This is a genomic window from Micromonospora sp. NPDC051006 (assembly GCF_044456245.1).
Lineage (GTDB): Bacteria > Actinomycetota > Actinomycetes > Mycobacteriales > Micromonosporaceae > Micromonospora.
The window spans coordinates 190,264-242,283 of sequence record NZ_JBITFP010000001.1; the positions used below are offsets into that span (position 1 = coordinate 190,264).

Annotated in this window: 57 protein-coding genes and 1 riboswitch (1 of these 58 only partly in view); of the genes, 3 read left to right on the forward strand and 54 right to left on the reverse strand. The window is 70.4% G+C overall.

The features are described 5' to 3' along the window. The 6 genes from thiD to thiE form a co-directional block, all read right to left on the reverse strand. Positions 1-171: the 5' portion of a bifunctional hydroxymethylpyrimidine kinase/phosphomethylpyrimidine kinase gene (gene thiD / locus ACIBBA_RS00845; RefSeq protein WP_396692546.1), read on the reverse strand. The gene continues 615 nt to the left of window position 1, outside the view; 171 of the gene's 786 nt are visible here — the first part of the coding sequence; the start codon lies at positions 169-171; the stop codon falls past the left edge of the window. Next, positions 168-809 carry a thiamine phosphate synthase gene (locus ACIBBA_RS00850; RefSeq protein ID WP_396692548.1) on the reverse strand — a complete coding sequence of 214 codons (642 nt, stop codon included), beginning with the start codon at positions 807-809 and terminating at the stop codon, positions 168-170. Before ACIBBA_RS00850 ends, thiD begins: the two co-directional genes overlap by 4 nt. Positions 810-898: 89 nt before the next feature. Next, on the reverse strand, positions 899-1,678 hold the full coding sequence (locus ACIBBA_RS00855; RefSeq protein WP_396692550.1) for a thiazole synthase: 780 nt from the start codon (positions 1,676-1,678) through the stop codon (positions 899-901). Continuing rightward, positions 1,675-1,875, reverse strand: coding sequence for a sulfur carrier protein ThiS (thiS, locus tag ACIBBA_RS00860; RefSeq protein WP_396692552.1), 201 nt, complete (start codon positions 1,873-1,875; stop codon positions 1,675-1,677). Before thiS ends, ACIBBA_RS00855 begins: the two co-directional genes overlap by 4 nt. Then, positions 1,866-3,026, reverse strand: coding sequence for a glycine oxidase ThiO (thiO, locus tag ACIBBA_RS00865; protein ID WP_396693393.1), 1,161 nt, complete (start codon positions 3,024-3,026; stop codon positions 1,866-1,868). Before thiO ends, thiS begins: the two co-directional genes overlap by 10 nt. Next, positions 3,023-3,649 carry a thiamine phosphate synthase gene (gene thiE, locus ACIBBA_RS00870; protein WP_396692554.1) on the reverse strand — a complete coding sequence of 209 codons (627 nt, stop codon included), beginning with the start codon at positions 3,647-3,649 and terminating at the stop codon, positions 3,023-3,025. The genes thiO and thiE overlap by 4 nt, the downstream gene beginning before the upstream one ends. Continuing rightward, positions 3,644-3,753: riboswitch (TPP riboswitch) on the reverse strand. (Overlaps the previous gene by 6 nt.) A gap of 281 nt (positions 3,754-4,034) precedes the next feature. Between thiE and ACIBBA_RS00875 the strand changes: the two genes are divergently transcribed. Continuing rightward, positions 4,035-9,872 (forward strand): ThuA domain-containing protein, encoded by a 5,838-nt coding sequence (locus tag ACIBBA_RS00875; protein ID WP_396692556.1) that lies wholly within the window; start codon positions 4,035-4,037, stop codon positions 9,870-9,872. Between the two features lie 71 nt (positions 9,873-9,943). After that, a complete protein-coding gene (locus ACIBBA_RS00880) occupies positions 9,944-10,492 on the forward strand; it encodes a hypothetical protein (RefSeq protein ID WP_396692558.1) in 549 nt (182 codons plus the stop codon). 168 nt (positions 10,493-10,660) lie between these two features. On the opposite strand, the gene ACIBBA_RS00885 is transcribed toward ACIBBA_RS00880, so the two are convergent. Genes ACIBBA_RS00885 through ACIBBA_RS00895 form a run of 3 tightly spaced genes read right to left on the reverse strand, consistent with a single transcriptional unit; the run spans position 10,661 to position 13,988 of the window. After that, positions 10,661-11,605 carry an aldo/keto reductase gene (locus tag ACIBBA_RS00885; RefSeq protein WP_396693395.1) on the reverse strand — a complete coding sequence of 315 codons (945 nt, stop codon included), beginning with the start codon at positions 11,603-11,605 and terminating at the stop codon, positions 10,661-10,663. Between the two features lie 56 nt (positions 11,606-11,661). Further along, positions 11,662-13,341 carry an ABC-F family ATP-binding cassette domain-containing protein gene (locus ACIBBA_RS00890; protein WP_396692560.1) on the reverse strand — a complete coding sequence of 560 codons (1,680 nt, stop codon included), beginning with the start codon at positions 13,339-13,341 and terminating at the stop codon, positions 11,662-11,664. Between the two features lie 41 nt (positions 13,342-13,382). Further along, on the reverse strand, positions 13,383-13,988 hold the full coding sequence (locus ACIBBA_RS00895) for a class I SAM-dependent methyltransferase (protein ID WP_396692562.1): 606 nt from the start codon (positions 13,986-13,988) through the stop codon (positions 13,383-13,385). 149 nt (positions 13,989-14,137) lie between these two features. On the opposite strand from ACIBBA_RS00895, the gene ACIBBA_RS00900 reads away from it, so the two are divergent. Next, complete coding sequence (locus ACIBBA_RS00900; RefSeq protein WP_396692564.1) at positions 14,138-15,265, forward strand: hypothetical protein; 1,128 nt, start codon at positions 14,138-14,140, stop codon at positions 15,263-15,265. A gap of 78 nt (positions 15,266-15,343) precedes the next feature. On the opposite strand, the gene truA is transcribed toward ACIBBA_RS00900, so the two are convergent. The 45 genes from truA to ACIBBA_RS01125 all read right to left on the reverse strand — a co-directional run bounded on the left by truA (position 15,344) and on the right by ACIBBA_RS01125 (position 51,876). Then, entirely contained in the window at positions 15,344-16,174 is an 831-nt protein-coding gene (gene truA, locus ACIBBA_RS00905; protein WP_396692566.1) for a tRNA pseudouridine(38-40) synthase TruA, read from the reverse strand. A 74-nt stretch (positions 16,175-16,248) separates the two neighbouring features. Next, positions 16,249-16,815 carry a 50S ribosomal protein L17 gene (gene rplQ, locus ACIBBA_RS00910; protein WP_350871228.1) on the reverse strand — a complete coding sequence of 189 codons (567 nt, stop codon included), beginning with the start codon at positions 16,813-16,815 and terminating at the stop codon, positions 16,249-16,251. 34 nt (positions 16,816-16,849) lie between these two features. Further along, positions 16,850-17,872, reverse strand: a complete 1,023-nt coding sequence (locus tag ACIBBA_RS00915) for a DNA-directed RNA polymerase subunit alpha (RefSeq protein WP_120684293.1) — start codon at positions 17,870-17,872, stop codon at positions 16,850-16,852. 98 nt (positions 17,873-17,970) lie between these two features. Then, the gene (gene rpsD, locus ACIBBA_RS00920) at positions 17,971-18,597 is read right to left on the reverse strand and encodes a 30S ribosomal protein S4 (protein WP_089018952.1); all 627 of its coding nucleotides are present in this window, start codon (positions 18,595-18,597) and stop codon (positions 17,971-17,973) included. A 13-nt stretch (positions 18,598-18,610) separates the two neighbouring features. Beyond that, positions 18,611-19,018 (reverse strand): 30S ribosomal protein S11, encoded by a 408-nt coding sequence (gene rpsK / locus ACIBBA_RS00925; RefSeq protein ID WP_030329919.1) that lies wholly within the window; start codon positions 19,016-19,018, stop codon positions 18,611-18,613. Between the two features lie 18 nt (positions 19,019-19,036). Further along, positions 19,037-19,417, reverse strand: coding sequence for a 30S ribosomal protein S13 (gene rpsM / locus ACIBBA_RS00930; protein WP_130340099.1), 381 nt, complete (start codon positions 19,415-19,417; stop codon positions 19,037-19,039). A gap of 265 nt (positions 19,418-19,682) precedes the next feature. Next, entirely contained in the window at positions 19,683-19,796 is a 114-nt protein-coding gene (gene rpmJ / locus ACIBBA_RS00935; RefSeq protein WP_043965539.1) for a 50S ribosomal protein L36, read from the reverse strand. 91 nt (positions 19,797-19,887) lie between these two features. Then, complete coding sequence (gene infA / locus ACIBBA_RS00940) at positions 19,888-20,109, reverse strand: translation initiation factor IF-1 (protein WP_007073013.1); 222 nt, start codon at positions 20,107-20,109, stop codon at positions 19,888-19,890. Between the two features lie 229 nt (positions 20,110-20,338). Continuing rightward, complete coding sequence (locus tag ACIBBA_RS00945) at positions 20,339-20,950, reverse strand: DUF1707 domain-containing protein (protein WP_396692571.1); 612 nt, start codon at positions 20,948-20,950, stop codon at positions 20,339-20,341. A 202-nt stretch (positions 20,951-21,152) separates the two neighbouring features. Further along, a complete protein-coding gene (gene map / locus ACIBBA_RS00950) occupies positions 21,153-22,004 on the reverse strand; it encodes a type I methionyl aminopeptidase (RefSeq protein ID WP_396692573.1) in 852 nt (283 codons plus the stop codon). A gap of 88 nt (positions 22,005-22,092) precedes the next feature. Continuing rightward, positions 22,093-22,746: an adenylate kinase gene (locus tag ACIBBA_RS00955; protein ID WP_350871223.1), complete on the reverse strand. Its 654-nt coding sequence runs from the start codon at positions 22,744-22,746 to the stop codon at positions 22,093-22,095. Next, positions 22,747-24,075 carry a preprotein translocase subunit SecY gene (gene secY / locus ACIBBA_RS00960; RefSeq protein WP_350871221.1) on the reverse strand — a complete coding sequence of 443 codons (1,329 nt, stop codon included), beginning with the start codon at positions 24,073-24,075 and terminating at the stop codon, positions 22,747-22,749. A gap of 233 nt (positions 24,076-24,308) precedes the next feature. Then, complete coding sequence (rplO, locus tag ACIBBA_RS00965; protein ID WP_350871219.1) at positions 24,309-24,752, reverse strand: 50S ribosomal protein L15; 444 nt, start codon at positions 24,750-24,752, stop codon at positions 24,309-24,311. After that, positions 24,752-24,934 carry a 50S ribosomal protein L30 gene (gene rpmD, locus ACIBBA_RS00970; RefSeq protein WP_350871217.1) on the reverse strand — a complete coding sequence of 61 codons (183 nt, stop codon included), beginning with the start codon at positions 24,932-24,934 and terminating at the stop codon, positions 24,752-24,754. The genes rplO and rpmD overlap by 1 nt, the downstream gene beginning before the upstream one ends. Next, positions 24,934-25,548: a 30S ribosomal protein S5 gene (gene rpsE, locus ACIBBA_RS00975; protein WP_091102580.1), complete on the reverse strand. Its 615-nt coding sequence runs from the start codon at positions 25,546-25,548 to the stop codon at positions 24,934-24,936. The genes rpmD and rpsE overlap by 1 nt, the downstream gene beginning before the upstream one ends. Positions 25,549-25,581: 33 nt before the next feature. Beyond that, entirely contained in the window at positions 25,582-25,959 is a 378-nt protein-coding gene (gene rplR / locus ACIBBA_RS00980; protein WP_231393072.1) for a 50S ribosomal protein L18, read from the reverse strand. Between the two features lie 8 nt (positions 25,960-25,967). Then, positions 25,968-26,510 (reverse strand): 50S ribosomal protein L6, encoded by a 543-nt coding sequence (gene rplF / locus ACIBBA_RS00985; RefSeq protein WP_350871215.1) that lies wholly within the window; start codon positions 26,508-26,510, stop codon positions 25,968-25,970. A gap of 16 nt (positions 26,511-26,526) precedes the next feature. Further along, positions 26,527-26,934 carry a 30S ribosomal protein S8 gene (rpsH, locus tag ACIBBA_RS00990; protein ID WP_067301438.1) on the reverse strand — a complete coding sequence of 136 codons (408 nt, stop codon included), beginning with the start codon at positions 26,932-26,934 and terminating at the stop codon, positions 26,527-26,529. Between the two features lie 95 nt (positions 26,935-27,029). Next, positions 27,030-27,215 (reverse strand): type Z 30S ribosomal protein S14, encoded by a 186-nt coding sequence (locus tag ACIBBA_RS00995; RefSeq protein ID WP_007465272.1) that lies wholly within the window; start codon positions 27,213-27,215, stop codon positions 27,030-27,032. A gap of 1 nt (position 27,216) precedes the next feature. Then, positions 27,217-27,786 carry a 50S ribosomal protein L5 gene (rplE, locus tag ACIBBA_RS01000; protein ID WP_350871213.1) on the reverse strand — a complete coding sequence of 190 codons (570 nt, stop codon included), beginning with the start codon at positions 27,784-27,786 and terminating at the stop codon, positions 27,217-27,219. Next, entirely contained in the window at positions 27,786-28,106 is a 321-nt protein-coding gene (rplX, locus tag ACIBBA_RS01005; RefSeq protein ID WP_350871211.1) for a 50S ribosomal protein L24, read from the reverse strand. Before rplX ends, rplE begins: the two co-directional genes overlap by 1 nt. Next, positions 28,103-28,471, reverse strand: a complete 369-nt coding sequence (gene rplN, locus ACIBBA_RS01010; RefSeq protein ID WP_007073026.1) for a 50S ribosomal protein L14 — start codon at positions 28,469-28,471, stop codon at positions 28,103-28,105. Before rplN ends, rplX begins: the two co-directional genes overlap by 4 nt. Positions 28,472-28,568: 97 nt before the next feature. Continuing rightward, a complete protein-coding gene (gene rpsQ / locus ACIBBA_RS01015; protein WP_350871209.1) occupies positions 28,569-28,844 on the reverse strand; it encodes a 30S ribosomal protein S17 in 276 nt (91 codons plus the stop codon). Next, complete coding sequence (rpmC, locus tag ACIBBA_RS01020; RefSeq protein ID WP_007465283.1) at positions 28,841-29,077, reverse strand: 50S ribosomal protein L29; 237 nt, start codon at positions 29,075-29,077, stop codon at positions 28,841-28,843. Before rpmC ends, rpsQ begins: the two co-directional genes overlap by 4 nt. Further along, on the reverse strand, positions 29,077-29,502 hold the full coding sequence (gene rplP, locus ACIBBA_RS01025) for a 50S ribosomal protein L16 (RefSeq protein ID WP_073834927.1): 426 nt from the start codon (positions 29,500-29,502) through the stop codon (positions 29,077-29,079). The genes rpmC and rplP overlap by 1 nt, the downstream gene beginning before the upstream one ends. A 3-nt stretch (positions 29,503-29,505) precedes the next feature. Next, positions 29,506-30,378, reverse strand: coding sequence for a 30S ribosomal protein S3 (gene rpsC / locus ACIBBA_RS01030; RefSeq protein WP_350871207.1), 873 nt, complete (start codon positions 30,376-30,378; stop codon positions 29,506-29,508). Next, positions 30,378-30,836 (reverse strand): 50S ribosomal protein L22, encoded by a 459-nt coding sequence (rplV, locus tag ACIBBA_RS01035; protein ID WP_350871204.1) that lies wholly within the window; start codon positions 30,834-30,836, stop codon positions 30,378-30,380. The genes rpsC and rplV overlap by 1 nt, the downstream gene beginning before the upstream one ends. Before the next feature lie 40 nt (positions 30,837-30,876). Further along, on the reverse strand, positions 30,877-31,158 hold the full coding sequence (rpsS, locus tag ACIBBA_RS01040) for a 30S ribosomal protein S19 (protein WP_091125151.1): 282 nt from the start codon (positions 31,156-31,158) through the stop codon (positions 30,877-30,879). A 12-nt stretch (positions 31,159-31,170) separates the two neighbouring features. Continuing rightward, complete coding sequence (gene rplB, locus ACIBBA_RS01045) at positions 31,171-32,010, reverse strand: 50S ribosomal protein L2 (protein WP_148793471.1); 840 nt, start codon at positions 32,008-32,010, stop codon at positions 31,171-31,173. A 12-nt stretch (positions 32,011-32,022) separates the two neighbouring features. Beyond that, complete coding sequence (gene rplW / locus ACIBBA_RS01050) at positions 32,023-32,325, reverse strand: 50S ribosomal protein L23 (RefSeq protein ID WP_007465304.1); 303 nt, start codon at positions 32,323-32,325, stop codon at positions 32,023-32,025. Continuing rightward, positions 32,322-32,972 (reverse strand): 50S ribosomal protein L4, encoded by a 651-nt coding sequence (gene rplD / locus ACIBBA_RS01055; protein ID WP_350871200.1) that lies wholly within the window; start codon positions 32,970-32,972, stop codon positions 32,322-32,324. Before rplD ends, rplW begins: the two co-directional genes overlap by 4 nt. After that, complete coding sequence (gene rplC / locus ACIBBA_RS01060; RefSeq protein ID WP_350871197.1) at positions 32,969-33,634, reverse strand: 50S ribosomal protein L3; 666 nt, start codon at positions 33,632-33,634, stop codon at positions 32,969-32,971. The genes rplD and rplC overlap by 4 nt, the downstream gene beginning before the upstream one ends. Before the next feature lie 11 nt (positions 33,635-33,645). Further along, positions 33,646-33,954 (reverse strand): 30S ribosomal protein S10, encoded by a 309-nt coding sequence (rpsJ, locus tag ACIBBA_RS01065; RefSeq protein ID WP_007073037.1) that lies wholly within the window; start codon positions 33,952-33,954, stop codon positions 33,646-33,648. Between the two features lie 347 nt (positions 33,955-34,301). Next, positions 34,302-35,495: an elongation factor Tu gene (gene tuf / locus ACIBBA_RS01070; RefSeq protein ID WP_121653128.1), complete on the reverse strand. Its 1,194-nt coding sequence runs from the start codon at positions 35,493-35,495 to the stop codon at positions 34,302-34,304. Between the two features lie 211 nt (positions 35,496-35,706). Further along, complete coding sequence (gene fusA, locus ACIBBA_RS01075; protein ID WP_350871194.1) at positions 35,707-37,803, reverse strand: elongation factor G; 2,097 nt, start codon at positions 37,801-37,803, stop codon at positions 35,707-35,709. Positions 37,804-37,878: 75 nt separating this feature from the next. Further along, positions 37,879-38,349 (reverse strand): 30S ribosomal protein S7, encoded by a 471-nt coding sequence (gene rpsG / locus ACIBBA_RS01080; protein WP_091242043.1) that lies wholly within the window; start codon positions 38,347-38,349, stop codon positions 37,879-37,881. Position 38,350: 1 nt separating this feature from the next. Continuing rightward, entirely contained in the window at positions 38,351-38,725 is a 375-nt protein-coding gene (rpsL, locus tag ACIBBA_RS01085) for a 30S ribosomal protein S12 (protein WP_014440718.1), read from the reverse strand. A gap of 798 nt (positions 38,726-39,523) precedes the next feature. Next, positions 39,524-39,904, reverse strand: coding sequence for a hypothetical protein (locus tag ACIBBA_RS01090; protein WP_396693398.1), 381 nt, complete (start codon positions 39,902-39,904; stop codon positions 39,524-39,526). A 684-nt stretch (positions 39,905-40,588) separates the two neighbouring features. Beyond that, complete coding sequence (locus ACIBBA_RS01095) at positions 40,589-40,957, reverse strand: hypothetical protein (protein WP_350871191.1); 369 nt, start codon at positions 40,955-40,957, stop codon at positions 40,589-40,591. A 93-nt stretch (positions 40,958-41,050) separates the two neighbouring features. Continuing rightward, a complete protein-coding gene (locus ACIBBA_RS01100; protein ID WP_350871188.1) occupies positions 41,051-44,938 on the reverse strand; it encodes a DNA-directed RNA polymerase subunit beta' in 3,888 nt (1,295 codons plus the stop codon). A gap of 89 nt (positions 44,939-45,027) precedes the next feature. Next, complete coding sequence (locus ACIBBA_RS01105; RefSeq protein WP_350871185.1) at positions 45,028-48,459, reverse strand: DNA-directed RNA polymerase subunit beta; 3,432 nt, start codon at positions 48,457-48,459, stop codon at positions 45,028-45,030. Positions 48,460-49,030: 571 nt separating this feature from the next. Continuing rightward, positions 49,031-49,414: a 50S ribosomal protein L7/L12 gene (gene rplL / locus ACIBBA_RS01110; protein ID WP_350871182.1), complete on the reverse strand. Its 384-nt coding sequence runs from the start codon at positions 49,412-49,414 to the stop codon at positions 49,031-49,033. Positions 49,415-49,470: 56 nt separating this feature from the next. Continuing rightward, complete coding sequence (gene rplJ, locus ACIBBA_RS01115) at positions 49,471-50,016, reverse strand: 50S ribosomal protein L10 (protein WP_396692585.1); 546 nt, start codon at positions 50,014-50,016, stop codon at positions 49,471-49,473. A 358-nt stretch (positions 50,017-50,374) separates the two neighbouring features. Beyond that, positions 50,375-51,064, reverse strand: coding sequence for a hypothetical protein (locus ACIBBA_RS01120; RefSeq protein WP_396692587.1), 690 nt, complete (start codon positions 51,062-51,064; stop codon positions 50,375-50,377). Beyond that, entirely contained in the window at positions 51,061-51,876 is an 816-nt protein-coding gene (locus ACIBBA_RS01125) for an ATP-binding cassette domain-containing protein (RefSeq protein WP_396692589.1), read from the reverse strand. The genes ACIBBA_RS01120 and ACIBBA_RS01125 overlap by 4 nt, the downstream gene beginning before the upstream one ends. Positions 51,877-52,020: the final 144 nt, after the last annotated feature.

Genomic DNA, 52,020 nt, shown 5'->3' on the forward strand with positions numbered 1-52,020 from the left:
CGGCGGCAGCGGCAGCACCGCGTCGACGCCCCTGGTGTTCTGCGCGGTGACCGCGGTGAGCACGCTCGTTCCGTACGCGCCGAGGGCGGCGAAGACCTTCAGGTCGGCCTGGATGCCGGCGCCGCCCCCGGAGTCGGAGCCGGCGATGGTGAGTACGGCCGGTGGAGTCATCGTCGCCCTCCCGTGGTCGGTGTCGAGGGCTGCCCGCTTCGCGCTACCGGGGTGACGGCCTCGTCGAAGGCTTCCCTCAGCGTGGCGGCTGCCTGTGCGGGGTCGTCGGCTCGCATGATCGCGCCGAGGACCGCTACTCCGGCGGCGCCTGCCTCGACGCAGGCGTGTACCTGGCTGGGGGTCTCGATGCCGCCGAGGGCGAGGACGGCTACCGGGCTTCGCCGGATCAGCGCGGCCAGCCCGTCCGGCAGCAGGGGTGGGCCGTAGCCGGGCTTGGTCCTGCTGGCATACACGGGCGAGAGGGTGACGTAGTCCTCGGTGGAGAGACGGGCCAGCTCCGCGCGGTCGTGGCAGGAGCGGCCGACCAGGCCGACGCTCGGCGGCGGGTACGGGCCGGCGGCGGGCAGGTGGACGGCGTCGCCGTCGAGCGGATCGGGACCGGCGACGATGAGCGTGCCGCCGACCTCGGCCAGGATCGCCCGCAGCTCGACGGCGAGGGCCGCCCGCTCGGCCCGGGGCAGGTCCTTCTCCCGCAGCACGACCCAGCGCACTCCCCCGCCCACCGCCGCCGCGACCGCTGTCACCAACGGCCGCCGCGCGACCCGCCGATCGGTCAGCAGCACGACGCCGGTCGGCACCGCATCGACCGGGATCCTGGCGGCTTCCGGCCCCGCCAGGGGTCGGCTTTCGCCACGTTCCAGAGCGGGGGCGGTGTCGGGCTGGGTGTTCACAGGTCCGGCCGCCCGTCGTCCGGGGTGGACGCGAGCGCGTGGAAGCGGCGGGGGATGCGGCCCGCCCCGGCGGCGAGCCGGCCGGCTTCCACGGCGTGCCGCATCGCAGTGGCCATCGCCACCGGATCGGCGGCCCGGGTGACCGCGCTGGCCAGCAGCACCGCGTCGCAGCCGAGCTCCATCGCCAGCGCCGCGTCGGAGGCGGTGCCGATGCCGGCGTCCAGGATCACCGGCACGCCGACGCCCTGGCGGATCAGCCGGATGTGGTGCGGGTTGCCGATGCCCAGCCCGGAGCCGATCGGCGCGCCGGCCGGCATCACGGCCGCGCAGCCCACGTCGGCCAGCCGCCGGGCCAGCACCGGGTCGTCCGAGGTGTACGGCAGGACGGTGAACCCGTCGGCCACCAGCTCCTCGGCCGCGCGCAGCAGCTCCACCCCGTCCGGGAGGAGCGTCCGCTCGTCGCCGATCACCTCCAGCTTGATCCAGTCGGTGTCGAACGCGTCCCGGGCCAGTCGGGCGACCTTGACCGCCTCGCCGGCCGTGTAGCAGCCCGCGGTGTTGGGCAGCAGCCGTACCCCGCACCGGTCCAGCAGCTCCAGCAGGCCACCGGCGCTGCCGGGCGCGGTGTCCACCCGGCGCAACGCCACAGTGACCAGCTCGGTGCCGGAGGCCCGGATGGCCTGCTCCAGCACGTGCAGGTTCGCCGCGCCGCCGGTGCCCAATATGAGCCGCGAGGTGAAGGTCACGCCGCCGATCTCGAACGTCACCCCGCTCACCCGCCCTGGGCCGCACTGAGCACCTCGACCCGGTCGCCGTCGCGCAGCACGGTCGCCGGCCAGCCGGTCCGCGGCACCACCTCGCCGTTCACCGCGACCGCGAGCCCGCGCTGCTGCGGGGTGACCTCGCGGACCAGGTCGGCCACCGTCGCGCCGACGGGCAGCGTGCGCCCGGCCCCGTTCACCGTCAGTTCCACCGGTCCCCCTTCATCGTCGAATCAGTTCCACCGACGGCCGGGCCCACGCCGGCGAACCGGTCCGGTCGGAAGGGCGCGAGCAGCGGGTCGGGCTCGCCAGTGCTGACCAGGTCGGCGATCAGGTCGGCGGTGACCGGGGTGAGCACGATCCCGTGCCGGTGGTGCCCGGTGGCGGCCAGCACGTCCGGCCGGCCGGGCAGCGGGCCGAGGATGGGCGCGTTGTCCGGCGTGCCGGGCCGTAACCCGGCGACCGTCTCGACCAGGTCGTACTCGGCCAGCTCGGGGAGCAGCTCGACGGCGGCGCGGAGCAGGCGGAGCACCGCGCCGGCGGAGACGTCGGTGTCCCGGCGTTCCTCGACCGTCGCCCCGACGACCACCTCGCCGCTGTCCCGGGGCACCAGGTAGACCTGCTCGCCGTCGGCGTACCCCCGGATGACGTGCCGGAAGCCCGGCGCGACGCCGCCCGGCGCGCGGAGCCGGAGCACCTGTCCCTTCACCGGCCGGACCGGCAGCCCGGCCAGCGCGGCGGCGCCGCAGCCGGCCGCCACCACCGTGACGGCCGCGTCCAGCTCGCCCAGCCGGCGCACCGGCGCGGGCACCAGCACCGCACCGGCCCGCTCGGCGGCGGTACGCAGCGCGGGCACCAGCTTCCGCGGGTCGACCTGGTGGTCGGTGGGCGCGAGCGCCCCGCCGCGTACCCGGGTGGCCAGCGCCGGCTCGCGGTCGCGCAGCTCGCTGGGGCGCAGCGGGGTCACCGGCAGGCCGAGCCTCTGCTGGTACGCCCAGAGCCGGCGCGCCTCCGCCAGGTCGTCCCCGGTCAACCCGACCATCAGGGTGCCCTCGGTCCGGTAGCCGAGGTCGGCGCCGGTCGCCTCGGTCAGCTCGGCGGCGAACGCCGGCCAGCGGGCGGCGGACTCCACCAGCAACCCGGTCAGCTCCCGCTCACCGAAGTACGCCTCGGCGACCGGGGAGAGCATGCCGGCGGCGACCGCCGACGCCCCCGAGCCGGGGGCCGGGTCGTGCACGACCACCCGCAGCCCCCGGGCGGCGCACCGCCAGGCGATTGCCAGCCCGATCGGTCCCGCCCCCACCACCGCCACGTCCGGCCGGGCCCGGTCGTCGGATCGCGTCGACGGGGTCCGGCCGGTCAGCACGTCAGGGCCCCGAGCAGCTCCGTGGTCGCGCGGGCCGGGTCGGCGGCGGCGCAGATCGCGCCGACCACCGCCACCCCGTACGCTCCGGCGGCCCGCAGCGCCGGCACGCCGGCGGCGGTCACCCCACCGATGGCGATCACCGGCACGTCGACTGCCGCGGCCACCGCCCGGACCCCGGCCGCCCCGATCGGCGGTGGCAGGCCCTCCTTGGTGGCGGTGTGGTGGCAGGGGCCGACTCCCAGGTAGCTGGCGCCGGCGGTGACCGCCTCGGCGGCCGTGCCCGGTTCCCGGGCGGTGGCGCCGAGCACGGCGGCCGGGCCGAGCACTCGGCGGGCCGCCCCGACGGGCAGGTCGTCGGCGCCGACGTGTCCGCCGGCGGCGCCCACCGCCAGCGCCACGTGCAGCCGGTCGTTGACCAGGCAGCTCGCCCCGGACGGCGCGCAGAGCGCCAGCACCCGGCGGGCCAGGTCGTACGCCTCGCGGTCGGTGGCGGAGTCCTCGACCCGGACCTGCACCACGAGTTCGGCGCGGGCCGCCGACAGGGCGGCCCGGACCACGGTGAGGGGGTCCCGCCCGGGTCGGGTGTCGGTGATCAGATGCAGTCGCCCAAGGGACAGCACGGCAACACTCCTCCCTGCGCCGGCATTACCCGGATCAGGTTCAACGGTCGGGGGCTGTCAGCCCCCCTCTCAGCCCGGTACACCGGGCTCCCGTGGGTTACTTGCGTGTCACGGTACGACAGATCCGTCGGGCTGCCAAGGCGGGGGTCGGTGGCGGATCCGGCTGGGCGCTTCATGCGGTCCTGTTCGGAATGTCGCCCGCCGTTGCAGAACCGTTACCCGCTGGCATCTTGCCCGACATGCATCCAGCGGAATTAATTTGTTCAGCGATTCGACAAAATGCTGGCGTGGACGCCCTGGCACGGTGTCCGCACCGGCTCCATCTGGGACGGTCTTCGGCGAGCCGGCCCCCGCGATCCCTGTCCACCGCGACATAGGAGGCGGCGTGTCCCGATCTCGTCGTGCCCGTATACCACTCACCGCAACCCTGCTCTCATTCGCCCTGGCCGCATCGACCCTGTTCGGCGCGCCCGCGCAGGCGGCACCGGCCGCCGCGCAGATCCCCCCGCGGGACGCGCAGGCCGCGACCACGGTCACCCAGGCGCTGCCCAAGGCCGCGAAGGCGGCCGACGAACCCTTCTCCGTCCTGGTCTTCTCCAAGACCGCCGGTTTCCGGCACGACTCGATCCCGACCGGCATCGCCGCCATCCAGCAGCTCGGCGCGGCCAACGGATTCACCGTGGACAGCAGCGAGGACGGCGCGGCCTTCAGCGACGCCAACCTGGCGAAGTACCAGGCGGTGATCTGGCTCTCCACCACTGGCGACGTGCTCAACCCTGAGCAGCAGGCTGCGTTCGAGCGCTACATCCGCGCCGGCGGCGGCTACGTCGGCATCCACGCCGCCTCGGACACCGAGTACAGCTGGTCCTGGTACGGCGACCTGGTCGGCGCGTACTTCGCCAACCACCCGGCGAACCAGCAGGCCACGGTCAAGGTGGAGGATCACGCCCACCCGTCCACGGCCGAGCTGCCGGACCGCTGGTCGCGGTTCGACGAGTGGTACAACTACCAGACGAACCCGCGGCCGGACGTGCACGTGCTGGCCAGCCTGGACGAGAAGAGCTACACCCCGGGCGCCGGCGCGATGGGCGCCGACCACCCGATCGCCTGGTGCCAGGACTTCGACGGCGGCCGGTCCTGGTACACTGGGGGCGGCCACACCCGGGAGTCGTACGCCGAGCCCGAGTTCCTGGGCCACCTGCTCGGCGGCATCCGTACCGCCGCGGGCGCGGCGGACGCCGACTGCGGCGCCTCCAAGACGGCCAGCTTCGAGAAGGTCGCCCTGGACAGCAACACCAGCAACCCGATGGAGCTGGACATCGCGCCCGACGGGCGGGTCTTCTATATCGAGCGCGACGGCCGGGTGCAGATCGTCAAGCCGGACACCGGCAGCACCGTCACCGCCGTCGACCTGGACGTCTTCACCGGTAACGAGGACGGCCTGATTGGCATCCGGCTCGACCCGGACTTCGCCACCAACCACTGGGTCTACCTCTACTACGCCCCGAACGACGGTGTCGCGCGCAACCTGCTGTCCCGGTTCACGGTGACCGGCGACACCATCGACCTGGCCAGCGAGAAGCAGGTGCTGCGGGTCGACACCCAGCGCAACACCTGCTGCCACGCCGGCGGCAGCATGGCCTTCGACGGGGCCGGCAACCTCTACCTGGCCACCGGTGACAACACGAACCCGTTCGAGTCGAGCGCGTACACGCCGATCGACGAGCGGCCGGGCCGCCAGGACTACGACGCCCAGCGCACCTCGGGCAACACCAACGACCTGCGCGGCAAGGTGATCCGGATCCACCCGGAGGACGACGGGACGTACACCGTCCCGGCCGGCAACCTCTTCGCGCCGGGGACCGACAAGACCCGCCCCGAGATCTTCGCGATGGGCTTCCGGAACCCGTTCCGGATCGGCACCGACCCGAAGACCAACACGCTCTACGTCGCGGACTACGGGCCGGACGCCAACGCGGACAACCCGACCCGGGGTCCCCGCGGTCTGGTCGAGTGGAACGTCGTCACGCCCGGCAACTACGGCTGGCCGTACTGCACCGGGACGAACGAGGCGTACAACGACTACACCTTCCCCTCCGGCCCGAGCGGGGCGAAGTTCGACTGCGCCGCGCCGGTGAACAACTCGCCCAACAACACCGGCCTGACCAACCTCCCGCCGGTCGTCCCGGCCACCGTCGACTACGGCTACGCCGGTGACGCCCGGTACCCGGAGATCGGCGGCGGTGGCGCCCCGATGGGCGGCCCGGTCTACCGCTACGACGCCGACCTGAACTCCGAGCGCAAGTGGCCGGCGTACTACGACGGCAAGGCGCTGCTCGGCGAGTGGAACCAGTCGAAGATGTACACCATGCAGGTGACCGCCGACGGCAAGTCGCTGGTGGACATCAACCAACTGCTCACCGGCATGAGCATGATCCGGCCGATGGACTTCGAGTTCGGCCCGGACGGCGCGCTCTACCTGATCGAGTGGGGCAGCGGCTTCGGCGGCAACAACGACAACTCCGGCGTCTACCGGATCGACTACATCGCCGGTGACCGGGCACCGATCGCGGTGGCGGCTGCCACGCCGACCTCCGGGCCGGCGCCGCTGACCGTGAACTTCTCCAGCGCCGGATCCCGGGACCCGGACGGTGGCACGCTCACCTACGCCTGGGCCTTCGGCGACGGACAGACCTCCACCGAGGCGAACCCGACGCACACCTACGCGACGGCGGGCAGCTTCACCGCCCAGCTCACGGTGACCAACCCGAAGGGCCGCACCGCGGTGGCCAACGTGCCGGTCACGGTGGGCAACACCGCGCCGACGGTGACCATCGAGTTCCCGCCGGACGGCGGCTTCTTCGACTGGGGTGACCAGGTCCGCTACACGGTCAAGGTGACCGACCCGGAGGACGGGGAGATCGACTGCGACCGGGTCCAGCTGCAGGTGCTGCTCGGCCACGACGAGCACGCCCACCCGCTGGAGCAGCACACCGGCTGCACCGGCACCGTCCAGACGTCGCTCGCCTCCGGGCACGGCGCCGAGGCGAACGTCTTCGCCGTCTTCGAGGCCACCTACACCGACGAGGGCGGCACCGGCGGGGCCGGGCCGCTCACCGGCCGGGCGATCGAGCAGCTGCAGCCCAAGCGCAAGCAGGCCGAGTACTTCACCGCCACCGGCCGGGCGCCGGTGAGCACCGGCGGCGGCGACGCCGGCGTGCAGCGGGAGACCACCGGCGACACCGCCGGCGGGGGCCAGAACATCGGGTTCATCGAGGACGGCGACTGGTGGTCGCTCGCCCCGGCGGACCTGACCAACATCACCGACATCCGGTTCCGGGCCGCCTCGGCCGTCGCCGGTGGTCGGATCGAGGTCAGGGTCGGCGCGGCCGACGGACCGCTGGTCGCCTCGGCCACCGTGCCGGGCACCGGCGGATGGCAGACGTACACGGACGTGACCGCGCCGGTGACCGGTGCCGCGAGCGGCACGCTGTACTTCGTGGCCCGGGACCCGAACGGTGGCGCCGGGTCGCTGCTCAACGTCAACTGGATGGACTTCCTCGGCCGCGGCGTCACGGAGAACGGGCCACCGGTGGTCAGCGCCACCGCCACCCCGACCGCCGGCACCGCGCCGGTCACCGTCGCCTTCGACGGCACGGCCACCGACGCCGAGGGCGACACCCCGCTGACGTACGCCTGGGACTTCGGTGACGGCGGCACGGCGTCCACGCTGGACGCCAGCCACACCTACACCAGCCCGGGCACCTTCACGGCGACGCTCACGGTGACCGACAGCAAGGGCGCCAAGTCGTACGCCACGGTTCCGGTGCGGGTGGACGCGCCGAACACGTCCTGCTTCGGGGCGCGCTCGGACGACTTCACCGGCAACAGCCTCGACAAGAGCCGCTGGAGCGTGGTCCGCGAGAACCAGCTCTACTCGGTCTCGGAGGGCGCGCTGCGTCTGCCGACCGGGGTGGGCGACCTCTACGGGGCCCGCAACGACGCCACCAACCTGGTGCTCCAGCCGGCACCGTCCGGGGCCTGGCAGGCGACCACCCGGCTCACCCTCCCGGTGACGACCAACTACCAGCAGGCCGGCCTGCTGGTCTACGGCGACGACGAGAACTACGCCAAGCTGGACCTGCTCTTCTCGAGCAGCCGGCGGGTGGAGTTCATCCGGGAGACCGCCGGCGCGCCGCGCAACGAGGCCGCCGACAGCGCCGCCGCTCCGGCTGGTGACACGCTGCACCTGCGGCTGAGCAGCGACGGGACGAACCTGACCGCCGCCGTCTCGGCCGACGGGCAGACCTTCACCCCGGTCGGCCGGTCGGCCGCGCTCGCCGGCATCACCAACCCGCGGATCGGCCTCTTCGCGCTCAACGGCGGCACCGACGCGCCGGTGGTCGAGGCGGCGTTCGACTGGTTCCAGGTCTCGCCGGACGAGCCGGCCGGGCCGGTCGACCCGTCGGACGAGTTCACCGGCGACACGCTGGACAAGTGCCGGTGGGACGCGATCCTGCGGGAGGACCCGACGGGTTACCGGGTGACCGGTGGCGCGCTGCGGGTCGACGTGCCGAACGGTGACATCTACGGCACCGACAACACCGGGCCGGAGAACTTCATCCTGCAGACCGCGCCGGCCGGCGACTGGACCCTGGAGACGAAGGTCGACGGCAGCCTGCTGAACGAGCAGTACCAGCAGGCCGGTCTGATCGTGCACGCGGACGACGACAACTACCTGAAGTTCGACTACATCGCGGACAACCAGGCCGGCCAGCCGGTGACGCGGCGGATCGAGTTTCGCAGCGAGATCGGCGGGGCGGTGCAGAACCCGCAGCCGGAGGCCGCCAACCTGACCGGTTCGGTGTGGTACCTGCGACTGGCCCGCAGCGGTGACACTTTCACCGCGTCGTACTCGGCCGACGGGACGACCTGGACGGCGTTGACCACGCTCACCAACAGCGCGGTCGGTGCCACCCCCAAGGTCGGGCTCTTCACCCTCGGCGCCAACCAGACCGCCTCGAAGACCGCCGGGTTCGACTACTTCCGGCTCAGCACCGAGACGGCCGACGAGACGGCTCCGGTGACCACCGCGGCGGTCTCCGGCACCCCGACCGAGGGTTGGCACACCGGGCCGGTGACGGTCACCCTGACCGCCGCCGACGAGGCGGGTGGCAGCGGCCTGGCCGGCACGCAGTACCAGCTGGACGGGGCGACCGCCTGGACGGACTACACCGCGCCGGTGGCGGTCACCGGGGACGGCGAGCACGAGCTGCGGTTCCGCTCGACGGACCAGGCGGGCAACGTGGAGTCGACGAAGACCGTCAGCTTCAAGATCGACACCACCGCGCCGGTCACCTCGGCGTCCTTCGCTCCCGCGAACGACGCCGGCTGGCACGACGGGACCATCCCGGTCGTGTTGACCTCGACCGATGCCGGCTCCGGCGTCAAGTCGGTGGAGTGGTCGCTGGACGGTGGCGCGTGGACGCCGTACTCGGCGCCGATCGAGGTCACCGGTGACGGGGATCACGAGCTGCTCTTCCGGGCCGTCGACAAGGCCGGCAACGCCGAGACGCTCAAGTCGGCGGTGCTCCGGATCGACGGCACCAAGCCGACGCTGCTGGTGTCCGGGATCGCCGACGGCCAGCTCTACGGTGACAGCCAGGACGTCCGGGTGTCCTGGCAGGCGGTCGACCCGACCTCGGGCATCGCGAGCGTGGTCGGCGAGCTGGACGGCCGGCCGTACGTCAGCGGCACCCTGCAGGCCATGTACGAGCTGCCGCTCGGCCTGCACGAGCTGACCGTCACCGCGACCGACAAGGCGGGCAACCAGACCACCTCGGAGGTCCGGTTCTTCGTCACCACCTCGTTCCGGGACATGCAGAACCTGCTGGACCGGTTCAAGGCGACGGGGCGGCTCTCGGCCAATGCCCACAAGCAGCTGACCGCGAAGCTCGACGCCGCGCGTAAGGCCGAGGCGGCCGGCAACGACAAGAAGGCGGTCAAGCAGCTGACCGAGTTCCGGACCCTCGCCGCCGGCGCCACCCTGGTGCCGGAGGCCGAGATCCGGGACGTGCTGGTCCGGGACGCCGATGCCATGATCGTCCGGCTCGGCGGCGCGGCCAGCAAGGCCGGGGTGAAGGCGAACGACGGCGAGTCCGTCGACGGTGCCGGGCGGCTGGGTGGCGATGCCACCCGGCTCGCTCCGGGCCGCCGGCTCTGATCCGACGAGGCCCCTCCTCGACGCTCCGGCGTCGAGGAGGGGCCTCCCTCTTTCCCAGTGAGGAGACGTCCGTGACGCGTACCCACAAGGCGTTCGCCGCCCTGCTCGTCGGACTGGTCCTGGCCCTGCTCTCGGCGGCCCCGGCCGCGGCACACACCGGGAAACTCAAGCTGACCGTGGCCGGCGACGGGGCGGGCGGAGTGACCGTGCAGGCCGTCCACGCCGACGGGCACCGGCTGGAGAAGCCGGTGCTGTTGACGCTCACCGGCACCGGCCCGGACGGTCAACGGGTCGGCCCGGTGCAGTTGGAGCCGGCGCCCGAGGGGCAGGGCTTCTACAGCAGCGGACCGCTGCTCTCCCCGGGCACCTGGAAGGTGACGGTGAGCGCCCCGCCGCCGAACAAGAGCACGGCGAGCGCTCAGGTGCAGGCCCGGCCCGCCCAGTCGGCCGCGCCGGCTGCGGCGCCGGTCGCGGCGACCGCGCCGGCGGCCGACGCCCGTGCCACCGCGGATGCGGGGGGCGCCTGGTGGTGGCCGGTCGGGCTGGCCGTCCTGGTGCTCGCCGCCCTGGCGGTGGCGGTGCCGATGCTGCACACCCGCCGGCGCTCCGACGCAGGCTGAATCACCCGGCGCGAGGGCCGCAGGCCGGCTTCGACGACGCGCGCCAACTCCCGGTGAGCGTGATACCGCAGCGGCATAAATATGCCGCTGCGGTATCACGCTCGTATGCCACGCTCGGCCGTACCGGTGGCACTCTTCGGGCGAGCCGGGCCGCCGGCGCCGAAACGGTCAGAGGATGGCGCGCAGCGCCGCCAGGTCCTCGTCGGTGGGCTGCCAGCTGCCCGCGCTGGCGTTGGCGAGCACCTGCTCGGGGGTGGTGGCGCCGGCGATGACCGAGGTCACCGCCGGCTGGGCGGCCAGCCCGCCGATCGCCACCTGGAGCATGGTGAGCCCACGCTCGTCCGCGTACCGGCCGATCGCCTCGATGGTGTCCCAGTCCGCCGCGGCGAACCGCTCGGCGTACCGACCGCCGCCGGAGAGCCGGCTGCCCACGGGCGGCTGCTCGTCGCGCTTGTACTTGCCGGTGAGCAGCCCGTTGGCCAGCGGAAAGAACGGCAGCAGCCCGAGGCCGAACCGCTCGCAGGCCGGCACGACCTCGGTCTCCACCGACCGCTCCAGGAAGCTGTAGTGGTTCTGCGCGCTGATGAAGCGGGACCGCCCGTTCGACGAGGCCACCCAGTCGGCGTCCGCGATCTGCCAGCCGGCGAAGTTGGAGTTGCCCAGGTAGCGGACCTTGCCGGCGCGGACCAGGTCGTCCAGTGCGGCGAGGGTCTCGTCGATCGGGGTGTCCGGGTCCGGCTCGTGCATCTGGTAGAGGTCGATGTGATCGGTGCCGAGCCGGCGCAGCGACGCCTCGACGGCCCGCGCGATGTAGCGCCGGGCCCCCCGGGCACCGAAGTCCGGCCCGTTCAAACCGTGCATGTCCATGCCGAACTTGGTGGCCACCACCACGTCGTCCCGGCGACCCTTGAGCGCCGCGCCGAGCAGCTCCTCCGAGCTGCCCTGCGGCTCCCCGTAGATGTCAGCGGTGTCGAAGAAGTTGATGCCGGCGTCGAGCGCGGCGTCCACCACCGCCCGGGTGCCGTCGAAGTCGAGCTTGCGGCCGAAGTTGTTGCAGCCGATACCGACCACGGACACCACGAGCCCCGAGTCGCCCAGCCGGCGGTACGTCATCTCAGTCACGAGATCAACCCTATGCCCGTCCGGCTGGGTGCTGCCCGTGGACCACCTCACCCCACGTCCCACACCGGCTCGTCGGTCTCCACCACCTCGCCGTCCGAGCGGAACAGCACGAAGCGGTCGAAGGTGCGGGTGAACCAGCGGTCGTGGGTCACCGCGATCACCGTCCCCTCGAACGCGGTGAGGCCGGCCTCCAGGGCCTCGGCGCTGGCCAGGTCGAGGTTGTCGGTGGGCTCGTCGAGCAGCAGCAGCGTGGCTCCGGATAGTTCCAGCAGCAGCACCAGGAACCGCGCCTGCTGGCCGCCGGAGAGGGTGCCGAACCGCTGGTCACCCTGCCCGGCCAGCTCGTACCGGCTGAGCGCCGCCATGGCCCCGTGCCGGTCCATGCCGGCCCGGTGGTCGTCGCCCCGCCAGAGCACCTCGACCAGGGTCTTCGCCATCAGCTCGGGGCGGTCGTGGGTCTGCGAGAAGTGCCCGGGGCGCACCCGGGCGCCGAGCCGGACCATCCCGTCGTGCGCCACCGGCGCCAGCACGGGCCCGCTGTCGACCGGGCCGTTCGCGGGATCCGGGTCGGTGCCACCGCGGGCCAGCAGCCGCAGGAAGTGCGACTTGCCGGTGCCGTTCGCGCCGAGTACGGCGACCCGGTCGCCGTACCAGATCTCCAGGTCGAAGGGGTAGGTCAGGCCGTCGAGCTCCAGCTGCTCGCAGACGACCGCGCGCTTGCCGGTCCGCCCGCCGGTCAGCCGCATCCGGATGTCCTGGTCCTTCGGCGGTACGGGCGGCGGCCCGGCCTCCTCGAACTTGCGCAGCCGGGTCTGTGCCGCCTGGTAGCGCGACGCCATCCCGTCGTTGTACGCGGCCTTCTGCTTGTACATCAGCATCAGCTCGCGCAGCTTCTGGTGCTCCTCGTCCCAGCGTCGGCGCAGCTCGTCCAGGCGGGCGTGCCGGGCCACCCGCGCCTCGTGCCAGCTGGCGAAGCCGCCCGGGTGCACCCACGCGCTACCACCCTCGACGGCGACCACCCGGTCGGCGGTACGGGCCAGCAGCTCCCGGTCGTGTGAGACGTAGAGCACCGACTTCGCCGACTCCGCCAGCCGCCCCTCCAGCCACCGCTTGCCCGGGACGTCGAGGAAGTTGTCCGGCTCGTCGAGGAGCAGGACCTCGTCGGGGCCGCGAAGCAGCAGCTCGAGCGCGAAGCGCTTCTGCTGCCCACCGGAGAGGGTCCGCACCGGGCGCTCCCGGGCGGTCTCCCAGGGCAGGTCGAGCACGATGGTGGTGACGGTGTCGAAGAGCACCTCGGCGTCGTAGCCGCCGGCCTCACCCCAGGCGGCCAGCGCGTCCGCGTACGCCAGCTGCGCCTTGCCGGCGGCGGTGCCGTACTTGCCGTACGCCTCGGCCGCCCGCATGGCCGCCTCGGTGTCGGCGAGCCGGCGGCCGGCCTCGCGCAGCACCGGCGGGGCGAGGGAGAGGGCCAGGTCGGCGAGCGTGGACTCGTCCCCGATCATGCCGATGAACTGCCGCATCACGCCGAGCCCACCGGCCCGGGCGACGGCGCCGGCCTTCACCGGCAGGTCGCCGGAGACCATCCGGAGCAGGGTTGTCTTGCCCGCGCCGTTCGGCCCAACCAGCGCCACCTTCGCGCCCTCGCCGACCCGGAACGACACGTCAGCGAAGAGCTCCCGGCCGTCGGGGAGGATGTGCCCTACCGCTGCCACGTCCACGTATCCCACGCCGGGATCCTGCCTCAGCCCGGTGGGGGCGGTACATCCAATTACCGGGTGACGCGGAGCACGCGGTAGCCCTTCTGGCTGGCCTGCCGCTCCACCTGCCAGCCCTGCTCGACCAGCCAGCGGTGCAGCGAGTCGCCGCCGAGATGGCGGGCGACCACCAGCCAGGCGACCCCGTCGTCGGCGAGCCGGGGCAGCCAGCGCAGCAGCAGCTCGTGCAGCTCGTCCTTGCCGATCCGGATCGGCGGGTTCGACCAGAGCTGGGCGAACCGGAGCTGCGCCGGCACCTCGTCGGGGGCGCGCACCCGGACCCGGTCCGCGGCGCCGATCCGCTCCGCGTTGGCGGCGGTCAGTTCGCGGGCCCGCTCGTTGACGTCGACCGCCCAGACGGTGGCCGCGGGCGCGGTGGTGGCGAGCACGCAGCTGATCGGCCCGAAGCCGCAGCCGAGGTCGAGCAGGTCGCCGGCGGTGTCGGGGCTGGGCAGCTCGGCCTTGCGCAGCAGCACGGCGGTGCCCGGATCGAGCCGGACCGCGGAGAAGACCCCGCTGGCCGAGGCGAGCGTGTAGTCGCGGTCGGCGACGGTGAACTCGACCTCGCGGGTGCGGGCGGCGGTCGTGGGTTCAGCGGTGAAGTAGTGGTCGCCGGTCACGTTGACAATTCTCGCACCGGCCGGGTGGCCGACCCGCAATGGCCCGGACCGCCGACGGCGCGACCGCGGCGAGCATGCTTCACCACGACCCGAGCCACAATTTCCCATTATTACCACCTAAAGGGACAACCGCTCCTACTCTGGGCGACATGGTGTATCGGTACGAGTCCGATGAGGACGATTTCGTGGAGTACCCGGAGCCCGGGTCCGACCTGTCCCCGCTCGGCGCCGGTCCGCCTCCGCCGGCCGGGCCCTCCCCGTCCCGCTTCCCCACCCCGTCGCTGCCCCGGACGAACCGGCTCGCGCTGCCCGCGTCCGAACCGGCGCCGGTCCGCCACGAGCCCCCGGTGGCACCGCCCCGCCCGGAGGCCTACACCGCACCGCCGCCGGTCGAGCCGCCGGCCCCCGAGCGGGCCCGCAGCGGCGGGGGCGGCGGCCGACTCTGGCAGGTCCTGATCGGCGGCGCAGCCGTGCTCGTGCTGCTCGCGCTCTGCGGGCTCGGCGCCGCCGCCCTGCTCGTCGACCGCACACCGGAGCCGCAGAACACCCCGAGCCAGCAGGCCGGGGCCAACGCCTCGCCGGAGCCCGAAAAGGACCACCTCGACTCCCGGGACACCGACCAGGCGCCGCTGACCGCCAAGGAGGTCTTCGCCGGCAAGGAGCTGGTGGTCACCGACGGCGAGCCGGCCTACCCGGTGCTCAAGACGCACTCCAGCGGCAGTTGCGCGGTCGCGGCCACCGACGAGGTGGCCGACCTGCTGGTCCGGCTCGGCTGCAGCCAGGTCGTCCGGGCCACGCTCCGCTCGCCCGGCGGCGAGTTCCTGGTGACCACCGGGCTGTTCAACCTGACCGACCGGGCCAGCGCGGAGCGGGCGCGGGACCGGATCCGGGAGCTGCTCGACGAGCGACAGGGTCGCTTCCGTGGCATGGCGGTCGACGACGACACCAAGGCCCTCACCACCGCCCCGGCCCGGGTCGGCTGGCAGGTCCGCGGTCACTACCTGGCGTACGCCCTGGTGGCCCGCGCCGACGGCGAGACGATCCGGTCCGGCGACACCGCCGTCCGCGAGATCCTCTTCGACATGATCGAGCTGCACCTCAACCGGGGCGTGTTGGAGCGACGCGCCGACGGTGGCACCGCGAGCCAACCCACCGCAAGCCCCTCCAGCAGCCCCGCAAGCCCGTCGCACAGCACGGGCGGCTCCTCGGACAGCACGGGCGGCTCCTCGGACAGCACGGGCGGCCAGGAGGGTGCCGACGAGCTGCCCGGCGACTGAGCCGGCGGGCGAGACGTCAGCGGGTGCGCGGCCCTCGGGTCACGCACCCGCTGCTCGTCCTGCCGAACGGGCCGGCTCTCAGGACTCGGCCGGGACCCGCAGCCGGCGGGTGAGGTCGGCCCGGCGGGCGTACTCGGCGGGATCGTCCGGGTAGCCGACCGCCACCAGGGTCAGCCCGTGCGCCGGCGCGACGGTCACCTCGCTGGACCGCTCCCGCCGGTCGAGCAGGCCGGCCGGCCAGTCGACCGGTCGGCGGCCGTCTCCGGCGACCAGCATGGCGCCGACCAGGCTGCGCACCATCGCCTGGCAGAACGCGTCCGCCTGCACGGTGGCGACCAGCACGCCGTCCGGCCCGCGCCGCCAGTCGAGCCGGGTCACCTCGCGCAGCGTCGTCGCGTTCTCCTTGCGCCGGCAGTACGCGGCGAAGTCGTGCTCCCCCACCAGGCCGGCCGCCGCGGCGTTCAGCGCGTCGACGTCGAGCCGTTTCGGCCAGGCCAGGATCTCGTGCCGGCGCAACGGCTCGGCGCCGTACGGGGCGTCGGTCACCCGGTACTCGTAGCGGCGGAAGGTGGCCGAGAACCGGGCGTCGAACTCGGCGGGCACCTCGGTCATCGCCCGGACCCGTACGTCGGTGGGGAGCAGCCGGGCCAGCCGGCGCAGCAGCGTGCCCTCCCGCTCCCGCCAGACCGCGCCGGGCAGGTCGAGGTGGCACACCTGCCCGGTCGCGTGCACCCCGGCGTCGGTGCGGCCGGCCACGGTCAGGCCGGTCGCCGTGCCGGCACCGAGCACGAGGTCGAGCGTCTCGACGAGCACGCCGGCGACCGTACGCCGGGTCGGCTGGGCGGCCCAGCCGGAGAAGCCCGTCCCGTCGTACGCCACGTCCAGTCGCAGCCGGATCCGCTCGTCCACGTCGTGTCTCCCGTTCACGGCGTCGGGCCCGGCACCCCAGGAAGGGATGCCGGGCCCGACGATGCTGCCTGCGATCAGGCCTTGTTCTCGGTGCCCTCGGCGGCCTCGTCGCTGTCCTCGCGGGCGGCGGCGGTGTCACCGGACGCCGAGACCGGCGCCTCGGAGTCCTGGTCGGCCGGGGCCGACGACGGGGTCTCCTCGGCCGGGGCGAGCGCCTCGACCTTGTCCTGCTGGGCGGCCTTGCGGGCGGCGGTCTTCTTGTTCGCCTTCGGCTCGGCGACCTGAAGCTCCTCGACCAGCTCGATGACGGCCATCGGCGCGTTGTCGCCCTTGCGCGGACCGGTCTTCACGATCCGGGTGTAACCACCGTTGCGGGTGGCGTACCGGGGCGCGATCTGGTCGAACAGGGCGTAGACCACGTCCTTGTCCTTGACGACGCCCAGCACCCGCCGACGGGACGCGAGGTCGCCGCGCTTGGCCTTGGTGATGAGCTGCTCGGCCAGCGGACGCAGCCGCCGGGCCTTCGTCTCGGTGGTCTTGATCTTGCCGTGCTGGAACAGCGCAGTGGCCAGGTTGGCCAGCATGAGCCGCTCGTGCGCGGGGCTGCCGCCGAGGCGGGGGCCCTTGGTGGGCGTGGGCATGCTTGGTGCTCCTCAGATGTGGCGGCAGCGCGGACTAGAGCTGCTCGGTCTCGCGGTAGTCGTCGGTGTCGTAGTCCGCCTCGCCGAAGGCGTCCACGACGTGCGCCGGGTCGAAGTTCGGAGCCGAGTCCTTCAGCCCGAGACCCATCCCGGCGAGCTTCATCTTGACCTCGTCGATCGACTTCTGGCCGAAGTTCCGAATGTCGAGAAGGTCGGCCTCCGTACGCCCGATGAGCTCACCAACGGTGTTGATGCCCTCGCGCTTGAGGCAGTTGTAGGAGCGGACGGTGAGGTCCAGCTCCTCGATCGGCAGGGCCAGATCCGCCGCCAGCTGGGCGTCCTGCGGGGACGGCCCGATGTCGATGCCCTCGGCGGTCTCGTCCAGCTCACGGGCGAGCCCGAACAGCTCCACGAGCGTCGAGCCGGCGGAGGCCAGCGCGGTACGCGGGCCCATCGACGGCTTGGTCTCGACGTCGATGATCAGCCGGTCGAAGTCGGTGCGCTGCTCGACCCGGGTCGCCTCGACGCGGTAGGTCACCTTCAGCACCGGCGAGTAGATCGAGTCGACCGGGATCCGGCCGATCTCGGCGCCGGCCTGCTTGTTCTGCGCCGCCGTCACGTAGCCGCGACCCCGCTCGACGGTCAGCTCCATGTCGAGCCGGCCCTTGCCGTTCAGGGTGGCGAGCTTCAGGTCCGGGTTGTGCACCGAGACGCCGGCCGGCGGCTGGATGTCACCGGCGGTCACGTCGCCCGGGCCCTGCTTGCGCAGGTACATGCTGACCGGCTCGTCGTGCTCGGAGCTGACGCAGAGCTCCTTGATGTTCATGACGAGCTCGACCACGTCCTCCTTGACACCGGGGATCGTCGTGAACTCGTGCAGCACACCGTCGATCTTGATCGAGGTGACCGCGGCGCCCGGGATCGACGACAGCAGCGTACGCCGCAGCGAGTTGCCCAGGGTGTAGCCGAAGCCGGGCTCCAGCGGCTCGATGGTGAACCGGGAGCGGGTCTCGTTGATCGACTCTTCGGAGAGAGACGGTCGCTGGCTGATGAGCATTTCTTCTCTTCTCTTCCGGGACGCCCGCTATTTGACGCCCACGACACAAACTGTTCCGGTGGCCCGCCCGGTGAGGGGCGGGCCACCGCAACGAGCTCTTACTTGGAGTAGAGCTCGACGATCAGCTGCTCCTGGACCTGCGTGTCGATGACCTGCCGGGCCGGGAGCGAGTGCACCAGGATCTTCATCTGGCTGGGGATGGCCTCGAGCCAGGCCGGGACCGCCCGCGAGCCCGCCTGGGCCTGCGCGACGATGAACGGGGTCAGCTCCTTGCTCTTCCCCCGCACCTCGATGATGTCGTGCTCCTTGACGCGGTACGACGGGATGTCGACCTTCTTGCCGTTCACCGTGAAGTGGCCGTGCTTGACCAACTGGCGGGCCATGTCGCGCGAGTGCGCGTAGCCAGCCCGGTAAACGACGTTGTCCAGCCGCGACTCGAGGATCTGCAGGAGGACCTCACCGGTCTTCGCCTGCTTGCCCACGGCCTCCTCGTAGTAACCGCGGAACTGCTTCTCCAGCACGCCGTAGACACGACGGGCCTTCTGCTTCTCGCGGAGCTGGAGCAGGTACTCCGTCTCCTTGGTGCGGCCGCGGCCGTGCTGCCCGGGCGGGAACGGCCGGGACTCGAACGGGCACTTCGGGCCATCGCACTTGCTGCCCTTGAGGAACAGCTTCATCTTCTCCCGCCGGCAACGGCGGCAGTCAGCACCGGTGTAACGAGCCATCTCTCTCTACCTCTCAGACCCGACGACGCTTCGGCGGACGGCATCCGTTGTGCGGCTGCGGGGTGACGTCGGCGATCTGGCCGACCTCCAGCCCGACGGCCTGCAGCGAACGGATCGCGGTCTCCCGGCCGGAGCCGGGGCCCTTGACGAACACGTCGACCTTGCGCATGCCGTGCTCCATGGCCCGACGCGCGGCGGCCTCGGCGGCCAGCTGCGCGGCGAACGGAGTCGACTTGCGGGAGCCCTTGAAGCCCACCTGGCCGGCGGAGGCCCAGGAGATGACCGCACCGGTCGGGTCCGTGATGGACACGATGGTGTTGTTGAAGGTGCTCTTGATGTGCGCCTGCCCGTGGGCGACGTTCTTGCGTTCCTTGCGCCGGACCTTCTTGACGGCGGCTCCGGCACGAGCCTTCGGTGGCATAAGTCTGTGCGCTCCTAGTTACTTCTTGCCGGGCTTCTTCTTGCCGGCGACGGTCCGCTTCGGGCCCTTGCGGGTCCGCGCGTTGGTCTTGGTCCGCTGGCCACGAACGGGCAGGCCCCGGCGGTGCCGGATACCCGCGTAGCAGCCGATCTCGACCTTGCGGCGGATGTCAGCGGCGACCTCGCGGCGCAGGTCGCCTTCAACCTTGTAGTTGCCCTCGATGTGATTGCGGAGCTGGACCAGCTCTTCGTCAGTGAGGTCCCGGGCGCGCTTGTCCGGCGAGATGCCGGTAGCAGCGAGCGTCTCCAGGGCGCGGGTACGACCGACGCCGAAGATGTAGGTGAGCGCGATCTCCATCCGCTTTTCGCGGGGGAGGTCGACGCCGACTAGACGTGCCATGTGCGGGCGTGCTCCTCGTGATGTTGTGGCGGAGGTCTGCACCCGTCCCACCCCGCTCACGGCCTCCTCCTGCCTCCGGCGCGGTGCGCGCCGTCGACCGGGAGTCGGTCGCTGCCCGAGCGGGCCCCGGCCTCCGACCGGGGGTCAGCCACGAAGGAGTACGCGCACTGCGTACCGCTCGCGGCTGGGACGAGCATGTGTTGTGTGTTCCGGATCTGCCGCCCGGGCCGTCCTCACCGATCGACGTGCCGACCGGCCGAGGGGCTCAGCCCTGGCGCTGCTTGTGGCGCGGGTCGCTGCAGATGACCATGACCCGGCCGTGCCGGCGGATCACCCGGCACTTGTTGCAGATCCTCTTGACGCTCGGCTTGACCTTCACGGTTGCCTTACTTCCCATCAGGCCCGGTGACGCGCCACGCGCGATCTCGGACGTCGAAGACGGACACGGGACGCCCCGGCCGTCGTCAGGACTACTTGTAGCGGTAGACGATGCGCCCGCGGGTCAGGTCGTACGGCGAGAGTTCGACGACGACCCGGTCCTCCGGCAGGATGCGGATGTAGTGCTGCCGCATCTTGCCGCTGATGTGAGCCAACACCTTGTGGCCGTTCGCGAGCTCCACCCGGAACATGGCGTTCGGCAGGGGCTCGATGACCCGACCCTCGATCTCAATGGCTCCGTCTTTTTTCGGCATGTCCTCCGCTGTCCTGACGTCGGTTGCTCCGGACGGCTCACAACGTCTTACACGGACACCGACCGTCAAGATCAGGTAGCCCGCGCCAGCCGCGGCTCCAGCCCCATCGAAGCGCAGGATGGGCATGCCGGAGTGGACGCTGTGCGCCGATCTGAAAGTGTACGCCCGACGCCGCGCCGCCGCCAAACCGGCCACCTGCGGATTCGTCAAATCGGGCAAAAGCCGGCAATCACCCGACCGGGCCGGGCTCTCCCGGGTTTCTGTCCTGCTCCGGGCGCGCCCGGGTCGTGTGCTGCCGCCCGTCGGGACCGGTCGCGTCGATCTCCCGCCGCCGCGCCCGCTTCGCCCGCTTCCGCTCGCGCCGGCGCTCCCGCTCGGACGCCCACCGCTGCGGCTCTCCCCCGGCGAGCCCGGTGAAGGTACGCACCAGCAACACCGCGCCCCACGGCCCGGCCACCCAGCCGGGCCAGAAGTAGAGCAGTTCCCGGGCGAACAGGGAGGAGACCGCCCAGACAGCCACCACGATCGGGACCACCTGCAGGTACGGCATCCAGACCTCGGCCAGCCAGCGGGCGGTGGGCGGCCGGACGGTGGGCGGCTCGACCGGCGCCACAGCGGCGGGCGGCGACTGCACCAGCTGGGACACGGCCGGCGGCGCGACCGGCGGCAGATCCGTCAGCAGCGCGTCCAGCTCCGCGTAGGTGCGGGCGGCGTAGGTCTGCCCCAACCGCTCGTCGTACTCGTGCAGATCCAACCGGCCCTCGTTGAGCGCGACCCGCAGCCGCTCGGCCACCGCCTCGCGGTCGGCGTCCCCCGCCCGCATCCCCCCGCGCCCCTCCATGGGGGCAAGCATGCCACCACCAAACCACCCACCGCCGTCCCCAGCGCCCGCCCCGCGCCCAGTGCCCCGGCCCACCCGGCGCCCGGCCCGCACCCAGCGCCGGTGATCAAGAGATCCGCGTCACGATCCGGCCTCCGGATGACGCACAGCTCTTGATCACCGTGTCGAACGCGCCGGATGACCCCGGTGCGGGGGGATGGGGTTAGGAGGTTGGGGAGTTGGCGGTCTGGCGGGCCGTCACCAGGTCGCCCAGGCGGGCCCGGCCGCCGTCGGCGGCGGTCAGCACCCAGACGCCGTCCGGGAGCAGCGCCATGGTGTGTTCGACGTGCACGGCCATCGACCCGTCCCGGGTCACGACCGTCCAGCCGTCGGACAGCTCGACCGTGCGGGGCGAGCCCATCGTGATCATCGGCTCGATCGCCAGGGCCAGGCCCGGCACCAGGCGGGGGCCCTTGCCCGGCCGCCCGTGGTTGAGCACGTGCGGGTCCTGGTGCATCTCGGTGCCGATGCCGTGCCCGCCGTAGCCGTCGACGATGCCGTAACGGCCGCCCCGGCGGACCGCGTCCTCGACCGCGTGGGAAATGTCGGTGAGCCGGCCCCGACCACTGGCCGCCCCGCGGGCTGCCGCGGCGATCCCCGCCCACATCGCGTCCTCGGCCACCGCGGCCATCTTCAGCAGCCCCGGGTCGACCTCGCCGACCGCGACCGTGATCGCCGCGTCGCCGTGCCAACCGTCGAGCACCGCGCCACAGTCGATCGAGATCATGTCGCCGTCCCGGAGCACCTGCTCGGCGGCGGGGATCGCATGCACCACCTGCTCGTTGACCGACGAGCAGATCGACGCCGGATAACCGTGGTAGCCCTTGAACGAGGGAACGGCACCCGCCTCGCGGATGGTCGACTCGGCGATCGCGTCCAGGTCGGCCGTGCTGACCCCCGGGGCCACCGCCTCGCGCATCCGACGCAGCGCGTCGGCGACCACCAGACCGGCGGCGCGCATCTTCTCGATCTGGTCGGGGGTCTTCAGCTGGATGTCCAGCTGGGGACGACGCATGGAGCGGTTACCTTTCGTTGCCGAACAGCGGGGCACGTCGCGCGTACCCCGCTGTTCGCACTCTATCCGCCGGTGGGCCGGCGGGACCTCAGCCGCCGTACGAGTGCAGGGCGTCGATGGCGCGGACGGTGACGTCCTCCACCGGGCCCGTGGCGTCGATCCCGACCAGCTTGTTCTGGGCGCCGTAGTAGTCGACCAGCGGCGCGGTCTTCTCGGCGTACTCGCGGAGCCGGGTGGCGATCGTCTCCGGCTTGTCGTCGTCGCGCTGGAACAGCTCCGCCCCGCACCGGTCGCAGATGCCCTCCCGGCTGGTGGCGTCGAACTCGACGTGCCAGATCTTGCCGCAGCCCCGGCAGGTACGCCGACCGGAGAGCCGCCGGATCACCTCGTCGTCGTCGACCACCAGCTCGAGCACGACGTCCAGCGCGGTGCCCAGGTCGGCGAGGAGCTTGTCCAGCGCGGCGGCCTGCGGCGTGGTCCGCGGGAAGCCGTCGAGCAGGAAGCCCTCGCTGGCGTCCGGCTCGGCGAGCCGGTCCCGGACCATGTTGATGGTGACCTCGTCCGGTACCAGCTCGCCTGCGTCCATGTAGCGCTTGGCCTCGACGCCGAGCGGGGTGCCCTGGGAGACGTTCGACCGGAAGATGTCACCGGTCGAGATCTTCGGGACCGCCAGGTGCGCCGCGATGAACTCGGCCTGCGTGCCCTTGCCCGCGCCCGGCGGGCCAACCAGAACGAGTCTCATCTACCGCAGGAACCCTTCGTAGTTCCGCTGCATCAACTGGCTCTCGATCTGCTTGACGGTCTCCAGACCGACGCCGACCATGATCAGCACAGCGGTGCCGCCGAACGGGAAGTTCTGGTACTGCTGGTTGTCCAGCCAGATGAAGAAGAAGTTCGGCAGGATCGAGACGATGCCCAGGTAGAGCGCGCCCGGCAGGGTGATGCGGCTGAGGATGAAGTCCAGGTAGTCGGCCGTCGGCTTGCCGGGGCGGATGCCCGGCACGAACCCGCCGTACTTCTTCATGTTGTCCGCGACCTCGGTCGGGTTGAACGTGATCGAGACGTAGAAGTACGTGAAGAAGATGATCAGCAGGAAGTAGACCGAGATGTAGATCGGGCTGTCCGGCGCGACCAGGTTGTTCTGGATCCAGGCCTGGGTCTTGCCCGGGTTGGTCTGGTCGAAGAACTGCAGCGCCAACTGGGGCAGGTAGAGCAGCGACGAGCCGAAGATGACCGGGATGACACCGGCCTGGTTGACCTTCAGCGGGATGTAGGTCGAGGTACCGCCGTACATCCGCCGGCCGATCATCCGCTTGGCGTACTGGACCGGGATCCGGCGCTGCGCCTGCTCGATGAAGGTGACCGCGGTGATGACCACCAGGACCAGAGCGATGACCAGGAAGAACTTCCACCAGCCCTGGGTGTTCTTGATCTGCCAGCCCTCGCCGGGCAGCCGGGCCGCGATCGAGGTGAAGATCAGCACCGACATGCCGTTGCCGACGCCGCGGTCGGTGATCAGCTCGCCGAGCCACATGACCACACCGGTACCGGCGGTCATCGTCATGACCAGGATGGTCAGCGTCAGCCAGTCCGGGATGCCGGTGCCCTCAGGAATGATCGGGAACTGGTCACAGCGGTTCTGGAAGAGCTGCCCGGAGCGGGCCAGCGCCACGAACGCCGAGGCCTGGAGGACACCGAGGCCGAGGGTCAGGTAGCGGGTGTACTGGGTGATCTTCGCCTGGCCGGACTGGCCCTCCTTGCGGAGCTGCTCGAGCCGCGGGATCACCACGGTCAACAGCTGCAGGATGATCGACGCGGTGATGTAGGGCATGATGCCCAGCGCGAAGACCGACAGCTGGAGCAGAGCCCCGCCGGAGAACAGGTTGAGCAGGTTCAGCACACCGGTGGTGTCGCCCTGGAGTGTGTCGAGGCACTTCTGCACGTTGCCGTACGAAACACCCGGGCTGGGAAGCGTCGCGCCCAGTCGGTAGACCGCGATGATGCCGACTGTGAACAGCAGCTTCTTGCGCAGGTCAGGCGTACGGAACGCACTGAGAAAGGCGGACAGCAACTTCTTCCTCCTGCGCGAGGCGGGCCGCCGGTTGTCCCTGGCGGATCGGGGTGGGTGCCGGGCGAGTGCCCGATATCCATGGCTGGGAAGGGACTCTAACAGTCCGATCCCCGTCCGGGCAGATGTGCCCGGCTACATAAACCGCTTCCGATGTTACCGGGCGCATACGTCCCAGGTAGACCATGGCGCCCGCCAGTTGAGACCAACTGGACGGGCGCCATGGGTCGTTCGCCTTACAGCTCGGTGACGGAACCACCGGCGGCGGTGATCTTCTCCTTGGCCGACGCGCTGAACGCGTGCGCCGACACCTGGAGCGTCACTCCACCGAGGTCCCCGGTGCCGAGAACCTTCACCGGCTGGCCCTTGCGGACCGCGCCGGACTCGACCAGCTCCAGCGGGCCGACCTGGCCGCCGTTCGGGAAGAGCTCGGCGAGCCGGTCCAGGTTGACAACCTGGAACGTCACCTTGAACTTGTTCTTGAAGCCCTTCAGCTTCGGCAGCCGCATGTGGATGGGCATCTGCCCACCCTCGAACGCCGCCGAGATGTTCTTCCGGGCCTTGGAACCCTTGGTACCGCGACCGGCGGTCTTGCCCTTGGAGCCCTCACCGCGACCCACGCGGGTCTTCGCGGTCTTGGACCCCGGCGCCGGGCGCAGGTGGTGGACCTTGATCGTCATTACTCGACCTCCTCGACCTTCACGAGGTGGTTCACAGTGAAGATCATGCCGCGGATCTCGGGCCGGTCCTCCTTGACCACCACGTCGTTGATCCGCTTGAGACCGAGCGAACGCAGCGAGTCACGCTGGTTCTGCTTGGTCCCGATCTCGGACCGGAGCTGGGTGACCTTCAGGCGAGCCATCAGGAAGCCACCCCCGCCCGCGACGCCAGCATGGCGGCCGGCGCGACGTCCTCCACCGGCAGGCCACGGCGCGCGGCGACGGCCTCGGGGGACTCGAGCCCCTTCAGCGCCGCCACCGTGGCGTGCACGATGTTGATCGGGTTCGACGAACCAAGGCTCTTGGAGAGCACGTCGTGGATGCCCGCGCACTCCAGCACGGCACGCACCGGCCCACCGGCGATGACGCCCGTACCGGCGGAAGCCGGCTTGAGCAGCACCACGCCGGCGGCGTCCTCGCCCTGCACCGGGTGCGGGATCGACTGGCCGATCCGCGGCACCTTGAAGAAGTGCTTCTTGGCCTCCTCGACGCCCTTGGCGATCGCCGCGGGCACCTCCTTGGCCTTTCCGTAGCCCACGCCGACCGTGCCGTCGCCGTCGCCCACGATCACCAGGGCGGTGAAGCTGAAGCGACGACCACCCTTCACGACCTTGGCGACGCGGTTGATCGCGACGACCCGCTCAAGGTGCGGGGTCTTCTCGACGGGCGCGTTTCCGCGGCCGCCCTCACGGCGGTTGTCGCGGCGACCACCCTCGTTGCCACCGGACCCGCCGCCACGGCGCTGTTGACCTGGCATCAGCAGCCTTCCTTCTCTCTCGTGACGGGGTTGTTAGAACTCGAGCCCGGCTTCGCGGGCGGCATCGGCAAGCGCGGCGACCCGCCCCGCGTACCGGTTACCACCGCGGTCGAAGACGACCTTGGAGACACCGGCGGCCTTGGCCCGCTCGGCGAGCAGGGCGCCCACCTTGCCGGCAAGGGCGCTCTTGTCGCCCTCGGCGCCGCGCAGCGACGCGTCCAGGGTCGACGCCGACGCCAGGGTGTGACCCTTGGTGTCGTCGACGATCTGGGCGACCATGTGCCGCAGCGAACGGGTGACGACCAGGCGCGGACGCTCGGCCGTACCACTGACGTTCTTGCGGACCCGGAAGTGCCGACGCGCCCGCCCGACGGCGCGCTTGGCGGCGACGCCGCGGCGGCGCTTGAGCAGCGTGGCGGTCACTTCTTACCTGCCTTTCCAGCCTTGCGGCGGATGACCTCGCCCTGGTACTTCACGCCCTTGCCCTTGTAGGGCTCCGGCGGGCGGATCTTCCGGATGTTGGCGGCGACCTCACCGACCTGCTGCTTGTCGATGCCAGCAACGTGGAACAGGGTCGGCCGCTCCACCGTGAAGGTGATGCCGTCCGGCGCGGGCACCAGCACCGGGTGGGAGAAGCCGAGCGCGAACTCGAGATCCTTGCCCTTGGCGGTGACCCGGTAACCAGTACCGGCGATCTCCAGGCTCTTGCGGTAGCCCTCGGTGACGCCGACGATCATGTTGGCGACCAGGGTACGGCTGAGACCGTGCAGCTCCTTGGCCTTGCGCTCGTCGTTCGGGCGGTTGACGGTCAGCTGACCGTCCTCGCTCCGCTCGACGGTGATCGGCTCGGCCACGGTGTGCGAGAGCTCGCCCTTCGGGCCCTTGACCTTGACGGTCTGCCCGTCGATCGTGATGTCGACGCCGGCTGGTACCGGGATCGACTTACGTCCAATACGCGACATTTCTACCTGTCTCCCGTTACCAGACGAAGGCGAGGACTTCCCCGCCAACGCTCCGCTTGCGGGCCTGCCGGTCGGTGAGCAGCCCCTGGGACGTCGAAATGATCGCCACGCCCAGCCCACCGAGCACCCGGGGGAGCCCGTCCGACTTGGCGTACACCCGGAGACCGGGCTTGGACACGCGCTTGATGCCGGCCAGGCTCCGCTCGCGGTTCTGGCCGTACTTCAGCTCGACGACCAGTCGCTTGCCGACGGCACCCTCTTCGGGCTCCTCGACCAACCAGGTGGCGATGTAGCCCTCGGCCTTCAGGACCTCGGCGATGTTCGCCTTGATCTTGGAGTAGGGCATCGTCACCCGGTCGTGATACGCCTGGTTGGCGTTACGCAGACGCGTGAGCATGTCTGCGATCGGGTCGGTCATCGTCATGGATTTCGTCAACCTTTCTCGCCGGGGTTCCCGCGTTCGCCCGCAGGCCTACGGCGAAGAGACAGTGCAGCTGACGCGCGGAGCGCGCCGGGCTATTACCAGGAAGCCTTGGACACGCCGGGCAGCTCACCGCGGTGGGCCATCTCCCGGATGCACACCCGGCAGAGACCGAACTTGCGGTAGACCGCCTTCGGACGCCCGCACCGCTGGCAGCGGGTGTACGCGCGAACCGAGAACTTCGGCTTCGCGGCCGCCTTGATGATCAGCGCCTTCTTGGCCATCTCAGTTCTCCTTGAACGGGAAGCCCAGGAGCTTGAGCAGCGCCCGGCCCTCGTCGTCGGTCGTGGCGGTGGTGACCACCGTGATGTCCATGCCCCGCTGGCGATCGATCTTGTCCTGGTCGATCTCGTGGAACACCGACTGCTCGGTCAGACCGAACGTGTAGTTGCCGTGCCCGTCGAGCTTGCGCCCGTCCAGACCGCGGAAGTCACGGATACGCGGCAGCGCGATGGAGAGCAGCCGGTCCAGGAACTCCCACATCCGGTCGCCGCGGAGGGTGACCTTCGCGCCGATCGGCATGCCCTCGCGGAGCTTGAACTGCGCGATGGACTTGGTCGCCCGCCGCACCTGCGGCTTCTGGCCGGTGATCGTGGCCAGGTCGCGGACGGCGCCGTCGATCAGCTTGGCGTCACGGGCGGCCTCGCCGACACCCATGTTGACGACGATCTTGACCAGCCGCGGCACCTGCATCGGGTTGGCGTAGTCGTGCTGCTCGCGCAGCTTGGCCACGATCTCGTTGCGGTACCGCTCCTTGAGGCGCGGCATGGTCGTGGTTTCGGTAGCCGTGGTCATCACAGGTCCTTACCGGTGCTACGCGCGACACGAACCTTCTGGCCGTTCTCGTCGATCCGGTACCCGACGCGGGTCGGGTTGCCGTCGGAGTCCACGACCTGCACGTTCGAGACGTGGATCGGAGCCTCCTGGGTGACGATGCCACCGGTCTTGGCGCCACGCTGAGTGGTGCTGATGCGGGTGTGCTTCTTGACCCGGTTCACGCCCTCGACCAGGACCTTGTCCTGCCGCGGGTAGGCCGCGATGACCTTGCCCTTGGCACCCTTGTCCTTGCCGGCGATGACGACGACCGTGTCGCCCTTCTTGACCTTCACGGTCACAACACCTCCGGCGCGAGGGAAATGATCTTCATGAACCGCTTGTCCCGCAGCTCCCGCCCGACCGGGCCGAAGATACGAGTACCGCGCGGGTCCCCGCCGTCCTTGATGATGACGGCGGCGTTCTCGTCGAAGCGGATGTACGAGCCGTCCGGCCGCCGCTTCTCCTTGGCGGTGCGAACAACGACGGCCTTGACGACGTCGCCCTTCTTCACACCGGCACCGGGGATCGCGTCCTTGACGGTGGCCACGATGACGTCGCCGATGCTCGCGTAGCGCCGACCGGAGCCACCGAGAACCCGGATGCACAGGATCTCCCGGGCACCCGTGTTGTCGGCGACGCGCAGTCGCGACTCCTGCTGAATCACGTCTATCTCCTATGTCTGCCGGTTCTCCGGCCGCCGTAGCGGCCGGAGCCTGGCGGAACCCGCGCCCGACGCGACGCCGGGCGAGCTCGAGCCTTCGCTACTTGGCCTTTTCCAGGATCTCCACGACCCGCCAACGCTTGGTGGCGGAGAGCGGCCGGGTCTCCATGATCAGGACCCGGTCGCCGGTGCCGGCGCTGTTCTGCTCGTCGTGCACCTTGAGCTTGCTGGTCCGGCGCATGATCTTGCCGTACAGCGCGTGCTTGACCCGGTCCTCGACCTCGACGACGACGGTCTTGTCCATCTTGTCGCTGACCACCAGGCCCTCACGGACCTTGCGGCGCGAACGCGCGGCGGCGGTGGTGTTCTCGGTCATGATGCAGTCACCTCAGTCGGCGCGGCAGAGAGCCCCAGCTCGCGCTCACGCATGATCGTGTAGATCCGGGCGATCTCCCGACGGATGACCTGCAGCCGCCGGTTGTTGTCCAGCTGCCCGGTTGCGGCCTGCACGCGGAGGTTGAACAGCTCCGCCTTGGCCTCCCGCAGCTTCGTGACCAGCTCCTCCTCGGAGAGCTCACGCAGCTCGGTCGCCTTAACGCCCGCTGCCATCAGGATTCACCCACTTCGCGCGTAACAATGCGGCACTTCATCGGGAGCTTGTGGATCGCGCGACGCATCGCCTCTCGCGCGATTTGCTCGTTCGGGAAGGACATCTCGAAGAGAACCCGCCCCGGCTTCACGTTCGCGACCCACCACTCGGGCGAGCCCTTACCGGAACCCATCCGGGTCTCGGCGGGCTTCTTGGTGAGGGCCTGGTCCGGGAAGATCGTGATCCAGACCTTGCCACCACGCTTGATGTGACGGGTCATCGCGATACGCGCCGACTCGATCTGGCGGTTGGTCACGTACGCCGGCTCGAGAGCCTGGATCCCGAACTCGCCGAACACCACCCGGTTACCACCCTTGGACGCGCCGTGGCGGTCCGGGTGGTGCGGCTTGCGGAAGCCCTTCGGGGGCTTGCGCGGCATCAGCATCTGTCAGCCCTCCTGCTGCGTTTCTGCCGGAGCGGAAGCCGTGGCGGCGACAGCAGCGCTGTCGACCGGCTCGCCGCTCGGCGTCTCGGCCTGCTGCGCGATGGTGGTCGCGGCAGCCCGGCCGGCCTCGGTGCCACCAGCCGTCGTGCCGGACGAACCCGACCGGCCACGGCGCGGACGCTCGGGACGGTCGCCACGCTCGCCACGACGCGGGCGGGACGGACCGGCCTCGGCCGGAGCCTCCCGGCCCGGAACCGCATCGCCCTTGTAGATCCAGACCTTCACGCCGATCCGGCCGAAGGTGGTACGGGCCTCGAAGAAGCCGTACTCGATGTTGGCCCGCAGCGTGTGCAGCGGAACCCGGCCCTCGCGGTAGAACTCGGTCCGGCTCATCTCGGCGCCGCCGAGGCGACCCGAGACCTGAACCCGGATGCCCTTGCAGGCCGGGTTCTTCATCGCCGACTGCATCGCCTTGCGCATCGCCCGACGGAAGCTGACCCGGCTGGACAGCTGCTCGGCCACGCCCTGGGCGACCAGCTGCGCGTCCGACTCGGGGTTCTTCACCTCGATGATGTTCAGCTGCACCTGCTTGCCGGTGAGCTTCTCCAGCTCGCCGCGGATCCGGTCGGCCTCCGCACCCTTACGGCCGATGACGATGCCCGGCCGGGCGGTGTGGATGTCGACCCGGACCCGGTCGCGGGTGCGCTCGATGTCGACCTTGGAAATGCCGGCGCGCTCGAGGCCCTTGGACATCATCCGGCGGATCTTGACATCCTCGCCGATGTAGTCCTTGTAGAGCTTGTCCGCGAACCAGCGGGACTTCCAGTCGGTCGAGATGCCGAGCCGGAACCCAGTGGGGTGAACCTTCTGACCCATTACTCGGCGTCCTCCGTCTTGCTCTCCGTCTCGGCCGGTGCGGCCTGCGTCGCCGGGGCGGCCTTCTTCGCCGCGGCCTTCCTCGGCGCTGCCGGCGCGACCGCCTCGACCGCCACGGTGATGTGGCAGGTGCGCTTGCGGATCCGGTACGCCCGGCCCTGCGCCCGCGGCTGGAACCGCTTCATGGTCGGGCCCTCGTCCACGAACGCCTCGCTGACGAGCAGCGCGTCGGGGTCCAGCCGCTCGTTGTTCTCCGCGTTGGCGATCGCGCTCGCGAGCACCTTGTACACCTGCTCGCTCGCAGCCTGCGGCGCGAACTGCAGCACCGTGAGCGCCTCCTTCGCGGGCAGGCCGCGGACGAGGTTGACCACCCGGCGCGCCTTCATCGGCGAGATGCGCACGTGCCGCGCAACCGCCCGCGCGCCCGGAAGCACCGGAGCGTCGCCCTTTCCTGGCATCGCTGTAACCCCTTGATCCTCTATCCGTATGCCCGCGGCGTCAGCGCCGACGGCTCTTCCGGTCGTCCTTTTCGTGACCCTTGAACGTCCGGGTCAGCGCGAACTCGCCGAGCTTGTGCCCGACCATGGCCTCGGTCACGAACACCGGGACGTGCTTGCGGCCGTCGTGCACGGCGATCGTGTGCCCGAGCATCTCAGGGATGATCGTCGAGCGCCGCGACCAGGTCTTGATGACGTTCTTGGTGCCCTTGTCGTTCTGCGTCTCCACCTTCTTGATCAGGTGGTCGTCGACGAACGGGCCCTTCTTCAGGCTGCGAGGCATGTCTTATCTCCCTCAGCCGCGCTTACGCGTGGCGTAGCGGCGGCGGACGATCAGCCGGTCACTCGGCTGGCCCTTACGACGGGTGCGGCCCTCGGGCTTACCCTGCGGGTTGACCGGGTGGCGACCGCCGGAGGTCTTACCCTCACCACCACCGTGCGGGTGGTCGACCGGGTTCATGGCGACACCACGGACGGTCGGGCGCTTGCCCTTCCACCGCATCCGGCCGGCCTTGCCCCAGTTGATGTTCGACTGGTCGGCGTTGCCGATCTCGCCGATGCTGGCCCGGCAGCGCACGTCGACCCGCCGGATCTCACCGGACGGCATACGCAGGGTCGCGTACGCGCCCTCGCGGCCGAGCAGCTGGATGCCGACGCCGGCCGAGCGGGCCAGCTTGGCGCCGCCACCCGGACGCAGCTCCACGTTGTGGATGGTGGTACCGACCGGGATGTTGCGCAGCGGCAGGTTGTTACCCGGCTTGATGTCCGCGCTCGGGCCCGACTCGACGGCGTCGCCCTGCTTCAGGTCCTTCGGCGCGATGATGTACCGCTTCTCGCCGTCGGCGTAGTGCAGCAGCGCGATCCGCGCGGTGCGGTTCGGGTCGTACTCGATGTGCGCGACCTTGGCCGGCACGCCGTCCTTGTCGACCCGCTTGAAGTCGATCAGACGGTACTGCCGCTTGTGGCCGCCACCGTGGTGGCGCGTGGTGATCCGGCCGTGGGCGTTGCGTCCGCCCTTCTTCGGCAGCGGAGCCAGCAGCGACTTCTCGGGCGTCGACCGGGTGATCTCGGCGAAGTCGGCAACGCTCGAGCCACGCCGGCCCGGCGTCGTCGGCTTGTACTTACGGATAGCCATTGTCTACACCCCTCAGCTGACCGGGCCGCCGAAGGCCTCGATACGGTCACCGTCAGCCAGCTTCACGATCGCCCGCTTGGTCGCCTTGCGCTGACCGAAGCCGGTCTTGGTGCGCTTGCGCTTACCCTGGCGGTTGAGCGTGTTGACCGTCAGGACGCGGACGTTGAAGATCTGCTGGATAGCGATCTTGATCTCGGTCTTGTTCGCGTCCGGGTGCACCAGGAAGGTGTACCAGTTCCGGTTCAGCTCGCTGTAGCTCTTCTCCGAGACGACCGGCGCCACGATGATGTCGCGCGGGTCGGCGATCGTGCTCACTTGCCACCCTCCTCGGTGGTCTCGGCGGGCACGCCCAGGAACTCGTCCAGGGCGTCCTTGGTGAAGACCACGTCGTCGGCCACCAGCACGTCGTACGTGTTGAGCTGGCCGGACTCGATCAGGTGCACCCGCGGCTCGTTGCGCAGCGACACCCAGTTCAGCTCGTCAGTGCTGCTCAGCACGACCAGGACCCGACGGGCCTCGGTGAGCTTGGCCAGCGTGGCCAGGGCCGCCTTGGTCGACGGCTTCTCGCCCGAGACGAACGCCTCGACGACGTGCACCTGCCCGGCGCGGGCCCGGTCGGAGAGGGCGCCACGCAGCGCGGCAGCCTTCATCTTCTTCGGGGTCCGCTGGCTGTAGTCACGCGGCACGGGACCGTGCACCACGCCACCGCCGGCGAACTGCGGCGCGCGGATCGAGCCCTGCCGGGCGCGACCGGTGCCCTTCTGCTTGTACGGCTTCTTGCCGCCGCCGGCGACCTCGCCGCGGGTCTTGGTCTTGTGCGTGCCCTGTCGGGCCGCCGCGAGCTGGGCCACCACGACCTGGTGCATCAGCGCAACGTTGGCCTGCGCGTCGAAGATGTCGCCCGGCAGCTCGACGGAGCCGCTCTTGGTGCCTTCGACGGTGAGGACGTCAACGGTGGTCACTTGGCCACACCGCCCTTCTTCGCCTTGGTCTTGGCCGCCGTGCGGACCAGAACCACCGCGCCCTTGGGGCCGGGGATGGCACCACGGACGAGCAGGAGGTTGTTCTCGGTGTCGACCGCCTGGACGGTCAGGTTCTGGACGGTGTAGCGCACGCCACCCATCCGGCCCGCCATCCGGGTGCCCTTGAAGACGCGACCCGGGGTGGCGCAGGCGCCGATCGAGCCGGGCGAGCGGTGCTTGCGCTCGACACCGTGGCTGGCGCGCAGACCGTGGAAGCCGTGCCGCTTCATCGGGCCGGCGTAACCCTTGCCCTTGGTGCGACCGGTCACGTCGATCGAGACGCCCGCCGGGAACTCCTCGACCGTGACCTCCTGGCCGAGCGAGTAGTCGGCGGCGTCGCTGGTGCGCAGCTCCACGATGTGCCGGCGCGGCGCGACGTCCGCCTTGGCGTAGTGCCCGCTGATCGGCTTCTTCACCTTGCGCGGGTCGATCGTGCCGTACGCCAGCTGGACCGCCGAGTAACCGTCCTTGTTGGCGTCACGAATCTGGCTGATGACGCACGGGCCGGCCTCCACCACGGTCACGGGCACAACGCGGTTGTTGTCCCAGACCTGGGTCATGCCGAGCTTTGCGCCCAGGATCCCCTTAACTTGCCTGTCCATTTGTCCGGTCCCTACAGCTTGATCTCGATGTCGACGCCAGCCGGCAGGTCGAGGCGCATGAGCGAGTCGACCGTCTTGGGGGTCGGGTCGATGATGTCGATCAGCCGCTTGTGCGTACGCATCTCGAAGTGCTCGCGCGAGTCCTTGTACTTGTGCGGCGAGCGGATGACGCAGAAACGGTTGATCTCCGTGGGCAGCGGCACCGGGCCAGCGACCTGCGCCCCGGTACGCGTCACCGTCTCGACGATCTTCCGAGCCGAGGAGTCGACGACCTCGTGGTCATAGGCCTTGAGCCGGATGCGGATCTTCTGTCCCGCCATGGTGGCTTCTGTTCCTTCTCTCGATGCCGCTGTGTTGCGGGCGCCTGTGCCGGCTGGCACAGGCCCACTTCGCCGACCCCCGCGGTCGGGCGTGTCGCGCCCTCGGGCCAAGCTCCGCCCCGAGCTCCGGAGCGGTCCGACCACGCGGTGGGTCAAGGCGCCGATCGCACTACCGCGACCTGAACGCCGTGCGAGGGTGGTTGGCAGCGAGGCTGCCAACCACCCTACGCTCGACTGTCCTGCCGCCCGGAGGTTCGACAAAGCCGAACACGGGCAACGAACTGCCGTTACGCAACCTGACTAGTATGCCGCACGACCGGCGGCGGGTCTAATCGGGGTTACCTAGCTCACTTGATGATCTTGGTGACGAACCCGGCGCCGACGGTGCGGCCACCCTCGCGGATCGCGAACTTGAGGTTCTCCTCCATGGCGATGGGCTGGATCAGCTTCACCGTCATGGTGGTGTTGTCACCCGGCATGACCATCTCGGTGCCCTCGGGGAGCGTGACGACACCGGTGACGTCCGTGGTCCGGAAGTAGAACTGCGGACGGTAGTTCTGGAAGAACGGGGTGTGCCGGCCGCCCTCCTCCTTGGAGAGGATGTAGACGGTCGCCTCGAACTCCGTGTGCGGGGTCGTGGTGCCCGGCTTGACGACCACCATGCCGCGCTCGACGTCCTCGCGCTTGATGCCACGCAGCAGCAGACCGACGTTCTCGCCCGCGCGGGCCTCGTCGAGCAGCTTGCGGAACATCTCGATGCCGGTGCAGACCGTCTTCTGCGACTTCTCGCGGATACCGACGATCTCCACCTCCTCGTTCGGCTTGAGGATGCCGCGCTCCGCGCGACCGGTGACGACCGTGCCACGACCGGTGATCGTGAAGACGTCCTCGATCGGCATCAGGAACGGCTTCTCGGTCTCGCGCTCCGGCTGCGGGATCGCGGTGTCGACCGCGGTCATCAGGTCCAGGAGCTTGCCGGTCCACTCGGGGTCACCCTCGAGGGCCTTCAGCGCCGAGACCCGGACGACCGGCAGGTCGTCACCCGGGTACTCCTGCGAGGAGAGCAGCTCGCGGACCTCGAGCTCGACGAGCTCCAGGAGCTCCTCGTCGTCGACCATGTCGCTCTTGTTGAGCGCCACGACGATGTACGGCACACCGACCTGACGGGCCAGCAGCACGTGCTCGCGGGTCTGCGGCATCGGGCCGTCGGTCGCCGCCACCACCAGGATCGCGCCGTCCATCTGCGCGGCACCGGTGATCATGTTCTTGATGTAGTCAGCGTGACCGGGGCAGTCGACGTGCGCGTAGTGCCGCGCCTCGGTCTGGTACTCGACGTGCGCGATCGAGATCGTGATGCCGCGGGCCTTCTCCTCCGGCGCCTTGTCGATCTCGTCGAACGGCGTGTACGGGTTCAGGTCCGGGTACTGGTCGTGCAGGACCTTGGTGATGGCCGCCGTCAGCGTCGTCTTACCGTGGTCGATGTGACCAATGGTGCCGATGTTGACGTGCGGCTTAGTCCGCTCGAACTTCGCCTTCGCCACTGGTGTCCTCCTGTGGACTTCTTGGTTCGTACGCCCGGCGCGCCGGTCGGCGCTTAGGACTCTGTCGACAGCCTTTCCGGCCTGGCGGCCGGAGAGCTTTGTGGGTTCTGCGGCGGTGAAGCCTACAGGCCCGGTCTCACACAACCCGACCGTGGTGGTCGCGGGCGGGAAGACCCTCCCGCGACCGTCCACGGACCATCAGCTCAGGTGATTACTCACCCGTCGCCTTGGCGATGATCTCCTTCGCCACGCTCTGCGGAACCTCGGCGTAGGAGTCGAACTGCATGCTGTAGCTAGCCCGGCCCTGGGTCTTCGACCGCAGGTCGCCGACGTAGCCGAACATCTCCGACAACGGCACCAGGGCCCGGACGATGCGGGCGCCGCTGCGCTCCTCCATCGCCTGGATGATGCCGCGGCGGGAGTTGAGGTCGCCGATGACGTCACCCATGTTCTCCTCAGGAGTGGTGACCTCAACAGCCATCATCGGCTCGAGCAGCGCGGGGTCGGCCTTGCGGGCCGCCTCCTTCATCACCATCGAGCCGGCGATCTTGAATGCCATTTCCGACGAGTCGACCTCGTGGTACTGACCGTCCAGCAGCGTCAGCTTGACACCCACCAGCGGGAAGCCGGCGAGAATGCCGTACTGCATCGCGTCCTGGGCGCCCGCGTCCACCGACGGGATGAACTCCCGCGGGATGCGACCACCGGTGACGGCGTTGGCGAACTCGTAGGTCGGCGAGTCGTTGTCCAGCGGCAGCGGCTCGACGCTCACGATCACGCGGGCGTACTGGCCGGAACCACCGGTCTGCTTCTTGTGGGTGTACTCGATCTTCTCCACCTTGCGGCGGATCGTCTCGCGGTACGCCACCTGCGGCTTACCGATGTTCGCCTCGACGTTGAACTCGCGGCGCATCCGGTCGACCAGGATGTCCAGGTGCAGCTCACCCATGCCGGAGATGACCGTCTGACCGGTCTCCTCGTCCAGCTTGACGCGGAAGGTCGGGTCCTCCTCGGCCAGCCGCTGGATGGCGGTGCTGAGCTTCTCCTGGTCGGCCTTGGTCTTCGGCTCGATGGCGACCTCGATGACCGGCTCCGGGAAGGTCATCGACTCCAGGATGACCGGGTTCGCCGGGTCGCACAGCGTGTCACCGGTGGTGGTCTGCTTGAGACCCTGCACCGCGATGATGTCGCCAGCCTGGGCCGAGCCGCGCTCTTCCCGCTTGTTGGCGTGCATCTGGTAGATCTTGCCGATGCGCTCCTTGCGGTCCTTGGTGGAGTTGACCACCTGGGTGCCGGTCTCGACCACGCCGGAGTAGACCCGGACGTAGGTGAGCTTGCCAAGGTGCTTGTCGGTCTGGATCTTGAAGGCCAGGCCGGAGAAGGGCTCCGACTTGGACGGCTTCCGCTGCATCGGGGTCTCGCCGTCGGTGGCCGTACCCTCGATCGCCGGAACGTCCAGCGGCGACGGCAGGAAGTCGACGACGGCGTCGAGCATGGGCTGCACGCCCTTGTTCTTGAACGCCGAGCCGCAGAGCACCGGGTTGGCCTTGCTGGCGATGGTGGCGCGCCGGATGGCGGCCTTGATCTCCTCAACGGAGATCTCCTCGCCCTCCAGGTACTTCTCCATCACCGCGTCGTCGACGTCGGCCAGGGTCTCCATAAGCTTCTCGCGCCACTCCGCCGCGGAGTCGGCCAGCTCGGCCGGGATCTCCTCGATGGCGTAGTCCTCACCCTTCTGGGTCTCCCCGCGCCAGGTGAGGGCGCGCATGCCGATCAGGTCGACGACACCGATGTGGTCGCCCTCGAGGCCGATCGGGATCTGGAGCACCAGCGGGGTGGCGTTGAGCCGGTCGATCATCATCTGCACGCAGCGGAAGAAGTCGGCACCGGTCCGGTCGAGCTTGTTGACGAAGCACATCCGGGGAACGTGGTACTTGTCAGCCTGCCGCCAGACGTTCTCCGTCTGCGGCTCCACGCCGGCGACGCCGTCGTAGACCGCGACCGCACCGTCCAGCACCCGCAGCGACCGCTCGACCTCGACCGTGAAGTCGACGTGACCGGGCGTGTCGATGATCTGGATCGTGTGGCCCTTCCACTCACACTTGGTGGCAGCGGAGGTGATGGTGATGCCACGCTCCTGCTCCTGCTCCATCCAGTCCATGACGGCAGCGCCCTCGTGGACCTCACCGATCTTGTACGTGATACCGGTGTAGAACAGGATCCGCTCGGTGGTCGTGGTCTTACCGGCATCGATGTGCGCCATGATGCCGATGTTGCGTACGTTGGCGAGCGCGTCTGCGGCGGCCACTTCAATCCCTACTTATCGTCGTCTCGACTCAACTGGTGGCGGTTCCGGCGCCGGTCCGGCGCCGGAACCAGGGTGTTACCAGCGGTAGTGCGCGAAGGCCTTGTTGGACTCGGCCATCTTGTGCGTGTCCTCGCGCCGCTTGACGGCGGCACCCAGACCGTTGCTCGCGTCCAGCAGCTCGTTCATCAGCCGCTCGATCATGGTCTTCTCGCGACGGGCCTTGGAGTACGTCACCAGCCAGCGCAGACCGAGGGTGGTCGCGCGGGCCGGACGGACCTCGACCGGCACCTGGTAGGTCGCGCCACCGACACGGCGGCTGCGCACCTCGAGCGTCGGCTTGACGTTGTCCATCGCCCGCTTCAGGGTGACGACCGGGTCGGTGCCGGACTTCTCGCGGCAGCCCTCCAGGGCGGCGTACACGATGCGCTCGGCGAGCTGACGCTTGCCGCGCATCAGGATCTTGTTCACCAGCTGGGTGACCAACGGCGAGTTGTACACCGGGTCAGCGACCAGCGGCTTCCGCGGAGCGGGTCCCTTACGCGGCATGTCAGCTCTTCTCCTTCTTCGCGCCGTAACGGCTGCGCGCCTGCTTGCGGTTACGGACACCCTGGGTGTCCAGCGAACCGCGAACGATCTTGTAACGCACGCCGGGGAGGTCCTTCACACGACCACCGCGGACGAGCACGATCGAGTGCTCCTGCAGGTTGTGCCCCACGCCCGGGATGTAGGCGGTCACCTCGATCTGGCTGCTGAGCTTGACACGAGCGACCTTGCGCAGCGCCGAGTTCGGCTTCTTGGGGGTGGTGGTGTACACGCGGGTGCACACGCCGCGCCGCTGAGGGGAACCCTTCAGCGCCGGGGTCTTGGTCTTGCTCGTCTTAGCCTGGCGGCCCTTTCGGACCAGCTGCTGGATCGTGGGCACCGGGTTTCTCCGCTCCCTTCGGCCGCGATGTCGCGGCCGCGCCGTCTGCCGAAGCCGACCTGATGATCGGCTCTCCTACATTCCGACCAGGGCCCCGCAGGGAGGTCCCGGCACCCGCGGTCGGGCGTGTCGCCCAGCTCACGGTCCCGGTGCCGACGCTCGCGCGCGTACCGGGGTCTGTCACCGGCACGCGGGTCGCCCCGAGCCGGGTCTTTGGCTTGTGTCGTGCTGTCGCTCGATCTCCGGATCACCGGCTCCAGCGCACGCACGAGTTGCCCGGGCAGGCCCGGGCACAAGGGGAAAGGTTACCTACCACAGCCGCCCAGGTCAAAACGGAGTGGTCCGCCGAACCACGCCGCCGCGGCCGTCGGGATCTGTCCCGCCTGCGCACCCCTGATGGGCACCTACGGATACAAGTGTACCGGCTTCGCCGGAGTACGGCCCGTCGGCCCCGGGAGGTCAGTGCCACCCCAGCGGCACCGGCAGCACCAAATCCGGCCGCGCGACCCCCGCACCATCCGCACGACCGGCCACGGGGCACCCCGGCGTCACCGCCGTCGGCCCGGCCAGCACCCGCGAGTGAGACGAGTCACCGCCCGACGGCTCGATCCCCGGCGTGCCCGCATCTGCCGCCGTGTCCGACCCGGGCATGGTCGACTCCATGTCACCGATATGGGGCTGTCCGGCACCCCGGGAAACCCCCATATCGGCGATCCTGAGTCGATCAGCCTGGCCTGCCACCCCGGAGCGACGCCGCCGGCGACCGGAGCGACGCCGCCGCCAACCGGGGCGGCGCTGTCAGGCCAGGGAGACGAGCAGGGCCAGGCCCAGGCCGAGCAGGCTGAGCAGCAGGCCGGCGCCGCCACAGCTCACCCCGGCCACGGCCAGTCCCCGGCCGCTGAAGCGCACCGCCGGCGGCGGCGCCGGACGGCGGATCTGCCGCATGGCGAGCAGGCCGGCCACGATCGCGCCGGCCCCGGTGAGCGAGCCGAGCAGGGTGAACGCGCCGGCAGCCCAGACGCCGGTCCAGCTGGACCCGGTCACGCCGAAGCAGATGACCAGCACCGAGACCAGGATCGAGACGATGCCGACCACCAACGCGCCCACCGCCAGCCCGGAGGTGACCGGCGGCACGTCGAGGTGCACCACGCCGTACGGGGTGCCGGGCACCGGCTCCACTCGCTTCGGCGGGAGGCGCTGGGCGTCCGTGGGCGGCGGCGGCAGCTGCGGGCCCGGCGACGAGGCGGGTGGCGCGCCCCAGCCGGCGGGGACGGGCCCGTGCGCCGCGCCGTGGCCGGCCGGCACCAGCGGTCCCCCGCCCGAAGGGCCCGATGCGGTGCCCCAGCCGGGCGGTTGCTGCGCATCCCACGCCGTCGGCGCGCCCGGGCCGGGCGGCACCGGCGAGGCCCCGCCGGTCGGGCCCGGGGCCGTACCCCAACCGGGCGGGTGCTGCGCACCCCACGCCGTCGGCGGACCCCAGCCGGCGGGCACCGGCGGCGGACCCCAGTAGGCCGCTGTCGGTGGCGCGCCCCAGCCCGGCGATCCCGGGGCACCCGGCGCCGACCCGGGGGCACCCCAGCCGGCTGCCGGCGTCGGTGAGGTGTCTCCGCCGGGCGGTGTGCCACCCGACGGCGACGGTGCGAAGCCGGCTGACGGCTCGCCCGTCCGGTCCGTGGAGTCCGCGGGGCCGGACGCGCCCGGGTCCGGGAGGTCGGACGGGCGCGTGGGGTCACCCGATGGGGGCCGCGCCGGTTCCGTCACGGGCTTCTCCTCCTCGACAGGGCCGCCACCGACGCGACGGACACCGGCCAGGCTACCGCCGGGGAACACGCCCGCAGCCGGTGCGGGCCACTCCCCCGTCGATCAGTCAACGTTCGCGGGATAGTCGTGCCCGAACGGCGCTTCGGCCAGCCGGACCACCGCGATCACCACGACGGCCACCAGGCTGACCGCGGCGAGCACCAGCCCGGCCCAGGCGAGTCGCTCCCCCCGTCGCAGCCAGGCCGCGCCGGTCAGGAAACCCCCCGAGGCGTACGCCTCGCGACGCGCCTGCCGGGCGAGCTGGAGCGCCACCGTGGCCGGTACCAGTCCGCCGATGAACAGGCCGGTGAGCGCAGCGATCAGGCCGAGCGCGAAGACGGCCCTGGCCTTCGTCGCGCGGACCGGGTCGGGGTCCAGCGGGTGGCGCGTCCCGTGCTCCGCGACGGGTGCCTGCCCGGGAGCGGTCGTCATACCCCCATCATGCCGAACCGGGCGGCGGCCGCGTACCGGTCCGGACGCGACGAGGCCCCCGGCAGGTGCCGGGGGCCTCGTCGTTCGTGCTGCTTAGCGGTACGACCCGAAGTCGAAGTCGTCCAGCGGAACCGCCTGCCCGCTGGCCGGCCCGAACCCGTAGTCGGTCTCCGGGTAGCCGGTCATCGAGTAGACCTTGGCCTTCGCCTCCTCGGTCGGCTCCACCCGGACGTTGCGGTACTTGCTGATGCCGGTACCGGCCGGGATGAGCTTACCGATGATCACGTTCTCCTTGAGGCCGACCAGCGAGTCGCTGCGCGAGTTGATCGCAGCGTCGGTCAGCACCCGGGTGGTCTCCTGGAAGGAGGCCGCCGAGAGCCAGGAGTCGGTGGCCAGCGAGGCCTTGGTGATACCCATCAGCACCGGACGACCGGCGGCGGGCTCGCCGCCCTCCGAGACGAGTCGGCGGTTCTCCGACTCGAACAGCGCCCGGTCGACCAGCACACCCGGCAGGAACTCGGTCGCGCCGGAGTCGATGACCGTCACCCGCTTGAGCATCTGGCGAATGATGATCTCGATGTGCTTGTCGTGGATGAGCACGCCCTGCGAGCGGTAGACCTCCTGGACCTCCTGGGTCAGGTGGACCTGGACCGCGCGCGGACCGAGGATGCGCAGCAGCTCGTGCGGGTCGATGGTGCCCTCGGTGAGCTTCTCGCCGACCTCGACGTGACCGCCGTCGTGGGTCCGCAGCCGGACCCGCTTGGAGATCTTGTCGTAGACGATCTCGTCGCTACCGTCGTCCGGCACCACGATGATCTTCCGCGAGCGCTCGCCGTCCTCGATCCGGATCCGGCCGGGGGTGTCGGCGATGGGCGCCTTACCCTTCGGGACCCGGGCCTCGAAGATTTCCTGGACACGCGGCAGACCCTGGGTGATGTCCTCACCCGCGACACCACCGGTGTGGAAGGTACGCATCGTCAGCTGGGTACCCGGCTCACCGATCGACTGGGCGGCGATGATGCCGACCGCCTCGCCGACGTCCACGGTCTTGCCGGTCGGCAGCGAGCGGCCGTAGCACGCACCGCAGACGCCCAGCTTCGACTCGCAGGTGAGCACGCTGCGCACCCGGACCGTCTCCACCCCGGCGGCGACGATCTTGTCGACCCCGATGGAGTTGATGTCCTGACCCCGCTCGGCGACGACGGTGCCGTCCGGCCCCTTGATGTCGTCGGCCAGGGTACGGGCGTGCACGCTGGTCTCGGCGTGCTCGTGCACGACCAGCTTGCCGTCCACCCGCTCGCCGATCTGCATCGGGATCGCCCGGTCGGTGCCGCAGTCTTCCTCGCGGATGATGACGTCCTGCGACACGTCCACCAGACGACGGGTCAGGTAACCCGAGTCGGCGGTACGCAGCGCGGTGTCGGCGAGACCCTTACGGGCACCGTGCGTGGAGATGAAGTACTCCAGCACGGAGAGACCCTCCCGGTAGCTGGCCTTGATCGGCCGCGGGATGATCTCACCCTTCGGGTTGGCCACCAGACCACGGATCGCCGCGATCTGCCGGAGCTGGAGCAGGTTACCGCGAGCACCCGAGTTGATCATCTTCCACAGCGGGTTCTCCTGCGGCAGCGCGGTGTCCATCTCCTTGGCGACCTCGTTGGTCGCCCGGGTCCAGATCTGGATGAGCTCGCCGCGACGCTCCTCCGGGGTCATCAGACCACGCTGGTACTGCTTGTCGATCTGGTCGGCTTCCTTCTCGTACCGAGCCAGGATCTCCGCCTTGCGCGGCGGCGCGATGACGTCCTCCATGCCGATCGTCACGCCGGACCAGGTGGCCCAGTGGAAACCGGCCTCCTTGAGCCCGTCGAGGGTGGCGGCGAGCGCCACCTTCGGGAAGCGCTCGGCGAGGTCGTTGACGATCGCGGAGAGCTGACCCTTGCGGATCTCGTAGTTCACGAAGCGGTAGCCCGGGGGCAGCGTCTCGTTGAACAGGACCCGGCCGAGCGTGGTCTCCACGGTCAGCGTGTCGCCCTCGGTCCAGCCCTCCGGGGCGGTCCACGGCTCCGCGCCGGCGCCGTTGTCGACACCGACGACGTCCCGCAGCCGGATCTTCACCGGGGTCTGCAGGTGCAGCTCGCCGTTGTCGTACGCCATCCGCGCCTCGGCGTCCGAGCTGAACGCCCGGCCCTCGCCCTTCCCACCAGGGGTGAGGTGGGTGAGGTGGTAGAGGCCGATGACCATGTCCTGGGTGGGCATGGTGACCGGCTTGCCGTCGGCCGGCTTGAGGATGTTGTTCGACGACAGCATCAGGATCCGCGCCTCGGCCTGGGCCTCGGCGGAGAGCGGCACGTGCACCGCCATCTGGTCACCGTCGAAGTCGGCGTTGAACGCGGTGCAGACCAGCGGGTGGATCTGGATCGCCTTGCCCTCGACCAGCTGCGGCTCGAAGGCCTGGATGCCCAGGCGGTGCAGGGTCGGCGCCCGGTTGAGCAGCACCGGGTGCTCGCCGATGACCTCTTCCAGCACGTCCCAGACGACCGGACGCTGCCGCTCGACCATCCGCTTGGCGGACTTGATGTTCTGTGCGTGGTTGAGATCGACCAGCCGCTTCATCACGAACGGCTTGAACAGCTCCAGCGCCATCTGCTTGGGCAGGCCGCACTGGTGCAGCTTGAGCTTCGGGCCGACCACGATGACCGAACGGCCGGAGTAGTCGACGCGCTTGCCCAGCAGGTTCTGCCGGAACCGGCCCTGCTTGCCCTTGAGCATGTCGGAGAGCGACTTCAGCGGACGGTTACCCGGACCGGTGACCGGCCGGCCGCGGCGGCCGTTGTCGAACAGCGCGTCGACGGCCTCCTGGAGCATCCGCTTCTCGTTGTTGACGATGATCTCGGGCGCGCCGAGGTCGATCAGCCGCTTGAGGCGGTTGTTCCGGTTGATCACCCGGCGGTACAGGTCGTTCAGGTCGGAGGTCGCGAAGCGGCCACCGTCCAGCTGCACCATCGGACGCAGGTCCGGCGGGATGACCGGCACGCAGTCGAGCACCATGCCGAGCGGCGAGTTGCGGGTGTTCAGGAACGCCGCCACGACCTTGAGCCGCTTGAGCGCCCGGATCTTCCGCTGCCCCTTGCCGGAGCGGATGGTCTCGCGAAGGCTCTCCGCCTCGGCGTCGAGGTCCATGTTCTGGACCAGGGCCTTGATCGCCTCGGCGCCCATGCTGCCGGTGAAGTACTCGCCGAACCGGTCCCGCAGCTCGCGGTAGAGCAGCTCGTCGGTGACCAGCTGCTTCGGCTCGAGCTTGCGGAAGGTGTCCAGCACCTCGTCCAGGCGGTCGATCTCGCGCTGGGCCCGGTCGCGGATCTGGCGCATCTCGCGCTCTCCGCCCTCCTTGACCTTGCGCCGGACGTCCGCCTTGGCACCCTCGGCCTCCAGCTCGGCCAGGTCGGCCTCGAGCTTGGCGGCCCGCTTCTCGATCTCCGAGTCGCGGCTGTTCTCGGCCTGCCGCTTCTCGGCCAGGATCTCGTTCTCGATCGTCGAGAGGTCACGGTGACGCGACTCGGCGTCCACGCTCGTCACGACGTACGAGGCGAAGTAGATGATCTTCTCGAGGTCCTTGGGGGCGAGGTCCAGCAGGTAGCCCAGCCGGCTCGGCACGCCCTTGAAGTACCAGATGTGGGTGACCGGAGCGGCCAGCTCGATGTGGCCCATCCGCTCGCGGCGGACCTTGGAGCGGGTCACCTCGACGCCACAGCGCTCGCAGATGATGCCCTTGAACCGGACCCGCTTGTACTTACCGCAGTAGCACTCCCAGTCCCGCTGCGGACCGAAGATCTTCTCGCAGAAGAGCCCGTCCTTCTCCGGCTTCAGGGTGCGGTAGTTGATGGTCTCCGGCTTCTTGACCTCGCCGTGCGACCACTGACGGATGTCGTCGGCGGTCGCCAGCCCAATTCGCAACTCGTCGAAAAAGTTGACGTCGAGCACGTTATATATCCCTCACACGTCGCTTGTGCGCCAGCAGCTCATCGGGGTCGGGGTTCCGGGGGCGGTGACCCGCCCCCGGAACCTCGACGTCACACTTCCTCGACCGAGCTCGGCTCGCGCCGGGACAGGTCGATGCCCAGCTCCTCGGCGGCCCGGAACACCTCGTCGTCGGTCTCGCGCATCTCCAGGGCCACGCCGTCGCTGGAAAGCACCTCGACATTGAGGCACAGCGACTGCAGCTCCTTGAGGAGCACCTTGAACGACTCCGGGATGCCCGGCTCCGGGATGTTCTCGCCCTTGACGATGGCCTCGTAGACCTTCACCCGGCCGAGAACGTCGTCGGACTTGATCGTCAGCAGCTCCTGCAGGGCGTACGCGGCGCCGTACGCCTGCATCGCCCAGCACTCCATCTCACCGAAGCGCTGGCCACCGAACTGCGCCTTACCACCCAGCGGCTGCTGCGTGATCATCGAGTACGGACCGGTCGACCGAGCGTGGATCTTGTCGTCGACCAGGTGGTTGAGCTTCAGGATGTAGATGTAGCCGACCGCGATCGGGTCCGGCAGCGGCTCGCCGGAGCGACCGTCGAACAGCTGCGCCTTGCCGCTGGAGCCGATCAGCTGGTTGCCGTCCCGGTTGGGCAGGGTCGACGCGAGCAGACCGGAGATCTCCGCCTCGCGGGCACCGTCGAAGACCGGAGTGGCCACGTTGGTGTCCGGCTCGGACTCGTTGGCGCCGATCGAGTGGAGCTGACGCTTCCAGTCGGTGTCCTCGCCGTCGACCTTCCAGCCGGTCTTGGCCACCCACCCGAGGTGGGTCTCCAGGACCTGACCGATGTTCATCCGGCTCGGCACGCCGAGCGGGTTGAGCACGATGTCGACCGGGGTGCCGTCCTCAAGGAACGGCATGTCCTCGATCGGAAGGATCTTGGAGATGACGCCCTTGTTGCCGTGCCGGCCGGCGAGCTTGTCGCCGTCCTGGATCTTCCGCTTCTGGGCGACGTAGACCCGTACCAGCTCGTTGACACCCGGCGGCAGCTCGTCGCCGTCCTCGCGGGAGAAGGTACGCACGCCGATGACCGTGCCGGTCTCACCGTGCGGCACCTTCAGCGAGGTGTCCCGGACCTCGCGCGCCTTCTCGCCGAAGATCGCGCGGAGCAGCCGCTCCTCCGGGGTCAGCTCGGTCTCACCCTTGGGCGTGACCTTGCCGACCAGGATGTCGCCGGGGACGACCTCGGCGCCGATCCGGATGATGCCGCGCTCGTCGAGGTCGGCGAGCATTTCCTCGCTGACGTTCGGGATGTCGCGGGTGATCTCCTCCGGACCGAGCTTGGTGTCCCGGGCGTCGACCTCGTGCTCCTCGATGTGGATCGAGGTGAGCACGTCCTGCTGCACGAGGCGCTGCGACAGGATGATCGCGTCCTCGTAGTTGTGCCCCTCCCAGGTCATGAAGGCCACGAGCAGGTTGCGCCCGAGTGCCATCTCGCCCTCGTCGGTGCACGGACCGTCGGCGATGACCTGACCGGCCTCGACGCGGTCGCCCTCGAAGACCACCGGCTTCTGGTTGACGCAGGAGCCGGCGTTGGAGCGGCGGAACTTGTGCAGCAGGTAGGTCCGGCGGTGGCCGTCGTCCTGGTGCACGGTGATGTAGTCGGCGCAGAGGTCCTCGATGACCCCGCCGACCTCGGCGACGACCACGTCACCGGCGTCGACGGCGGCCCGGTACTCCATGCCGGTGCCGACCAGCGGCGACTCGGCCTTGACCAGCGGCACCGCCTGGCGCTGCATGTTCGCGCCCATCAGCGCCCGGTTGGCGTCGTCGTGCTCGAGGAACGGGATCATCGCGGTGGCGACCGAGGTCATCTGCCGCGGCGACACGTCCATGTAGTCCACGGCGCCCGGCGCGACGTCCTCGGTCTCGCCGCCCTTACGGCGGACCAGGACGCGATCCTCGGCGAACGTGCCGTCGGCCTTCAGCGGCGCGTTGGCCTGGGCCTTGACGAACCGGTCCTCCTCGTCCGCGGTCAGGTAGTCGATCTGGTCGGTGACCCGACCCTCGACGACCTTCCGGTACGGCGTCTCGATGAAGCCGAACGGGTTGACCCGGGCGAAGGTGGAGAGCGCGCCGATCAGGCCGATGTTCGGGCCTTCCGGCGTCTCGATCGGGCACATCCGGCCGTAGTGGGACGGGTGCACGTCGCGGACCTCGAAGCCGGCCCGCTCCCGGGACAGACCACCCGGGCCGAGCGCGCTCAGCCGGCGCCGGTGGGTCAGACCCGCCAGCGGGTTGGTCTGGTCCATGAACTGGGACAGCTGCGACGTACCGAAGAACTCCTTGATCGCCGCCACCACCGGGCGGATGTTGATCAGGGTCTGCGGCGTGATCGCCTCGACGTCCTGCGTGGTCATCCGCTCGCGGACGACCCGCTCCATCCGGGACAGGCCGACCCGGACCTGGTTCTGGATCAGCTCGCCCACGGTACGCAGGCGCCGGTTGCCGAAGTGGTCGATGTCGTCGGCCTCGTAGCCCTCCTCACCGGCGTGCAGCCGGCAGAGGTACTCCACGGTGGCGACGATGTCGTCCTCGGTCAGCGTGCCGGTGGTGATCGGCACTTCCAGCTCGAGCTTCTTGTTGAACTTGTAACGACCGACCTTGGCGACGTCGTACCGCTTCGGGTTGAAGAAGAGGTTGTCGAGCAGGGTCTGGGCGTTCTCGCGCGTCGGCGGCTCGCCAGGGCGCAGCTTGCGGTAGATGTCTAGCAGCGCCTCATCGGCGCCGGCGATGTGGTCCTTCTCGAGCGTGGTCATCATCAGCTCGGACCAGCCGAACCGCTCGCGGATGCGCTCGGCCGACCATCCGATGGCCTTGAGCAGGACCGTGACGGCCTGCCGACGCTTGCGGTCGATGCGGACGCCGACCGTGTCGCGCTTGTCGATGTCGAACTCCAGCCAGGCACCCCGGCTCGGGATGACCTTGACGCTGGAGAGGTCGCGGTCGGAGGTCTTGTCCGGCTGCTTGTCGAAGTAGACGCCCGGGGACCGGACGAGCTGGCTGACCACCACGCGCTCGGTGCCGTTGATGATGAAGGTGCCCTTGGGCGTCATCATCGGGAAGTCACCCATGAACACCGTCTGGCTCTTGATCTCGCCAGTGGTGTTGTTGGTGAACTCCGCGGTCACGAACAGCGGGGCACAGTAGGTCAGGTCCTTCTCCTTGCACTCCTCGATCGAGGCCTTGACCTCGTCGAAGCGCGGAGCCGAGAAGGAAAGCGACATGGTGCCGGAGAAGTCCTCAATGGGACTGATCTCGTCGAGGATCTCCGCGAGACCCGAGCGTGCGTGCGGGTCGTCCGCCGACCGGCCCTGCCAAGCCTCGTTGCCGACGAGCCAGTCGAAGGACTCGTTCTGGATGGCAAGGAGGTTGGGGACCTCGAGGTGTTCGGTGATCCTGCCGAATGAAACTCGGCGGGGAGCGAAAGCGCTCGACGTACGACTGGTCTTCGCAGGGCGGGAAGCTGCCAAGATGCGTCCTTCCGAGGACCGGTGCTGCAGAACGGCTGGTACGCGTGCACTCCAATGACCCCACCAGAAATATCCGCAAACGGACATTTCCGCGCAGGGGTCAAGACGGAAGGCAGCGCAAACTAGCAGTGTAGCCGAGAGGCTAACCGCTGTCCAGCCCACCCCGCAGGTCATTGCGGAACGTGCCTCGGGACGCCGGAAAACCGGGTCAACCGGGCCGCTCGGAACGCAACGCCCTGCCGGGCCGCCTGGGTGCTGCGGCCGATGGTGCCGGTGCCGCATTACCCACGTGGTGGCCGTCGCAAGCGCGGAAGGTCTTGCTGGTGTCAGCGTGCCTGGCAGCCCGGGGCCGCGTCAAGGGCCGGCCACCGGGTCGCGGCGTCTTTCCCGCCGGCCCGGCACCGCGGTCCGCCGCCGCCGTACCGGCCCCAGGTCCCGGACGCCCTGCTCACGCGCGGTGTCGCCGGGGTCACCAACACGACGGGCGGCGATCCGGTGTCGGATCGCCGCCCGCCGCGACGCGGTGTGTGCTCCGGCTCACTGAGCCGGACACGCGCAGGTGGAGCTCAGGTCACTTGAGGGTGACCTTGGCGCCCTCGCCCTCGAGCTTGGCCTTGGCCTTCTCGGCGGTCTCCTTGTTGGCCTTCTCCAGGACGGCCTTCGGAGCGGCCTCGACCAGGTCCTTGGCCTCCTTGAGGCCCAGGCCGGTCAGCTCGCGCACGACCTTGATGACCTGGATCTTCTTGCCACCGTCGGCGTCGAGGATTACGTCGAACTCGTCCTTCTCCGGCTCCGCCTCGGCGGCGGCCGGGGCGCCACCGGCGGCGGCCACGGCGACCGGGGCGGCAGCGGTGACCTCGAAGGTGGTCTCGAACTGCTTCACGAACTCGGAGAGCTCGATCAGCGTCATCTCCTTGAACGCGTCGAGCAGCTCGTCGGTGCTGAGCTTCGCCATGTCTGGCGTCCTTTCAACGTAAGTTACTAAGACTGAACTGGGTACGCCGGGAGGCCTCAGGCCACCTCGGCGCCCTCCTTCTCGCGCTTGTCCTGCAGTGCCGCCGCCAGGCGGGCGGTCTTCGACAGCGGGGCCTGGAACAGGGCCGCGGCCTTGCTCAGGTTGCCCTTCATCGCGCCGGCCAGCTTGGCCAGCAGCACCTCACGGGACTCCAGGTCGGCGAGCTTCGTGACCTCGGCCGCGGAAATGGCCTTGCCCTCGAAGACGCCGCCCTTGATGACGAGCTTCGGGTTGGCCTTCGCGAAGTCGCGAAGCCCCTTCGCCGCCTCGACGACGTCGCCCGAAACGAAAGTCAGCGCGGTAGGACCGGAGAACAGCTCGTCGAGGCCGGAGATACCCGCGTCCGTCGCAGCACGCTTGGCCAGCGTGTTCTTCGCGACCGTGTAGGTGGTCTCCTTGCCGAGCGAGCGCCGGAGCTGGGTGAGCTGGGAAACCGTCAGACCGCGGTACTCGGTCAGCACGGTGGCACCCGCGCTGCGGAAGCTCTCGGTCAGCTCAGCGACGGCCGTGGCCTTGTCGGCCCGGATCGGCTTGTCCGCCATGTCCCTCCTCTCTCGTTGCTCGAGGCTGGTCGCCGTCGGAAGCGGTCGCTCTCGACGGCAGCTCAGGAAACGCGACAACGAAAAAGCCCCGGCGCAGGGCGCACGGGGCGAGGGCCGGCGGGTGGACACGGTCGGCGGACCATGTTTCCTGCCGAGTTACGCTTGCCGCCCTACGCGGGTCGCCCGTCGTCGCGGGACCTTCGACCGTGCCGGAGCACGGTGACCAGCGGTCTCTGGGTGGTTCCTCATCCATGACAACACGGATGACGGTTGAACAGTACGCGACCTCGCCACCAGCGCCAAATCGCCCCCTGTGCTCCCGGCCACACCGGCCGGGCGCCCGGATCCCCCGATCCGGTCAGCCCCGGGCCCGGCGCCGCCACAGGTAGCCGCCGGCCGCCGCGCTGCTCCACGCCAGCGCCCAGGCGGTCAGCCCGAGCAGGGTGAGCGCGGCGGCGTCGCCGGCGGTGGTCCGGGCGGTGGCCATGATCGGCGGCGCCAGCCAGGGCGCCACCGAGCCGCTGAGGCCGAGCACCACCGCGCCGACGCCGCCGAGGGCGAGCACCACGACGCCGTACCCGGCACTGCCGACCGACGCCCGGCTGGCCAGCGCCCCGAGGGCCACCGCGGCGGGTACGGCCAGCAGGTGCGCCCACAGCCCCAGGGCGACGCCGACCGGCACCGACCGGTCCCCCGGCTCGACCGGACCGGTGACCCCGCCGACGAGCCACGGGAAGACCAGCGCGACGGCCACCGCGACCAGCGCCGCCAGGGTGGCGGCGAGCAGCCCGGCAAGCCGTTCCCGGGCGACACCGACCGCAACCTGGGCCATCCGGCGCTGCACGTCCGGCTCGACGTCCAGCAGGATCTTGGTCTGCCAGGCCAGCACGGGAAAGAGCACCACCGCCGAGACGCCGTACGCCTCGGCCGGCTGGGCCCGGCCGCCGCCGTAGAGGGTGCCGAGCGCGACCAGGCCGGCGAGCAGCGGCGCGAGCGCCCGGCCGGTGCGCAGCAAACCGGCCAGCCGCAGCCGCACCAGGGCGATCATCGCGCCTCCCCGGCGGCCGGCTCGACCACCACATCGGCGGTGTCCCCGGTCGCCGCCCGCTCCGGCGGGATGCCGGGCCGGGCGTCGGGGCGTACCCGCAGCACCTGGTGGCCCTCGGCGCGCAGCCGGGCGACGGTGCCGGCGACCCGCGCGGCGGGCACCGCGACCTCGACCACGGCGAGCGTCTCGTCCGCCGGTGGCGCCTCCTCGGTCACCGTGCCGTCGGCGACCATCCACCGGTGCGCGCCCGGCAGCCGGACCGTCTCGCCCCGATGGTCGCTGACCAGGACCGAGCCGCCGGCGGTCAGCACCTCGTCGACGAGCTCGGGCACCAGCTCGCGGGTGGCGGCGTCCAGGCCCTCCCACGGCTCGTCGAGCACCAGCAGGCCGGGTGGGCGCAGCATCGCCTGGGCCAGGCCGACCTTCTGGGCTGTGCCCTTGGACAGCTCCGGCAGCCGGACCGCGCGGAACGCGGCCAACCCGAGCCGGTCGGTCCAGGCCGTCACCGCCTTGTCGGCCGCCGCGCGGCCCAGCCCGGCCACCCGGGCCATTCCGGTCAGGTAGCGGTCCACGGTGAAGGGCTGGTCGGCCGGAAAGCGCTCCGGGACCCAGCCCACCCGGGCGGGGCGCTCGGTCACCCGGCCCCGGCCCGGCCGGAGCACTCCGGCGGCCACCTGGAGCAGCGTCGACTTGCCCACCCCGTTGCGGCCCAGCACGACCGCCACCTCACCCGGACCGATCCGTACCCGCACGTCCCGCAGCACCCACGGCCCGCGCCGGTGGTACCGCAACCAGACGTTCTCCAGCCGCATGCGGTCGAGCCTGCCACACCTCAGACGCGCCGGGGGGGGGGGGCGGGGGCGGGGGGGGGGCCCGGGCCCCCCCCCGCGGGGGGGGGGGGGGGGGCGCGCCCCCGCCCGCGACCGTTCTCACGAAGCGACGGAGGCGCGCCGCCG

Bases quoted from the DNA above. Each gene is read 5' to 3' on its own strand.
- ACIBBA_RS00885 (WP_396693395.1), bottom strand. From the start codon at position 11,605: ATGACGTACCGCCGGCTGGGCGACTCGGGGCTCGTGGTGTCCGTGGTC.
- ACIBBA_RS00900 (WP_396692564.1), top strand. From the start codon at position 14,138: ATGGTGTATCGGTACGAGTCCGATGAGGACGATTTCGTGGAGTACCCG.
- rplQ (WP_350871228.1), bottom strand. From the start codon at position 16,815: ATGCCCACGCCCACCAAGGGCCCCCGCCTCGGCGGCAGCCCCGCGCAC.
- ACIBBA_RS00915 (WP_120684293.1), bottom strand. From the start codon at position 17,872: ATGCTCATCAGCCAGCGACCGTCTCTCTCCGAAGAGTCGATCAACGAG.
- rpsD (WP_089018952.1), bottom strand. From the start codon at position 18,597: ATGGCTCGTTACACCGGTGCTGACTGCCGCCGTTGCCGGCGGGAGAAG.
- rpsK (WP_030329919.1), bottom strand. From the start codon at position 19,018: ATGCCACCGAAGGCTCGTGCCGGAGCCGCCGTCAAGAAGGTCCGGCGC.
- rpsM (WP_130340099.1), bottom strand. From the start codon at position 19,417: ATGGCACGTCTAGTCGGCGTCGACCTCCCCCGCGAAAAGCGGATGGAG.
- infA (WP_007073013.1), bottom strand. From the start codon at position 20,109: ATGCCGAAAAAAGACGGAGCCATTGAGATCGAGGGTCGGGTCATCGAG.
- ACIBBA_RS00945 (WP_396692571.1), bottom strand. From the start codon at position 20,950: ATGGAGGGGCGCGGGGGGATGCGGGCGGGGGACGCCGACCGCGAGGCG.
- map (WP_396692573.1), bottom strand. From the start codon at position 22,004: ATGCGTCGTCCCCAGCTGGACATCCAGCTGAAGACCCCCGACCAGATC.
- ACIBBA_RS00955 (WP_350871223.1), bottom strand. From the start codon at position 22,746: ATGAGACTCGTTCTGGTTGGCCCGCCGGGCGCGGGCAAGGGCACGCAG.
- rplO (WP_350871219.1), bottom strand. From the start codon at position 24,752: ATGACGATCAAGGTCCACCACCTGCGCCCGGCGCCGGGGTCCAAGACC.
- rpmD (WP_350871217.1), bottom strand. From the start codon at position 24,934: ATGGCTCGCCTGAAGGTCACCCAGCTCCGGTCCGAGATCGGGACCAAG.
- rpsE (WP_091102580.1), bottom strand. From the start codon at position 25,548: ATGCCAGGTCAACAGCGCCGTGGCGGCGGGTCCGGTGGCAACGAGGGT.
- rplF (WP_350871215.1), bottom strand. From the start codon at position 26,510: ATGTCGCGTATTGGACGTAAGTCGATCCCGGTACCAGCCGGCGTCGAC.
- rpsH (WP_067301438.1), bottom strand. From the start codon at position 26,934: ATGACGATGACCGACCCGATCGCAGACATGCTCACGCGTCTGCGTAAC.
- ACIBBA_RS00995 (WP_007465272.1), bottom strand. From the start codon at position 27,215: ATGGCCAAGAAGGCGCTGATCATCAAGGCGGCCGCGAAGCCGAAGTTC.
- rplE (WP_350871213.1), bottom strand. From the start codon at position 27,786: ATGACCACGGCTACCGAAACCACGACCATGCCGCGCCTCAAGGAGCGG.
- rpsQ (WP_350871209.1), bottom strand. From the start codon at position 28,844: ATGACCGAGAACACCACCGCCGCCGCGCGTTCGCGCCGCAAGGTCCGT.
- rpmC (WP_007465283.1), bottom strand. From the start codon at position 29,077: ATGGCAGCGGGCGTTAAGGCGACCGAGCTGCGTGAGCTCTCCGAGGAG.
- rplP (WP_073834927.1), bottom strand. From the start codon at position 29,502: ATGCTGATGCCGCGCAAGCCCCCGAAGGGCTTCCGCAAGCCGCACCAC.
- rpsC (WP_350871207.1), bottom strand. From the start codon at position 30,378: ATGGGTCAGAAGGTTCACCCCACTGGGTTCCGGCTCGGCATCTCGACC.
- rplV (WP_350871204.1), bottom strand. From the start codon at position 30,836: ATGCCAGGAAAGGGCGACGCTCCGGTGCTTCCGGGCGCGCGGGCGGTT.
- rpsS (WP_091125151.1), bottom strand. From the start codon at position 31,158: ATGCCTCGCAGCCTGAAGAAGGGCCCGTTCGTCGACGACCACCTGATC.
- rplB (WP_148793471.1), bottom strand. From the start codon at position 32,010: ATGGCTATCCGTAAGTACAAGCCGACGACGCCGGGCCGGCGTGGCTCG.
- rplC (WP_350871197.1), bottom strand. From the start codon at position 33,634: ATGGACAGGCAAGTTAAGGGGATCCTGGGCGCAAAGCTCGGCATGACC.
- rpsJ (WP_007073037.1), bottom strand. From the start codon at position 33,954: ATGGCGGGACAGAAGATCCGCATCCGGCTCAAGGCCTATGACCACGAG.
- rpsG (WP_091242043.1), bottom strand. From the start codon at position 38,349: ATGCCGCGTAAGGGACCCGCTCCGCGGAAGCCGCTGGTCGCTGACCCG.
- ACIBBA_RS01095 (WP_350871191.1), bottom strand. From the start codon at position 40,957: ATGACGACCGCTCCCGGGCAGGCACCCGTCGCGGAGCACGGGACGCGC.
- rplL (WP_350871182.1), bottom strand. From the start codon at position 49,414: ATGGCGAAGCTCAGCACCGACGAGCTGCTCGACGCGTTCAAGGAGATG.
- rplJ (WP_396692585.1), bottom strand. From the start codon at position 50,016: ATGGCGGACAAGCCGATCCGGGCCGACAAGGCCACGGCCGTCGCTGAG.
- ACIBBA_RS01120 (WP_396692587.1), bottom strand. From the start codon at position 51,064: ATGATCGCCCTGGTGCGGCTGCGGCTGGCCGGTTTGCTGCGCACCGGC.
- ACIBBA_RS01125 (WP_396692589.1), bottom strand. From the start codon at position 51,876: ATGCGGCTGGAGAACGTCTGGTTGCGGTACCACCGGCGCGGGCCGTGG.